General features: G+C 73.0%; 45 protein-coding genes and 1 rRNA gene (1 of these 46 only partly in view). 13 read left to right on the top strand and 33 right to left on the bottom strand.

Annotated elements, in window-relative coordinates:
* Positions 1-122, bottom strand: a 16S ribosomal RNA gene (locus ACFPCY_RS23305); the annotation flags it as partial.
* Positions 123-748: 626 nt separating this feature from the next.
* Here ACFPCY_RS23305 and ACFPCY_RS23300 point away from each other — a divergent pair.
* Complete coding sequence (locus ACFPCY_RS23300) at positions 749-1,594, top strand: patatin-like phospholipase family protein (protein ID WP_378258425.1); 846 nt, start codon at positions 749-751, stop codon at positions 1,592-1,594.
* A 49-nt stretch (positions 1,595-1,643) separates the two neighbouring features.
* Here the strand turns inward: ACFPCY_RS23300 and ACFPCY_RS23295 are convergent, their stop codons facing one another.
* The 3 genes from ACFPCY_RS23295 to ACFPCY_RS23285 all read right to left on the bottom strand — a co-directional run bounded on the left by ACFPCY_RS23295 (position 1,644) and on the right by ACFPCY_RS23285 (position 5,962).
* The gene (locus ACFPCY_RS23295; RefSeq protein WP_378258423.1) at positions 1,644-3,083 is read right to left on the bottom strand and encodes a pyridoxal-dependent decarboxylase; all 1,440 of its coding nucleotides are present in this window, start codon (positions 3,081-3,083) and stop codon (positions 1,644-1,646) included.
* Between the two features lie 119 nt (positions 3,084-3,202).
* A complete protein-coding gene (locus ACFPCY_RS23290) occupies positions 3,203-4,411 on the bottom strand; it encodes a lipase family protein (RefSeq protein WP_378258421.1) in 1,209 nt (402 codons plus the stop codon).
* 180 nt (positions 4,412-4,591) lie between these two features.
* Positions 4,592-5,962, bottom strand: coding sequence for a nucleobase:cation symporter-2 family protein (locus tag ACFPCY_RS23285; protein WP_378258419.1), 1,371 nt, complete (start codon positions 5,960-5,962; stop codon positions 4,592-4,594).
* Between the two features lie 153 nt (positions 5,963-6,115).
* Between ACFPCY_RS23285 and ACFPCY_RS23280 the strand changes: the two genes are divergently transcribed.
* Entirely contained in the window at positions 6,116-6,322 is a 207-nt protein-coding gene (locus ACFPCY_RS23280) for an I78 family peptidase inhibitor (protein ID WP_378258417.1), read from the top strand.
* Between the two features lie 36 nt (positions 6,323-6,358).
* On the opposite strand, the gene ACFPCY_RS23275 is transcribed toward ACFPCY_RS23280, so the two are convergent.
* Positions 6,359-6,967, bottom strand: coding sequence for a TetR/AcrR family transcriptional regulator (locus ACFPCY_RS23275; protein WP_378258415.1), 609 nt, complete (start codon positions 6,965-6,967; stop codon positions 6,359-6,361).
* 5 nt (positions 6,968-6,972) lie between these two features.
* On the bottom strand, positions 6,973-7,404 hold the full coding sequence (paaI, locus tag ACFPCY_RS23270) for a hydroxyphenylacetyl-CoA thioesterase PaaI (RefSeq protein WP_378258413.1): 432 nt from the start codon (positions 7,402-7,404) through the stop codon (positions 6,973-6,975).
* Between the two features lie 89 nt (positions 7,405-7,493).
* Between paaI and paaA the strand changes: the two genes are divergently transcribed.
* Genes paaA through paaE form a run of 5 tightly spaced genes read left to right on the top strand, consistent with a single transcriptional unit; the run spans position 7,494 to position 11,320 of the window.
* On the top strand, positions 7,494-8,546 hold the full coding sequence (paaA, locus tag ACFPCY_RS23265; protein ID WP_378258411.1) for a 1,2-phenylacetyl-CoA epoxidase subunit PaaA: 1,053 nt from the start codon (positions 7,494-7,496) through the stop codon (positions 8,544-8,546).
* Positions 8,543-8,830, top strand: coding sequence for a 1,2-phenylacetyl-CoA epoxidase subunit PaaB (paaB, locus tag ACFPCY_RS23260; protein ID WP_378258409.1), 288 nt, complete (start codon positions 8,543-8,545; stop codon positions 8,828-8,830). Before paaA ends, paaB begins: the two co-directional genes overlap by 4 nt.
* Before the next feature lie 10 nt (positions 8,831-8,840).
* A complete protein-coding gene (paaC, locus tag ACFPCY_RS23255; RefSeq protein ID WP_378258407.1) occupies positions 8,841-9,671 on the top strand; it encodes a 1,2-phenylacetyl-CoA epoxidase subunit PaaC in 831 nt (276 codons plus the stop codon).
* Positions 9,665-10,228: a 1,2-phenylacetyl-CoA epoxidase subunit PaaD gene (paaD, locus tag ACFPCY_RS23250; protein ID WP_378258456.1), complete on the top strand. Its 564-nt coding sequence runs from the start codon at positions 9,665-9,667 to the stop codon at positions 10,226-10,228. Before paaC ends, paaD begins: the two co-directional genes overlap by 7 nt.
* Complete coding sequence (gene paaE, locus ACFPCY_RS23245) at positions 10,229-11,320, top strand: 1,2-phenylacetyl-CoA epoxidase subunit PaaE (RefSeq protein WP_378258405.1); 1,092 nt, start codon at positions 10,229-10,231, stop codon at positions 11,318-11,320. It abuts the gene before it with no gap.
* A gap of 3 nt (positions 11,321-11,323) precedes the next feature.
* On the opposite strand, the gene ACFPCY_RS23240 is transcribed toward paaE, so the two are convergent.
* Complete coding sequence (locus ACFPCY_RS23240; protein ID WP_378258402.1) at positions 11,324-12,547, bottom strand: esterase/lipase family protein; 1,224 nt, start codon at positions 12,545-12,547, stop codon at positions 11,324-11,326.
* A gap of 64 nt (positions 12,548-12,611) precedes the next feature.
* Positions 12,612-15,062: an ATP-binding cassette domain-containing protein gene (locus ACFPCY_RS23235; protein WP_378258400.1), complete on the bottom strand. Its 2,451-nt coding sequence runs from the start codon at positions 15,060-15,062 to the stop codon at positions 12,612-12,614.
* A gap of 68 nt (positions 15,063-15,130) precedes the next feature.
* On the opposite strand from ACFPCY_RS23235, the gene ACFPCY_RS23230 reads away from it, so the two are divergent.
* A complete protein-coding gene (locus ACFPCY_RS23230) occupies positions 15,131-16,078 on the top strand; it encodes a MauE/DoxX family redox-associated membrane protein (RefSeq protein WP_378258398.1) in 948 nt (315 codons plus the stop codon).
* Here ACFPCY_RS23230 and ACFPCY_RS23225 read toward each other — a convergent pair.
* Positions 15,975-18,116, bottom strand: a complete 2,142-nt coding sequence (locus ACFPCY_RS23225) for an MMPL family transporter (RefSeq protein WP_378258396.1) — start codon at positions 18,114-18,116, stop codon at positions 15,975-15,977. The two genes, ACFPCY_RS23230 and ACFPCY_RS23225, sit on opposite strands and share 104 nt — an antisense overlap.
* A 392-nt stretch (positions 18,117-18,508) precedes the next feature.
* On the opposite strand from ACFPCY_RS23225, the gene ACFPCY_RS23220 reads away from it, so the two are divergent.
* Both ACFPCY_RS23220 and ACFPCY_RS23215 read left to right on the top strand, forming a co-directional pair.
* The gene (locus ACFPCY_RS23220; protein ID WP_378258394.1) at positions 18,509-19,972 is read left to right on the top strand and encodes an ATP-binding protein; all 1,464 of its coding nucleotides are present in this window, start codon (positions 18,509-18,511) and stop codon (positions 19,970-19,972) included.
* On the top strand, positions 19,969-20,619 hold the full coding sequence (locus ACFPCY_RS23215) for a response regulator (RefSeq protein WP_378258392.1): 651 nt from the start codon (positions 19,969-19,971) through the stop codon (positions 20,617-20,619). The genes ACFPCY_RS23220 and ACFPCY_RS23215 overlap by 4 nt, the downstream gene beginning before the upstream one ends.
* A gap of 85 nt (positions 20,620-20,704) precedes the next feature.
* Here the strand turns inward: ACFPCY_RS23215 and ACFPCY_RS23210 are convergent, their stop codons facing one another.
* The gene (locus tag ACFPCY_RS23210; protein WP_378258390.1) at positions 20,705-21,286 is read right to left on the bottom strand and encodes a ferritin-like domain-containing protein; all 582 of its coding nucleotides are present in this window, start codon (positions 21,284-21,286) and stop codon (positions 20,705-20,707) included.
* Between the two features lie 7 nt (positions 21,287-21,293).
* Positions 21,294-21,992: an MIP/aquaporin family protein gene (locus ACFPCY_RS23205; RefSeq protein ID WP_378258388.1), complete on the bottom strand. Its 699-nt coding sequence runs from the start codon at positions 21,990-21,992 to the stop codon at positions 21,294-21,296.
* Positions 21,993-22,242: 250 nt separating this feature from the next.
* Here ACFPCY_RS23205 and ACFPCY_RS23200 point away from each other — a divergent pair, with 250 nt between their 5' ends.
* Positions 22,243-22,788 (top strand): DinB family protein, encoded by a 546-nt coding sequence (locus ACFPCY_RS23200; RefSeq protein WP_378258386.1) that lies wholly within the window; start codon positions 22,243-22,245, stop codon positions 22,786-22,788.
* A 10-nt stretch (positions 22,789-22,798) separates the two neighbouring features.
* Positions 22,799-23,515: a FadR/GntR family transcriptional regulator gene (locus ACFPCY_RS23195; RefSeq protein ID WP_378258384.1), complete on the top strand. Its 717-nt coding sequence runs from the start codon at positions 22,799-22,801 to the stop codon at positions 23,513-23,515.
* A gap of 122 nt (positions 23,516-23,637) precedes the next feature.
* Here the strand turns inward: ACFPCY_RS23195 and galT are convergent, their stop codons facing one another.
* Together galT and ACFPCY_RS23185 are read right to left on the bottom strand one after the other, a co-directional pair.
* Entirely contained in the window at positions 23,638-24,651 is a 1,014-nt protein-coding gene (gene galT / locus ACFPCY_RS23190; RefSeq protein WP_378258382.1) for a galactose-1-phosphate uridylyltransferase, read from the bottom strand.
* 10 nt (positions 24,652-24,661) lie between these two features.
* The gene (locus ACFPCY_RS23185) at positions 24,662-25,444 is read right to left on the bottom strand and encodes a DeoR/GlpR family DNA-binding transcription regulator (RefSeq protein ID WP_378258380.1); all 783 of its coding nucleotides are present in this window, start codon (positions 25,442-25,444) and stop codon (positions 24,662-24,664) included.
* A gap of 156 nt (positions 25,445-25,600) precedes the next feature.
* Between ACFPCY_RS23185 and ACFPCY_RS23180 the strand changes: the two genes are divergently transcribed.
* Positions 25,601-27,148 (top strand): right-handed parallel beta-helix repeat-containing protein, encoded by a 1,548-nt coding sequence (locus ACFPCY_RS23180; protein WP_378258377.1) that lies wholly within the window; start codon positions 25,601-25,603, stop codon positions 27,146-27,148.
* A gap of 57 nt (positions 27,149-27,205) precedes the next feature.
* Here ACFPCY_RS23180 and ACFPCY_RS23175 read toward each other — a convergent pair whose 3' ends face one another.
* The 20 genes from ACFPCY_RS23175 to ACFPCY_RS23080 all read right to left on the bottom strand — a co-directional run.
* Positions 27,206-29,092, bottom strand: coding sequence for a DUF5107 domain-containing protein (locus ACFPCY_RS23175; protein ID WP_378258375.1), 1,887 nt, complete (start codon positions 29,090-29,092; stop codon positions 27,206-27,208).
* 17 nt (positions 29,093-29,109) lie between these two features.
* Positions 29,110-29,952: a carbohydrate ABC transporter permease gene (locus ACFPCY_RS23170; RefSeq protein WP_378258373.1), complete on the bottom strand. Its 843-nt coding sequence runs from the start codon at positions 29,950-29,952 to the stop codon at positions 29,110-29,112.
* Positions 29,953-29,961: 9 nt separating this feature from the next.
* Positions 29,962-30,924: a carbohydrate ABC transporter permease gene (locus tag ACFPCY_RS23165; RefSeq protein ID WP_378258371.1), complete on the bottom strand. Its 963-nt coding sequence runs from the start codon at positions 30,922-30,924 to the stop codon at positions 29,962-29,964.
* A gap of 11 nt (positions 30,925-30,935) precedes the next feature.
* Positions 30,936-32,231, bottom strand: coding sequence for an ABC transporter substrate-binding protein (locus ACFPCY_RS23160; RefSeq protein WP_378258369.1), 1,296 nt, complete (start codon positions 32,229-32,231; stop codon positions 30,936-30,938).
* A gap of 227 nt (positions 32,232-32,458) precedes the next feature.
* The gene (locus ACFPCY_RS23155) at positions 32,459-32,974 is read right to left on the bottom strand and encodes a hypothetical protein (protein WP_378258367.1); all 516 of its coding nucleotides are present in this window, start codon (positions 32,972-32,974) and stop codon (positions 32,459-32,461) included.
* Between the two features lie 7 nt (positions 32,975-32,981).
* Positions 32,982-33,626 (bottom strand): hypothetical protein, encoded by a 645-nt coding sequence (locus ACFPCY_RS23150; RefSeq protein WP_378258365.1) that lies wholly within the window; start codon positions 33,624-33,626, stop codon positions 32,982-32,984.
* 16 nt (positions 33,627-33,642) lie between these two features.
* Positions 33,643-34,203: a hypothetical protein gene (locus ACFPCY_RS23145; RefSeq protein ID WP_378258363.1), complete on the bottom strand. Its 561-nt coding sequence runs from the start codon at positions 34,201-34,203 to the stop codon at positions 33,643-33,645.
* A gap of 11 nt (positions 34,204-34,214) precedes the next feature.
* Positions 34,215-34,733: a hypothetical protein gene (locus ACFPCY_RS23140; protein ID WP_378258361.1), complete on the bottom strand. Its 519-nt coding sequence runs from the start codon at positions 34,731-34,733 to the stop codon at positions 34,215-34,217.
* Complete coding sequence (locus ACFPCY_RS23135) at positions 34,733-35,983, bottom strand: MCE family protein (protein WP_378258359.1); 1,251 nt, start codon at positions 35,981-35,983, stop codon at positions 34,733-34,735. Before ACFPCY_RS23135 ends, ACFPCY_RS23140 begins: the two co-directional genes overlap by 1 nt.
* Positions 35,980-36,984 (bottom strand): MCE family protein, encoded by a 1,005-nt coding sequence (locus tag ACFPCY_RS23130; RefSeq protein WP_378258357.1) that lies wholly within the window; start codon positions 36,982-36,984, stop codon positions 35,980-35,982. Before ACFPCY_RS23130 ends, ACFPCY_RS23135 begins: the two co-directional genes overlap by 4 nt.
* The gene (locus ACFPCY_RS23125) at positions 36,981-37,988 is read right to left on the bottom strand and encodes an MCE family protein (RefSeq protein WP_378258355.1); all 1,008 of its coding nucleotides are present in this window, start codon (positions 37,986-37,988) and stop codon (positions 36,981-36,983) included. The genes ACFPCY_RS23130 and ACFPCY_RS23125 overlap by 4 nt, the downstream gene beginning before the upstream one ends.
* Entirely contained in the window at positions 37,988-39,019 is a 1,032-nt protein-coding gene (locus ACFPCY_RS23120; RefSeq protein ID WP_378258352.1) for an MCE family protein, read from the bottom strand. The genes ACFPCY_RS23125 and ACFPCY_RS23120 overlap by 1 nt, the downstream gene beginning before the upstream one ends.
* Positions 39,016-40,056 (bottom strand): MCE family protein, encoded by a 1,041-nt coding sequence (locus ACFPCY_RS23115; RefSeq protein WP_378258350.1) that lies wholly within the window; start codon positions 40,054-40,056, stop codon positions 39,016-39,018. Before ACFPCY_RS23115 ends, ACFPCY_RS23120 begins: the two co-directional genes overlap by 4 nt.
* Positions 40,053-41,321 carry an MCE family protein gene (locus tag ACFPCY_RS23110; protein WP_378258348.1) on the bottom strand — a complete coding sequence of 423 codons (1,269 nt, stop codon included), beginning with the start codon at positions 41,319-41,321 and terminating at the stop codon, positions 40,053-40,055. The genes ACFPCY_RS23115 and ACFPCY_RS23110 overlap by 4 nt, the downstream gene beginning before the upstream one ends.
* Positions 41,318-42,166, bottom strand: a complete 849-nt coding sequence (locus ACFPCY_RS23105) for an MlaE family ABC transporter permease (RefSeq protein WP_465251233.1) — start codon at positions 42,164-42,166, stop codon at positions 41,318-41,320. Before ACFPCY_RS23105 ends, ACFPCY_RS23110 begins: the two co-directional genes overlap by 4 nt.
* Positions 42,167-42,952: an MlaE family ABC transporter permease gene (locus ACFPCY_RS23100; protein WP_465251232.1), complete on the bottom strand. Its 786-nt coding sequence runs from the start codon at positions 42,950-42,952 to the stop codon at positions 42,167-42,169.
* Positions 42,949-43,479, bottom strand: a complete 531-nt coding sequence (locus ACFPCY_RS23095; protein ID WP_378258346.1) for a hypothetical protein — start codon at positions 43,477-43,479, stop codon at positions 42,949-42,951. The genes ACFPCY_RS23100 and ACFPCY_RS23095 overlap by 4 nt, the downstream gene beginning before the upstream one ends.
* A complete protein-coding gene (locus ACFPCY_RS23090; protein WP_378258344.1) occupies positions 43,476-44,831 on the bottom strand; it encodes a lipase family protein in 1,356 nt (451 codons plus the stop codon). Before ACFPCY_RS23090 ends, ACFPCY_RS23095 begins: the two co-directional genes overlap by 4 nt.
* Positions 44,828-45,970, bottom strand: a complete 1,143-nt coding sequence (locus tag ACFPCY_RS23085; protein ID WP_378258342.1) for a DUF6801 domain-containing protein — start codon at positions 45,968-45,970, stop codon at positions 44,828-44,830. Before ACFPCY_RS23085 ends, ACFPCY_RS23090 begins: the two co-directional genes overlap by 4 nt.
* A 118-nt stretch (positions 45,971-46,088) precedes the next feature.
* A protein-coding gene (locus ACFPCY_RS23080) for a fibronectin type III domain-containing protein (RefSeq protein ID WP_378258340.1) crosses the window boundary here: on the bottom strand, positions 46,089-47,899 show its 3' portion. The gene runs 1,228 nt beyond the window's last position; the window shows 1,811 of its 3,039 coding nt (coding positions 1,229-3,039); its start codon lies beyond the right edge, outside the window; the stop codon is at positions 46,089-46,091.

Genomic DNA, 47,899 nt, shown 5'->3' with positions numbered 1-47,899 from the left:
TGCTCACGTGTTACTCACCCGTTCGCCGCTCGAGTACCCCCGAAGGGGCCTTTCCGCTCGACTTGCATGTGTTAAGCACGCCGCCAGCGTTCGTCCTGAGCCAGGATCAAACTCTCCATCAAGGTCCCAACGACAAGCCCCGGGGGCGAACCCGGAACCCGCCAAACCTCATGAAGGATCCGAAGATCCCAGCATGCGATCCGAAGACCGCTTGCCTCAAAGAAATCCCCACCCCGAACCACAAGGATCCGAGGCCACGGGGTGACCAGGCGCATCGCCTGATCTATAAAGGCACTGGCTTTTAACACGCTGTTGAGTTCTCAAGAAACGGACACCCACCGAACTCCCCCGCGGACTTCCTCCGCGGCTTCGCTCCGTGGCGACTCGCTTACTTTATCAGTCCCGCCCGGCTTGTCAATTTCCGGCCGATTCCGATTCCGCAGTTCCCGTCCGCTTTCGCGGCCGTTCCCTGCGGCCCTTCTATTTCACCAGATCCGATCCGATTCGCAAAATCGAGCCTTTTCTGGCGCCACCACTCGCAGGGCACGACTGAGCGCCGTGTCCTGATGATCGTGGTGGGTTTCCCCCGGTCGGCCGCGGCGACAGCGCGCGTCCTGCATCCCGTGGGGACGAGGTGCCAACTTACGCGCTCCTCCGCGCGCATGTCAAACCGGTCCCGTCCGGAATACCTCCGCCCCGGTCGGCGCTGCCCGGACACATGGCTACAAGTGATCTTCGGGAGGACCCCGTGGCGGGACGGACGGCGCTGGTGCTGGGCGGTGGCGGTGTGGCGGGCATCGCGTGGGAGGTCGGCGTGCTCGTGGGGCTCGCCGAGGCCGGCGCCGACGTGCTCGGCGCCGATCTCCTCGTGGGAACGTCCGCCGGTTCGTCGGTCGCCGCGCAGGTGGCGGCCGGGCTCGCGCCGGACGAGCTGTACGCCCGGCAGACCGACCCCGCCCGGCAGAACCGCGAGTTCATCCCGGAAGGCGTGTCGCTGGAGCGGGTGTGGGAGCAGTTCACCCGCTTCCAGGCCGAGTACTCCGACCCCGGCGAACTCCGCCGCCGGGTCGGTGCTGAGGCGCTGGCCACCGAGACCGTCCCGGAGGAGGAGCGGTACGCGGTGATCGAGGGGCGGGTTCCGGTGCGCGCGTGGCCGGAGCGTCCGCTGCTGATCACCGGGGTGCACGCCACGACGGGCGAGCCGGTGGTGTGGACGAAGGAGTCCGGCGTGCCGCTGGTGGACGCCGTGGCGGCGAGCTGCGCCGTCCCGGGGATCTGGCCGCCGGTGACGATCGACGGCGCCCGGTACATCGACGGCGGGATGCGGACGATCGTGAACGCGGATCTGGCGGCGGGTTCCGCGCGCGTCCTGGTCGTGGCGCCGCTCACCGATCCGGCGCTGGACGAGCAGGTCGCGGCGCTGCGGGAGGCGGGCGCCGTGGTCGATGTGATCGTCGCGGACGAGGCGTCCGTCGCCGCGTTCGGGACCGATCCGCTCTCCCCCGAGACCCGCGTGCCGTCCGCCGAGGCGGGCCGTGCGCAGGGACGGGCGGCGGCGTCCGAGGTCGCCGCGCACTGGGCGGCCGAGGCCTAACGCGCGGGCCGCCGCCTTCCCGACCGGGGGGCGGCGGCCCGTTCGCGTCTCAGCGAGGAGAGGCCGTCTCCTCGCGGATGCGGTTCCAGGCGGCGAGGATGTGGCGGCGTTCGGTCTTCGTCCCGCCGATCGCGACCCGCATCAGGACGCGACCGTCGACCTTGGTGTGGGTGAGCAGGAGGTCGCCGGACGCGTTGAGCCGGTTCATCGCGTCCAGGGTGGCGGCGTTGGCGTCCTCGACGCTCAGGCCGTCCCACCGGGGACGGAAGCAGACCAGCCCGAACGGGTGGTCGGGGCGGACCTCGTACCGCGGATCGGCGGCGATCAGGGCGGCGAGCTCGTCGGCGAGGCGGGAGCCCAGGCGGATGTGCTCGCGCAGTCCCTCGGCCCCGTACCAGCGGATGACCGACCACAGTTTCAGTGCCCGGAAGCGGCGTCCGAGCGGGATCTGCCAGTCGCGGTAGTCGATGACCTCGCCCGAGGTGCTCGCCTGGTTCCGCAGGTACTCGGGGAGGATCGACAGGGCCTCCAGCATGGGGGCGCGGTCGGCCATCCAGAGCAGGGTGCAGTCGAAGTTGGTGAGCATCCACTTGTGCGGGTTCGTCGAGTAGGACGCGGCGTACTCGGCGAGCCCGTCGTTGACCCAGCGGAACTCGGGGCAGACGGCGGCGACGCCCGCGTAGGCGGCGTCCACGTGGAGCCAGACGTCGTGCCTGCGGCAGATCTCGCCGATCGCGGGGACGGGGTCGACGGCCGTGGTGGAGGTCGTGCCGACGGTCGCGCAGACCATGGCGGGCGTGGCTCCGGCGGCGACGTCCTCGGTGATCAGGGCGTCCAGGTGGGCCGGGTCCATGGCGAGGGTGACCGGGTCGACGTCCACGACGCGGACGTTGGCCGCGCCGACGCCGGCGACGCGGGCGGCCTTCTCCAGCGACGAGTGGGTCTGCGAGCTGATGTAGAGGGTGTAGCGGCGGTCGATGCCGTCGCGTCCGGGCGCTCCGCCGCCCGCGCGGTGCAGGGCGGACAGCAGCGAGACGAGGCAGGCGCTGGACGCCGAGTCCTGGATGACGCCGTTGCCGCGGAAGGCGGCGGGCAGGTCGAGGAGCTCGGCCGTCCAGTCGGCGACGCGGGTCTCCAGTTCGGTGGCGGCGGGGCTGGTCGCCCACATCATGCCCTGGACGCCGAGCCCGGAGGAGAGCAGGTCGCCGAGGATGCTCGGCCCGGTGGCGTTGGACGGGAAGTAGCCGAAGAACGAGGGGTGCTGCCAGTGGGTGAGACCCGGCACGACGTCCCGTTCGAGGGCGGCGAGCAGGCCGTCGAAGCCCTCGCCCTTCTCGGGCGGGTGCTCGGGGAGCGCGGCCAGCACGTCGCCCGGTCTCGCCCGCGACATGACCGGCCGGGACTCGATCGACTCGTGGTAGTCGGCGATCCAGTCGATGACCTGCTTGCCGTACCGCCGGAACTCCTCCGGTGTCATGTGGCCCGCCACCACACCTCCTCAGCTCGGACGAACGCTCCGCGCGCCGGATCTGCCCCGGTTCGTGCGGGCGTGGGCAGCATACGCAGGCGACGTCCCGTGCTTCCAGAGGTGGGCGGCGGGCCGCGGGGTCAGCAGTTGCCGGTGACGGGCCTGCCCTGGAAGCGGTCGTTCAGGAAGTTGGTCATGTCCGGCCATCCGTCGACCATGCCGAGGACGTGCTCGGCGAGCGGGTAGGTCTCCCAGGTCAGGTTCGCGCCGGCCTTGCACCAGGCCTTGTGCAGCTCGTCCGCCTGGGCGTAGGGCACGAGCTCGTCGGCCGCGGCGTGGCCCTGGAAGACCGGCATGGACGGCTTGACGCCGCCGAGCCTGTTCTCGGCGAAGCGCGCGAGCCACGCGGGCGAGTCGAGCGGGTTCTTCGTCGTGAAGTCGGTGATGTGGCGGAAGGCGGTGTTGGTGATCGCGCCGACGCCGTCCACGCCGACCAGGCACACGTTGCTGTTGGCGGCCAGGAGCTTGCGGCCGGCGTCGTTCAGGTAGTCGTCGAGCTTGAGCTCGGGGTAGGCGGTGTCGTAGCCGACCGCGGACAGGAACGCCAGGCCCATGCCGACGCTGCCGTCCAGGAACCTGCCGACCGCGACCAGGTCGCCGGGGACGCCGCCGGCGCTCGCGCCCTTGATCTTCAGTTCGGGCGCGTAGGACGCGGCGAGCTCGGCGGCCCAGCCGGTGGAGCCGCCGCCCTGCGAGTAGCCCATGAGCCCGACGGGGGTGTCGGCGGACAGCCCGGCGGCCGGGAGGCGCTCGGCGGCGCGGGCCATGTCGAGGACGGCGCGGCCCTCGGACTGCCCGACCGTGTAGGTGTGGATGCCGGGGGTGCCGAGGCCCTCCATGTCGGTGACGGCGACGGCCCAGCCCTTGTTCAGCAGGTCGTTGATGAAGAACTGCTCGTAGTCCAGGCCCTGGGAGAGGGTGTAGGACGGCGCGCACTCGTCGCCGATGCCGCGCGTCCCGACGCCGTAGGAGATCAGCGGGCGCGCGCCGCCGCCGTTCCAGGGGGTCTTCGGCACCAGGACGGTCCCGGAGACGGCGATGTCCTTCCCGGTCGCGTTCACCGAGCGGTAGAGCACCTGGGTGGACGTCACGGACGAGGACATCGGGTAGTTCGCGGCGCGGGAGCGGATGACGTCGCCGGGTCGTCCCGGCGGGAGCGGGGCGGGCGGCTGGTAGAAGGCGTCCTTCTCGGGCGGGACGGTGTCCGCCCGTGCCGTTCCGGCCGGGAGCGCGGCCGTGGCGGCGGCCAGGACGGCCGCGATCACGGCCAGCGCGCGGGGGGTTCTCACCTGGGCCTCCTCGGGGTGGGCCGCCGGACGGCCGGCGCCGTCCGGCGTGTGCCCCCGCAATGTGACAGCAGTCACGGCTGCGGCATAGGTGCCGGATGATGAAAAAAGGCCGGGCCCTGTCAGACGGCTGACAGGGCCCGGCCGGTACCGGTCAGCGCGCGGCGACCGGGGCGGTGCGACTCAGCGGGCGGCGACTGGGGCGGGTTCCTCGACGGGGGCCGGGGGCCTGCGGGTGAGGACGTTGAAGACGAGGTTCAGCACGATCGCGGTGATGCTGCCCAGCGTGATGCCGCTGTTCAGGATGGCGGCGACGTCGCGGGGCATGTGCTCGCCGAACGCGGGGATCGTGGCCGGCACGAACGCGATGCCGATGCTGGTCCCGACGACGAGGGCGTTGCGCTCGTCGCGGAGGTCGGCCTGCGCGAGGGTCTGGATGCCGACGACCGCGACCATGCCGAACATGGCCATGGCCGCGCCGCCGAGGACGTCCGGCGGGATGGACGCGACGTAGGCGGCGGCCTTCGGGAACAGTCCGAGGACCATCATGATGAACCCGGCGGCGACCACGACGAACCGGCTGCGGACGCCGGTGAGCCGGACGAGCCCGACGTTCTGCGCGAAGCAGGTGTAGGGGAAGGCGTTGAGCGTCCCGCCGAGGACGGTGGACAGGCCGTCGGCGCGCAGGGCGCGGGTGACGTCGCCGTCGGTGACGTCCTTGCCGACGATCTGCCCGGTGGCCTTGGAGTCGCCGACGGTCTCGACGACGGTCACCATCATGACCAGCAGCATCGCGACGACCGCGCCGATGTGGAAGGTCGGCGCGCCGTAGTGGAACGGGGTGGTGACGCCGAGCCAGTGAGACCGTCCGACCTGGTCGAAGGTGGTGTCGCCGAGCAGCCACGACAGGGCCGTCCCGCCGACGAGGCCGAGCAGGACGGCGACGCTCGACAGGAACGGCCGCCGCAGCCGGTACAGCAGCAGGATGAAAAGGACCGTTCCACCCGCGTACGCGAGGTGCTTCCAGCTCCCGAACTCGGGCTTGCCCTTGAGCGCGGCGCCGCCCGCGGCGTCGGTGAGCGCGTTCGGGACGAGCAGCAGGCCCATGATCGTCAGCACGGTGCCGGTGACGACGGGCGGGAACAGCCGCAGCGCGCGGCCGAGGAAGGGCGCGGCGAGGAACATCACGACGCCGGAGGTGATGGTCGCGCCGTAGATGGCGAGCAGCGCGGCCGTGGGGGTGGCCGCGCCCTGCCCGATGGCGATCATGGGCGCGACCGCGGTGAAGGTGACGCCCTGCACGATGGGCAGCCGCACGCCGATCTTCCAGAAGCCCCACGCCTGGATGATCGTGGCGATGCCGCAGGTGAACAGGTCCGCGTTGATCAGGTACACGAGCTGCTGGGGGGACAGCCCGATGCCGCTCGCCACCAGGATGGGGACGACGACGGCTCCGGCGTAGAACGCCAGGACGTGCTGGAACCCGTAGAGGGCCAGCCTGGGCAGGGGGAGCACCTCGTCCACGGGGTGCTTCCGCGTGCCTTCCTCCGACATGCCTGCCTTGCCTTTCGAACGGTAGGTGAATGACATGCGTCGCGGCCCCGGCCGGGGGCGGGGTGCCGAGGCGGAGAACCTATCGTCCGGTTTGCCCGGAGTTATCGGTGGGGGCCGGTTGACCTCGGCAAACGCCGGGCGGATCATGGCGGCATGGAGCTGGAGCAGCCGGAGCGGGACGAGGCGCTGGCCGCCTACGCGGGCCTCCCCGCCGACGAGGCCGAGGACCGGGCGCGGGGCAACGGCTGGACGGTCGTCCGGCGGCTGCCGCCGGGCGCGGTGGTGACGATGGAGTACCGGCAGGGCCGGATCAACTTCACCGTCGTGGACGGCCGGGTCACCGAGACCTGGGCCGGGTGACCCGCCCATTCGGCGCTGCCCGGAGGGGCGGGCGGGTCAGGACGGGCGGCGGAGGCCCTCGAAGAGCAGGCGGGCCAGGCCGTCCGCCACGGCGTCCCGGGTCATGCCGCCGTCGGGGCGGTACCACTCGGTGAGCGAGTTGACCGCGCCGAACAGGACGCGTCCGGCGAAGCCCGGGGGGACGTCGTCGCGCACGCCGCCCTCGGCGGCGGCGCGCGCGACCAGCTCGGCGACGCGGTGGTCGAACTCGCGGCGGCGTTCCAGGGCGCGCCGCTCGACCGCGGAGTTGCCGCGCACCCGCAGCAGCAGCGTCACGTAGGGCTGCTCGTCGACCAGGACCCGGACCGCTCCCCGGACGGTCCGCTCCAGCCGCTCGGTGGCGGTGACGGGCCGGTCGAGCTCGGCGTCGAGCACGGCGAACAGCGCGTCCAGGGCGCGGTTGACGGCCAGTTCGAGCAGCTCCTCCTTGCCGGACACGTGGTGGTAGATCGCGGACTTGGTGATGCCGAGCCGCCGGGACAGCTCCTCCATGCCCGTGCCGTCGTAGCCGCGCTCGTTGAACGCGGCGACGGCGACGTCCAGCAGGGTGGCGCGGTCGTAGCCGGGGCGTCCGCGCCGTCCTCCCGTGACCGGTGTGGTGCTCATGCCCGTCACTGTGACACAGCCTCGGGACCGTTCCCGCGGCGGGCGAGCTCGCGCGACCGGCCGCGGAACTCGGCGACGATCTCGTCCCCGCGGCGGATCGTGACGTCGTAGACGCCGCTGCGGCCGTACCGGACGCGCTCGCGGGCCTCGGCGTGCAGGACGTCCCCGGCGTAGGCGGACGCGACGAAGGTGATGTCGGCGCCGGCGGCGACGGTGACCGGCCCGTGGCTGTTGCAGGCGCACGCGAAGGCGGTGTCGGCGAACAGGAACAGGTACCCGCCGTGGGCGAGGCCGTGCCCGTTGACCATGCTCTCGGTGACGGTCATCCGCAGGTCGGCGGTGCCGGGGCCGGCGTCCAGCAGCTCGATGCCGAGTTCGGCGGAGGCCCGGTCGGCGTGCATCATCGCCCGCACCGGGCCTTCGTGCGTGTCGGTCATGTCCGGTCCCTCCGGGGGTGTCTTGCCGTGGACGGGTGCCATCCCCCAGACTAATTACTGAACGAATGGTCGGTAAGGAAGTGGGGCCGATGACGCAGACCACGACCGACGCGGGCGGCGGGCCGGGCGGCGGAGCGGGCGGCGGGGCGGACGCGGACCGCCTCCAGGCGCACTTCGACGAGGTGATCGCGCACGACCGGCGGATCGAACCGCGCGACTGGATGCCGGACGCGTACCGGAAGACCCTCGTCCGGCAGATCGCGCAGCACGCGCACTCGGAGATCATCGGGATGCAGCCGGAGGGCGCGTGGATCACCCGCGCGCCGTCGCTGCGCCGCAAGGCGATCCTGTTCGCCAAGGTGCAGGACGAGGCGGGCCACGGCCTGTACCTGTACGCGGCGGCGGAGACGCTCGGCGTGGACCGCGCGGACCTGACCCGGCGGCTGATCGAGGGCCGGCAGAAGTACTCGTCGATCTTCAACTACCCGACCCTGTCGTTCGCCGACGTCGGGGTGATCGGCTGGCTGGTGGACGGCGCGGCCATCTGCAACCAGGTGCCGCTGTGCCGCAGCAGCTTCGGCCCGTACGCGCGCGCGATGGTCCGGATCTGCAAGGAGGAGTCGTTCCACCAGCGGCAGGGCTACGAGCTGCTGCTGACGATGATGCGCGGCACCGAGGCGCAGCGCGCGATGGTCCAGGACGCGGTGGACCGCTGGTGGTGGCCGTCGCTGATGATGTTCGGGCCGCCGGACGAGGCGTCCCCGAACTCGGCCCGGTCGATGGCCTGGAAGATCAAGCGGCACAGCAACGACGAGCTGCGGCAGCGGTTCGTGGACATGACCGTCCCGCAGGCGGAGAAGCTGGGCGTCACGCTGCCCGATCCGGAGCTGCGCTGGAACGCCGAGCGCGGCCGGTACGACTTCGGCACCCCGGACTGGGACGAGCTGAAGCGCGTGATCAGCGGGGACGGCCCGTGCAACGAGGAGCGGATCGAGCGCCGCCGCCGGGCGCACGAGGACGGCGCGTGGGTCCGCGAGGCCGCCGCCGCGCACGCCGCGAAGCAGGCCGCGAGGCGGGACCGGGACCGGGACCGGGACCGGGGACACGATCGGGACCGGAAACACGATCGGGAGGCGTCGTGAGCAATGCGGACTGGCCGCTGTTCGAGGTGTTCGTGCGCGGCAAGCGCGGCCTGAACCACGTCCATGTCGGGTCGCTGCACGCGGCCGACGCGCGGATGGCGCTGACGCACGCGCGCGACCTGTACACGCGCCGGAACGAGGGCGTGTCGATCTGGGTCGTCCGCTCGTCGGACATCACCGCCTCGACGCCGGACGAGAAGGACCCGTTCTTCCAGCCGAGTGGCGACAAGGTGTACCGGCATCCGACGTTCTACGACATCCCCGACGACGTCCCGCACATCTAGGGAGGCGACGATGCGCGAAGACGACCACGTGTACCTGTCGCTCTCGGAGGACCAGGACGACTCGCGGTGGGCGTTCGGCACGGGCTTCGAGGACCCGCTGCACGGCGTGGACACCGCCGTCCCGGACGGCGTGGACGCCGCCGAGCTCGCCGCGCTGTGCCTCGGCCTCGGCGACGACGCGCTGGTCGCCGCGCAGCGGCTCGCGGAGTGGTGCACGCGCGCGCCCGAGCTGGAGGAGGAGGTCGCGCTCGCGAACATCGGCCTGGACCTGCTCGGCCAGGCGCGGCTGCTGCTGACCCGCGCGGGCCAGGTGGACGGCTCCGGACGCGGCGAGGACGACCTCGCCTACCTGCGCGAACCGCACGACTACCGGAACGTCCGGCTCGCGGAGCTGCCGAACGGCGACTTCGCGTTCTCGATGGCGCGGCTGCTGGTGTTCTCGGCGCACCGCCTGGCGGTGTTCGAGCGGCTCGCGGCCGGGCATCCGGACCCGGTGCTGCGGGCGGTGGCGGCGAAGGGCGTCAAGGAGCTGGCCTACCACCGTCAGTACGCCGCCGAATGGGTCGTCCGGCTCGGGGACGGCACCGACGAGTCGCACCGCCGCATGCAGGAGGGCCTGGACGCGATCGCGCCGTACGTCGAGGAGCTGTACCGGGCGGCGGACGTGCGGGACGAGGTCGAGGCCGTCCTCGCGCAGGTCGTCGAGGCGGCGGCGCTGACGATGCCGTCCGCCGAGCCGATGGCGGGCGACGGGCGGGCCGGGCAGCACACGCCGTGCCTCGCGCCGCTCCTGTTCGAGATGCAGGAGGTCGCGCGGGCCCTGCCGGGAGGCCGCTGGTGAGCGCGCGCAGACCCCCGGCGCGGGCGGTGGCCGAACGGGTCGTGGACCCGGAACTGCCGATGCTGACGCTGGCGGACCTCGGTGTCCTGCGGGACGTCGCGGAGGCCCCGGACGGCTCGGTGACCGTCGCGCTGACCCCGACCTACAGCGGCTGCCCGGCGATGGCCGAGATGCGCGCCGGCGTCGTCCGGTCGCTGCGCGAGGCGGGGTACGCGGACGTTCGGGTCACGACCGTCCTCGACCCGCCGTGGTCGTCCGACTGGATCAGCGCGGAGGGCCGCCGGAAGCTGGCCGAGCACGGCGTCTCGCCGCCCGGTCCCGCCTCGCATGGTTCGGCCTCGCGCGGGGCGGGCTCGCGCGGGGCGGGCTCGCGCGAGGCGGCGGCTCGGCGCGGGCCGGTGCCGCTGGTGCTGGGGGCCGTCCGGGAGGCGCTGACCTGCCCGAACTGCGGGTCCCGCGACACCGAGGAGACGTCCCGGTTCTCCTCCACGGTGTGCAAGGCGCTGTGGCGCTGCCGCTCCTGTTCCGAACCGTTCGAGCACGTCAAGGAGATCTAGGTGACCTCACCGGCGACCACCGTGCCCGTCCGGCGCCGCCGGACGTTCCACCGGCTGCGCATCGCGGGGATCGAGCGGCTGTGCGCCGACGCGGTGGCCGTGACCTTCGAGGTGCCGCCGGAACTGGCCGGGGAGTTCGCGTTCCGGCCGGGTCAGGCGCTCACGCTGCGCCGCGTCGAGGACGGCCGGGACGAGCGCCGCTCGTACTCGATCTGCGCGCCCGCCGGGAGCCCGCCGCGCATCGGCGTCCGCGAGGTGCCGGGCGGCCTGTTCTCGTCGTGGCTGGTGAACGCGGCGCGCGCGGGCGACGAGGTCGAGGTCATGGGCCCGACCGGCACGTTCACGCCGGACCTCGGCGAGCCCGCGCACCACGTGCTGGTCGCGGCCGGGTCGGGCGTGACGCCGATGCTGTCGATCGCGGCGTCCGCGCTGGCCGCGCATCCGGACGCGCGGGTCACGCTGCTGTACGGCAACCGCCGCACCGACACGGTCATGTTCACCGAGGACCTCGCCGACCTGAAGGACCTGCATCCCGCGCGGTTCCAGATCGCGCACGTGCTGTCCCGCGAGCCGCGCGAGGCCGAGCTGCTGTCCGGACGCCTCGACGCCGACCGGTTCGCGGCGCTCGTCGAGGGTCTGGGCCTGCGCGACGCCGCGCACTGGTGGCTGTGCGGGCCGATCGGGATGGTCGAGGACGCCCGGCGCGTCCTGGCCGGGCTCGGCGTGCCGGACGAGCGCGTCCACCGCGAGCTGTTCTTCGCCGAGGACGAGCCGGTCGCGCCGCTGCGGCACGAGGACGCCGCGCCGGAGGGCCCGGTCAGCCAGGTCACGATCACCCTGGACGGGCGGTCCACGACCGCCGCGCTCCCCCGCGACCGGACCGTCCTGGAATCGGCGCAGCTCGTCCGCCCGGACCTGCCGTTCGCCTGCAAGGGCGGCGTGTGCGGGACGTGCCGGGCGCGGGTGACGTCCGGCGAGGTGCACATGCGGCGCAACTTCGCGCTCGAACCGGCCGAGGTCGCCGCCGGCTACGTCCTGACCTGCCAGTCCTTCCCGGAGACCGACGAGCTGGCCGTCGACTACGACGACTAGGCGCTAGGCGGTCTCGCTCGCCGCGTCGCCGGCCGTGTCGCGGTCGGCGAGCCAGCCGTGCAGGCACTCGTACACGCGCGGGTGGTTGAGCAGGTCGAAGTGGTGCAGGCGCGGCAGGCGGCGGACGTGCTCGTCGGGGAACGGCATCCGGTGGTCGTCGCGGGTGTCGCCGCACGCGCTGTCCGGCTGGACGAGGCCGTCCCCGAGCAGGTCGGCGAGGCGCGACCCGGGGCGCGACGCGACGGTCGCGAGGACGACGAAGTGCCGCGCGCCCTCGTGCAGCGGGACGGGCCGGTGCTCGCCCGCCAGGAGCGTCCCGCGCCGCAGGTCCTTGATCCCGCCGCTGCGCGCGTCGATCACGGCGGCGACGGCGCGCGTCTCGCGCCAGCGGCCGAGCGTGCGGGCGGCGTACTCGGCGCCGCGTTCGAGCGGCGCGCCGAGGTGCGGGCTGCCGAGCGTGACGGTGTGGCGGACGAGCGTCGGCCAGTCGGATCCGGACTGGGCGAGCGCGCTGCGCACGACGAGTCCGCCCATCGAGTGCCCGACGAGCAGCAGTTCCTCGACCTCGACGGGCCACTGCTCGATCAGCCCGGTGAGCAGCTCGTCCAGGCGCAGGCCGTTGTCGTGGACGCGCAGGCCCGTGTTGTAGCGGATGTAGACGGGCGTGTAGAAGAGGTCGTCGCGCAGGCGGCGGCCGAACGTGACGCCGGGACGTCCGTAATGGGCGGTCGACTTGTAGGACCACGCGCCCTCGGTCTCGCTGAGCCCGTGCAGGAACACCGCGACGCGGCCGGTCGCGTCCGGGTGGGCCTCGGCCAGCGCGTCCGGTTCCAGCCGCACGGGCCTGCCCTCGGCGCGGACGGTCATCGCGAGCGCGAGCGGGCTTCCGGAGCGGTCCAGCTCGTCGCCGCACCAGGCGTTGAGGATCGCCTGCGCGACGCGTCCGCGCGGGGCCTCGGCCACCGAGTCGGCGTCGGCGTCGTCCCCGGCGCGGACGGCGGCGATCGCCCCGGCGGCGCGCCCGCCGGCGGTGAGGGCCGCGGCGACGCTCGCGTAGACCGCGCCCGCGATGCCGTCATGGGCCGCGCGGACGGGCGCGGACACCGGCCCGACCTCGGTGAACACCCGGTCGGCGATGCTCTCGTGCAGGTCCTGGACCCGGGCGGCGACGCCGCCGAGCCCCGTTCCGGCGAGGTCGCCCAGCGCCCGGATCTCGCGTGCCCGCATCGGCCCTCCCGGCTGTATCGGTCCAGCGTTCAGGAGGCTACGGGCCTCGCGGGGCGAAAGCTTGTCACCCGCTGCCAAGGACGGCGGCGGAGAGGTAGCGCGCGGTGCGTCCCGGCCCGGCGGCGACGGCCGCCGGGGTGCCCTGCGCGACGATCCGGCCGCCCGCGGCGCCGCCGCCCGGCCCGAGGTCCACGACGTGGTCGGCGGACGCGACGACGTCCATGTCGTGCTCGACGACCACGACGGTCGCGCCCTCGTCCACCAGCGCCTGGAGCTGCCCGACCAGCACCTCGGTGTCGGCGGGGTGCAGGCCGGTGGTCGGCTCGTCCAGGACGTAGAGGGTGTCGCCGTGCCGGGCCCGCTGGAGCTCGGACGCCAGTTTCACCCGTTGCGCCTCGCCGCCCGACAGTTCCGTGGCGGGCTGGCCGAGCCGCAGGTAGCCGAGGCCGACGGCGCGCAGCGTCCGCAGCGACCGGGCCGCCGGGGCGACGTCCGCGAGGAAGTCGCCGGCCTCGTCCACGGTCATGTCGAGGACCTGCGCGATGTTCACGCCCCGGTAGGTCACCTGGAGCGTCTCGGGGTTGTAGCGCGCGCCGCCGCACACCGGGCACGGCGCGTAGGTGCTGGGCAGGAACAGCAGTTCCACCGAGACGTAACCCTCGCCCTGGCAGTTCTCGCAGCGCCCGCCCGCGACGTTGAACGAGAACCGCCCGGCGTCGTAGCCGCGCGCCTTCGCCTCGTCGGTGTCGGCGAACAGCTTCCGGACGGTGTCGAACAGGCCCGTGTAGGTCGCGAGGTTGGAACGCGGGGTGCGTCCGATGGGCTTCTGGTCGACTCGGACGACGCGTCCGGCGTCGGGGGCGTCGGCGATGGCGTCCAGCAGGCTCGTCTTCCCGGATCCCGAGACGCCGGTGAGCGCGGTGAACGCGCCGAGCGGGACGTCCACGTCGAGGTTCCGCAGGTTGTGGCGGGTGACGCCGCGCAGGCGCAGCCACCCCTTCGGTGTGCGCGGGGTGTGCTCGGGCCGCTTCGCCTCTCCGAACAGGTACCGGCGCGTCACCGACTCCGGGACGTCGCGCAGGTCCTCGACCGGGCCGCTGTGCAGGACGCACCCGCCGTGGACGCCCGCACCGGGGCCGACGTCCACGAGCCAGTCGGCGCGGCGCATCACCGACAGGTCGTGCTCGATGACGAACAGGCTGTTCCCCGCGGTCTTGAGCCGGTGGAGGCTGGCCATCAGCGCCTCGGTGTCGGCGGGATGCAGCCCGGCGGACGGCTCGTCCAGCACGTAGACGACGCCGAACAGGCCGGAGCGGAGTTGCGTCGCCATCCGCAGGCGTTGCAGCTCGCCGCTCGACAGCGTCGTGCTGGAACGCGCGGTGCTGAGGTAGCCGAGGCCCAGCTCGGACAGCACCTCGATGCGTCCGATGAGGTCGCGCGACAGGACGGCGGCCGGGCCCGTCCCGCGCGCGTGCGGGCGCAGGACGGCGGCGAGGTCGTCGAGCGGCAGCGCGGCCAGGTCGGCGATGTCGCGTCCGGCGAACGTGACGGCGAGGGCCTCGCGCCGCAGCCGCTTGCCGCGGCAGACCGGGCACACGGCGCTCGTCATGAAGCTCGCCGCCTTCTCGCGGCGCTTCTCGCTCTTGGACTCGGCGTACGCGCGCAGGACGAGCCGCTTGGCGCTGTGGAAGGTGCCCTTGTAGGTGCCCTGCCGCCGGTGGGCCTCGCGCACCGGGTGGACGGTCACGACGGGCTGCTCGTCGGTGAACAGGATCCAGTCGCGGCGCTCCTTCGGCAGGTCGCGCCACGGCCTGTCCACGTCCACGCCGAGCTCTTCGAGGATCTCGCGCAGGTTCTTGCCCATCCAGCCGCCCGGCCAGGACGCGACGGCCCCCTCGCGGATCGACAGCGACGGGTCGGGGACCAGCGACTCCTCGGTCACGTCGTGGACCTCGCCGAGCCCGTGGCAGTTCGGGCAGGCGCCGACCGGGGTGTTCGGCGAGAACGCGTCGGAGTCCAGGTGCTCGGCGCCCGGCGGGTAGTCGCCCGCGCGGGACAGGAGCATGCGCAGCGAGTTCGACACCGCGGTGACCGTCCCGACCGACGACCGGGAGGACGGCACCGACCGGCGCTGGCCGAGCGCGACCGCCGGGGGCAGGCCGGTGATCTCGTCCACGTCCGGCGCGCCGACCTGGTGCAGCAGCCGCCGCGCGTACGGCGCGACCGACTCCAGGTAGCGGCGCTGCGCCTCGGCGTACAGGGTGCCGAACGCCAGCGACGACTTGCCCGACCCGGACACGCCGGTGAACACCACCAGCGCGTCGCGCGGGACGGCGACGTCCACGTTCCGCAGATTGTGCTCGCGCGCGCCCCGCACGCGCACGCACGGATCGGCGGCCCCGGCGCCGCCCAGACCGGTCCCCGCCGGAGCGGCCCCGGCGCCGCCCGGACCGGCCCCCGCCGGAGCGGCCCCGGCGCCCGCCGGACCGGCCCCGGCGCCCCCCGCTGAGTCCATGATCCTCACATTACGGCAGCTCGGTGGCGCTGGTTTAGCATGGCCCGTTCGGAGGGGGTGGAAGGCGGATGGGCACGCTCGTTCTCGGCGCGGCCGGACCGGCGCTGGTCGCGGTGCTGGCCGCCGCCGCGCTCGGCAAGCTCCGCGATCCGCGCGGCCTCGCGCGCGCCGTCTCCGGATACCGGCTGGTACCGCCCCGCCTGGCCGCGCCGACGGCCTGGGCGGTGATCGTCGCCGAGATCGCGGTCGCGGCGCTGGTCGTCCTGCCTCCGGCGCGGCGGCTCGGGTCCGGGCTGGCCGCCGCGCTCTTCCTCGGCCTGCTGCTGGCGCAGGTCTCGGTGCTGCGCCGCGGGCTGCGGGTGGCCTGCGGATGTTTCGGACGTCCGGGGCGGACGACCCTGGTCGGACCGGTGAGCGTGGCCCGGACAAGCGCGATGCTCACGCTCTCGGTCATGACGGGCTCCGCGCCGGAGCCCGCGCGAGGATTCGGCTCGGGGGACGCGCTGGGGTTCCCGGTCTCCGAGCTGCCGCTCGCCTTCGTGTACGTGTCGGCCGTCGCGGGGCTCGGGCTCGTGCTCAGGCCGGGTCCGGTCCCGGTGCGGAGGGTTGGCGAAGGGGGCGGACGCGGGCCTCGGGTCGGGGAACCGTTCGTCCTGGCCGGTGGGGCCGCCGCGCAGGGCGAGACGACGCTGTTCGCGCTGGTCGCGCCGACGTGCGGTACCTGCTTGGACGCGCTGCCCGCCTTCGCCGAGGCCGCCGGACACGTGCGGGTCGTCGTGGTGACCTCGCTCGAAGAGTCCGCCGCACTCCGTCGCGGCGGGCTCCCCGTCATCGTCGATCCGGACGTGTTCGACGCGAACGGCCTGCCGCTGCCGCCCTACGCGGTGCTCGCCGACGCGTCCGGGACCGTCCTCACGGCCGGGCCGGCGGACTCTCCGGAACGGCTGGCGGCGCTGCTGCACGAGGCGAGCGCCGTCCCGGCGACCACCACGCCCACTCCCCCAGCAGGCGCATAGCGGCGGGCACCAGCAGGCCGCGCACGACGGTCGCGTCCACGACCACGGCCAGGATCAGCCCGACGCCGATGACCTGCATGAACAGGATCCCGGACGCCAGGAACCCGGCCACCACCACGACCATCAGCAGCGCCGCGCTGCTGATCACCGTCGCGGTCCGCCGGACGGCCGCCGCGATCGCCTCGGCCGGGTCGGCGGCGCGGGCGCGCTCCTCGCGGATCCGCGCGAGCAGGAACACCTCGTAGTCCACGGCGAGGCCGAACGCGATCGCGACGATCAGCACCGGGAAGTCGGCGTCCACCGCGCCGACCGGGGTGAAGCCGAGCACGCCGGAGAGCCATCCGTCCTGGAAGACCAGCTTGATCGCGCCGAACGCGGCCGACAGCGACAGCAGGTTCAGCAGCATCGCCTTGACCGGCAGGACGACCGAGCCGAACGCCGCGAACAGCACCAGGAACGTCACCAGCGCGACGAACGCGAGCATCCACGGCACGCGCGCGCCGATCATGTGGACGATGTCCACGCGGGACGCGGGCATGCCCGTGAACAGCGCCTTCGTCCCCGGCGGTGGCGGCGTCGCACGCAGCTCCTTCACCGTGCGGGCGGCCTCGCGGGACATCGGGTCGAACGCGTAGCCGAGGGAGATGCGCGCCTGCTCACCGCGGGTGCCGGTGACGGCGGCGCTGCGCACGCCCGGGACGCCGGCGAGGCGGCGGGTGTAGGCGTCGAGGGCCGCCCGGTCCCCGGTGCCCTCGACCACGGCGGTGATCTGCCTGGCCGGGTCGGCGGCGAAGCGGTCGCCCAGTTCGCGGGTCACGACGCGGGCGTCCGCGTTCGCCGGCAGCACCCAGTCGCCCGGGCGCGCCCAGTTCACGCCGAGGAACGGCGCGCCGAGCGCGAGCAGCACCGCCACCAGCCCGACCGTGCTGAGCAGCGGGCGGCGCATGACGAGGTGGGCCGCCCGGTACCAGCGCTCGCCGGGCCTGCGGGTCCTCGGCAGCGGGACGCGGAGCGCGTTCACCCGGTGCCCGGCGAAACGCAGCAGCGCGGGCAGCACGGTCAGCGAACCGGCGACCGCGAACACGACGACGGCCGCGCCCGCGTACCCCATCGAGCCGAGGAACCGGGACGGGAAGATCGTCAAGCCGGCGAACGACACCGCGACGAGCAGCCCGGACACCGCGACCGTCCGGCCCGCCGTCGCGACCGTCCGGGCGACCGCGCCGTCGAGGTCGCCCGGATCGGCGCGCAGCTCGTCCCGGAACCGGGTGACCATCAGCAGGCCGTAGTCGATCGCGAGGCCGAGCCCCAGGATCGTCACCACATTGATCGAGAACGTCGAGACGTCGGTGAAGAACGTGACCGCCCGCAGCACCGCGAACGAGCCGAGCGCGACGAGCCCGCCGACCGCCAGCGGCAGCGACGCCGCGACGAGGCTGCCGAACACCACCACCAGCAGGACGGCCAGCAGCGGCATCGAGACGCTCTCGGCCCGCGCGACGTCCCGGCTCGCGCGGGCGTTGACCTGCTCGGTCATCGAGGTCACGCCGCCGAACCGCACGGTCGTGCCGGGCGCGGAGAACGCCGGCTCGATCCGTTTCAGCGCCTGCACCCGCTCCTGGTCGTCGCCCGACGCGAAGCGGACGGTCACGTACGTCGCGCGCCGGTCGCGGGACACGAACGCCGGATCGCCGGTGGACCAGAACGTGCGCAGGTCGGCGACGCCGGTGCGCGGGACGGCGTCCACGGCCCTGCGGATGGACGCCGCGACGCCCGGATCGTCCACGGTGCGCGTTCCCGCGTCGTACAGGACGACCACGTCGGGCGCGTGGCGTCCGAGGGGGCCTTTGAGGATCTTGTCAGCGGCGACCGAGTCGCTGTTCGGGTCGTCGAAACCCGCACCGCCCGTCAGCGAGCCGAACACGCCGGTCCCCCAGACCCCCGCGAACACCGCGAACGCCACGGCGGCGACCGCTACCCAGTGCCGCCGCCGAGCCGCGAACCGGCCCAGCGCGACGAACATCGTCGTGTCAGTCATGCCGGCCAGCGTCGCGAGCGCACCGCGCGCCGCGCCTCGCCCGAAAGGCCCGTCCCCGCGACCCGGTGGCCGCAACGCGGCGGCCATCTGGCCCGGTCGTGGCGGCTCGGCGGCCGGACGCGCCAACCCGGTGGCCCGGACGCGGCGACTCAGTGGCCGGCCGTGGCGCCCTAGTGGCCCGACCGCGGCGGCCCGCTGGCCCGGACCCGGCGGCCCGCTGGCCCGGACCCGGCGGCCCGCTGGCCCGGCCGTGGCGGCCCGGGGGCCGGAACGCGGCGGCCATCTGGCCCGGTCGTGGCGGCGCGCGGAGCCGCGCGGGCGGCCGGGTGGAGGAGGACGGGTCGTTCCGGCGGAGGAGCGCGCGCCCGTTCCGCCCGGTTTAGGCTCGACCCGTGGCCGGGACTTGGGGACGCGGGCGGGTGGCGCGCCTGCTGGTGGTGGCCTGCGCGGTCGGCTACCTGCTGCTGATGCGCGGGCCGGGCGACCCGCACGCCCTCGTGGACTGCTCGATCGCGTCCGCCTCGCTCGGCGTGCTGCTCGCGGCGGTGCGGTGGCCGATGGCGGCGGCGTTCGTCCAGCCCGTCCTGCTGGTGCTCGCCGCGCGGTACGGGTCGGGCGCGCCGGTCGTGGAGAAGGTCGGCGCGAGCGTCGCCGTGTTCGAGGTGACGCTGCGCCGCGACGGACGCTCGGCGGCGCTCGCCCTCACCGCGCTCGCCGCCGGGTACACGGCGATGTGGGCGGGCGAGGCTCCGCAGGACATCGCCTCGCTCGCCTACAAGGGCACGGTCATGCTGGCCCTGCCGGTGCTGCTGGCCGCCTACCTGCGCTCGGTGGAGAACGAGGCGCGGGCGGCGCGCGAGCGCGCGGCCGAGGCCGAACGGCGCCGCGAGCTGGCCGAGGAGGCCACGCGGATGGCCGAACGCACCGCCATCGCCCGCGAACTGCACGACATCGTGGCCCACCACATGGCGTCGATCGTCCTCCGCGTCGGAGTCGCCCGGCACGTCTTCGCCGAAGCCAACCGTCCGGTCCCAGACGCGGGGGTGGCCGACGAACTCCCCGCAGGGGCGGTGAACGCGCCTCGGCCAGGCGCAGCGGACGCAGCTCGGGCGGACGCGACGGGCGCGGCTCGGGCGGGCGCGGCGGGCGGGGCTCGGGCGGGCGCGGCGGGCGCGGCTCGGACGGACGCAGCGGACGCGGCTCGGGCGGACGCGGCGGACGCGGCTCGGGCGGACGCAGCGGACGCGGCTCGGGCGGACGCAGCGGACGCGGCTCGGGCGGACGCGGCGGGCGGGGCTCGGGCGGGCGGGGTTCGGGCGGGTGGGGGCGGGGCGGACTGGCGGGTCGCGGAGGTGCTGGACGACGTGCACGGCAGCGCGACGACGGCGCTCGCCGACCTGCGGCGGCTGCTCGCCGCGTTGCGCGCCGATCCGGGGCGCGACCTCGGCGCGCTGATGACCGATCCCGGCGACCTGCCCGCCGCGCTCGCGGGGATCGTCGACCGGGCCGAGCGCGCGGGGCTGAAGGTGGACGCCGAGGTCGGCGCGGAGCTGACCCGGCTCGACGCGGTGCGGGCGCTGACCGTGCTGCGGCTCGTCCAGGAGGGGATGACGAACGTGGTGAAGCACGCGGGGCCGGGCGCGGCCGTCCGGCTGGAGGTCGCGGCCGACGGCGGCGGCCGGGTGCGGGTGGAGCTGGAGAACGACCTGCCCGGCGGGGCGCCCGCCGAGGGGTCCGGGCACGGCCTGCCGGGGATGCGGGAACGCGTCGAGCTGGCGGGCGGGACGCTCACGGTCGGGCCGTCCGGCGGCGGCTGGCGGCTGGCCGCGCTGCTCCCGGCGGGGGCCGCCGCGTGATCCGGCTGATGATCGTGGACGACCAGCACCTCGTCCGGTCCGGGCTGCGGATGCTCTGCGACTCCGCGCCGGACCTGGAGGTCGTCGGGGAGGCCGCCGACGGGCACGAGGCCGTCCGGCTGGCCGCGCGGCTCGCGCCCGACCTGGTCCTGATGGACCTGCGGATGCCGCTGATGAACGGCACGGTCGCGACCGAGCGGATCCTGCGCGACCGGCCGAGCACGGTCGTGGTCGTCCTGACCACGTTCGACGACGACGACCACCTGTACCCGGCGCTGGCGGCGGGCGCGCGCGGGTTCCTCGCCAAGGACGTCGAGCCCGCGCAGCTGCTGGACGCGGTGCGGCGCGCGGCGGCGGGCGACACCCCGTTCAGCCCGCGCGCCCTGCGCCGCCTGGTCGAGCAGGCGGTCGCCGCCCGCGACGCGCGGACGGCCGGGCCCGAGATCCCCGCGCCCGACCTCACCGACCGGGAGCGTGAGGTGCTCGCGCTGGTCGCCGAGGGCCTGGCGAACGCCGAGATCGCCGCGCGGCTGCACCTCGGCGTCACCACGGTCAAGACGCACCTGGCGAGCCTGCTCACCAAGACCGGCTGCCAGAACCGGGTCCAGCTCGCCGTCCACGCCGCCCGCCACGACCTGGTCGGCTGACACCTCACGCGGACGCCTCGGGCCTGACGGCTCAGGCGGACGCCTCGGAGCGGACGGCTCAGGCGGACGGCTCGGAGCGGACGGCTCAGGCGGACGGCTCGGGGCCGGTGCGCGGCAGGTACGGGGAACGGCCGCGGAAGCCGGCACGGAAGCGCGGTTCGGCGCCGGAGTCGATCCCGGCGTACTCGGCGAACCAGGCGCGGTGCTCCAGCTCCTCGTTGAGGAGGGCGCGCACCAGGTCGTGGGTGCGGTGGTCGCGCCCGGCCGTGCGCTCGCACAGCCGGGTGTAGGTCTCGATGGCGCGCCGCTCGGCGACCAGCAGCTCGGCGACCGGGTCCGCCGCGGACGGCGGCGGCGCGGGCCGGACGAAGCCGAACAGGTCGTCGGGCAGGCGGCCCTCCAGCTCGCAGATGCGGGCGGCGAGCGCGTCGAAGTGGTGCCGGTCCTCGGTCCGGACGTCCTGGACGATCTGCCGCAAGGGGCCGTCCATCCCGGCGAGCGGGTGCGCGGCGAGCACCCCGTACCGATAGAAGTCGCTCAGCTCGGCGCGGGCGGCGTCGGTGAGGGCGGCGATCAGGGCCGGCACGTCGACGCCGGCGCGCTCGACGATGTCCCTGGCGATGCGGACCATGGTGCCCTTTCCGGTGGCTGCGGACGGCGCGGTCACGTCGCGGTCACGTCGCGGCGGGTTCGGCCGGGCTGGCGGCCTCGCGCGCCGCCGCGGGCTGCTCGTCGGCCCGGTCCTCCGGGTTGAGCAGCAGGAACACGGCGGCGGCGACGGCCGCCCCGGCGAGGTCGGCGAGCAGCCAGATCCAGATCTTGGACCAGGCGAACAGCCCGCCGGACGCGGCGGCCAGCGCGACCGCCGGGTTGAACGCGCCGCCGGAGAGCCCGCCGACCGCGAACGCCCCGGCCGCGACGGTGAACCCGATCGCCAGGCCGAAGAACCCGTTGCCCGCCTGGTCGCGGCTCGTCGCGACGTTCAGCACGACGTAGGCGAGCGCGAAGGTGAACAGCCCCTCGGCGAGGAGCGCGACGCCGATCGCGCGTCCGGACGGCGACAGCGCCGTCACGTGTCCGGGGTTCACCAGGTACTTGGCGGTGAGCGCGCCGAGGATGCCGCCGACGATCTGCACGACGGCGTAGGCGGCCGCGTCCACGGGCCCGATCCGGCCGCGCAGCAGGACGGCCAGCGTGACCGCCGGGTTGTAGTGGGCTCCCGAGATGTGGCCGCCCGCGAACACCATGACCATCAGCACCGCCCCGATCGCGAGCGGCGCCATCGCCGCCTTGCCGAACACGGTGCAGCCGATCGTGAGGACCAGGAAGAACGTCCCGATGAACTCCGTAGCGTAACTCGTGTAACTGCGCACGGCCGAACCTCCGAGCCGACGGGGAAAAGCTCTCGTCCTCGAATGCTGGAACGCGGTCATCCCCGCGACCACCCCGCTGACCAGCAGCGGACCGGATTGAACCGGGACCCGTTCGGATCCGTTTCCCCAGTGAGACTGCGTTCGCCATAACGAGGCCGACTCGCCATGCCCGAAAACAGCCGGGCGCTCTCGGGAATGGCGAATTCCGAAAACCGGATGACCGTGCGCCCTGTCCGGATCATGATGGTGCATGGCCTCAGTCCAGGAATCGATCACCGCGCAGTTCGACTACGCCTGGCGGCGCACCCGTGACCGCCTCGACGGCCTCACCGACGCCGAGTACCTCTGGGAGCCCGTCCCGGACGGCTGGACGCTGCGTCCCGACGCGTCCGGCCGCTGGCAGATCGACGGCGAGGGCGGCGGCGGCCCCGCGCCCGACCCCGTCCCGATCCCGACCATCGCCTGGCGGATGGGCCACGTCGCGCTGGCCTTCGTCGACTACGGCGAGCGCCTGTTCCACGGCCGCAACATCACCCTCGACGACGTGGAGTTCCAAGGCACCGCCGAAGGCGGCACGGCGCTCCTGGAGGACGCCTACCGGCGGCACTGGCGCGAGCCGCTCGGCGCGCTGGCGCCGGACGACTGGTGGCGCGCCGCCGGGCCGGCGTTCTTCGCCCACGCCGAGAAGTCCGCCCTGGACGTCGCCCTGCACGTGCTCGACGAGTTCGTCCACCACTCGGCCGAGATCGGCGTGCTGCGCGACCTCCACGGCCGGATCGGCGGCGCGGGCTCGTAGGATCGCTCGAGTGGTCGCACCTGTCCGGACCTCGGTCACCGAGGACGCCATCGAACGCATCAAGGCGATGATCGTGGGCGGCGAGTTCGCGCCCGGGGAGCGCCTGCCCACCGAGCGGGAGCTGTCGGTCCGGCTCGGCGTGTCGCGCAGCTCGCTGCGCGAGGCGATCCGCGCCCTCACGCTGGTCGGGGTGCTGGAGGCCCGCCAGGGGGACGGCACGTACGTGACGAGCCTCGCGCCGCACCTGCTGCTGGACGCGGTGTCCACGCTGGTCGAGCTGTCGCCGGACGCCACGGCGCTGGAGCTGCTGGCGGTGCGGCGGGTGCTGGAGGCGTCCGCCGCCGCGCAGGCGGCGAGCCGGATCACCGCCGCCGAGCTGGCCGAGCTCGCGGCCTGCCTGGAGGTGATGCGGCACGACCCGCAGGCCGGGGACGGCGACCTGGACGCGGCGATAGCGGCCGACCTGCGGTTCCACGAGATCATGGTGCGGGCGTCGGGCAACGCGGTGCTGGCCGCGTTCTGCACCGCGCTCGGCAGCCGGACGCTGCGCGCGCGGGTGAAGCGCGGGCGGCTGGAGCGCGGCGCCTTCGGGCAGAGCCTGCACGAGCACGAGGCGATCTACGAGGCGCTGCGCGACCGGGACCCGTCGCGGGCGGCGGCGGTCGCCGCCTCGCACATCGCGTCGGTCGAGGCGTTCGTCCGGCACGCGCCGACCGCCGTCGACTAGCGCGGACCCGGCAGCACGGACCCGGCAGCACGGACCCGGCGGCGCGGGTCCAGTAGCGCGGGCTCGGTAGGGCAGGTTTGGTAGCGCAGGCTCGTAGCAGAGGTCCGGTAGCGCGGGTCCGGTCAGGCCGTGCGGAGGCGTTCGGCGGCGTCCTCCGGGCGGACGTCGTTGAGGAACGCGCCCGTTCCGGTCTCGACCGAGGCGAGGTACTTGAGCTTGTCGGCCGTCCGCTGCGGGGTGTAGACCTCGACCCACAGGTGGGCGCGGTCGCGCGCGGCGGGCGGGGCCTGGTGCCAGCCCGCCATGTACGGGACGGCCTTGTCGTAGAGGCGTCCGAACCGTCCGAGGACGTCCGCGTAGAGGCGCATCAGCTCGACGGACTCGGCGTCGCCGAGGGCGGTGACGTCCGGGACGTGCTCGCGCGGGACGATCTGCGCCTGGTAGGGCCACCGCGCGGCGTGCGGGACGAACGCGACGAAGTTCGCGGTCTGGGCGATGACCCGCTCGCCGTCCGCCTCCCGCCGGACGATGTCGCAGAGCACGCAGCGGTCCTGCGCGAGGATCCGTTCCGTGCGCGGCGTCAGGTAGGGGAAGGCGTAGATCTGCCCGTGCGGGTGCGAGAGCGTCGCGCCGATCTCCGCGCCCCGGTTCTCGAAGATGAAGACCTCCTCGACGTCCGGGAGCGCGCCGAGCTCGCGGGTGCGGTCGGCGAAAGCCCGGGCGACGGTCGCGAGGCGCTCGGACGGCAGCCCGGCGAACGTGGCGTCGTGGTCGTCGGTGAAGCACACGACCTCGCAGCGTCCGCCGGCCGGTCCGCCGAGCGCCGGGAACCGGTTCTCGAAGATCGCGACGTGGTAGCCGTCCGCCGGGATCTCGCTGTCGGGGTGGCCCGGGCAGAGCGGGCAGGCGGCGCGCGCGGCGGCGTCGGCCTGGGGCAGGAAGGTGCGGGTCTGCCGGTGCGCGGCGATCACGACGTGCTCGCCGGTGAGCGGGTCGAACCGCACCTCGGGCCGCGGCTCGTACGGCGGCAGGACGCGCCGGTCCGGGGTGGTCCGGTCCAGGCCCGGCACGTCGTCGAAGTAGATCAGCTCGCGGCCGTCGGCGAGCTTCACCGAGGTGCGGGCGGGGTCCGGCATGGGTGCTCCCTCAGGTGCGGTGGACGGTCACGCCGGCCTCGGCGAGCGCGTCGAGCTCGGCGGCGGACGCGGCGGCGTCGGTGAACAGGTGGGCGACGCGTCCCGCCGGGACGGTCTGGAACAGCGCGTTCGTGCCGACCTTGGTGTGGTCGGCGAGCACGACGGGCCGCTCGGCGGACGCCGCGATCGCGCGGTCGGCGGCGGCGACGGCCAGGTGCGGGGTCGACAGGCCGCGCTCGGCGGTCAGCCCGTTCCCGGACAGGAAGGCGTGCCGGACGCGGACGGTCCCGAGGAACCGCTCGGTCTCGGCCCCGACCAATGCGCGGATCGGGCCGCGGAGCGTCCCGCCGGTCAGCACGACCTGCGCGGTGCGCGAGTCGGCGAGCGCCTCGGCGACGGCGAGCGAGTTGGTGATGACCGTGAGGCCGGGCACGGCGGCCAGGCGCAGCGCGAGCTGCCGGGTCGTGGTGCCGGGACCGATCACGACGGCGTCGTCCGGGCCGACGAGCCGGGCGGCCGCCTCGGCGATGGCGGCCTTCTCGGCCACGGCGACGGTGGCCTTGTCCCGCTGCGTGGGCTCGTGCGCGAGGCCGCCGACGGGCGCAGCGCCGCCCCGGCTGCGGGCGAGCAGCCCGCGCGCCTCCAGGGTGCGCAGGTCGCGGCGGACCGTGGCCTCGGACGCGGACAGCTCCTCGGCGAGCGCGTGGAGCGGCATCGCCCCGCGTTCGCGCAGCAGCCGGAGCAGCCGCTCGTGCCGCTCGGCCGCGAAGCGCGGTTGCGCCGCTTCGGTCACGGTTCACCTCCTATCGATCACTAACTTACCAGTTCCGATCGAAACCGGTCAGACGGCCCCAGAGGCTGTTCGTAGCTGATGGAAAGTGAGGTATTGCGCACACTTTCGAGCATCTCTACGCTGCGATCATCCAGCCCCACGCGTCCCGGAGACCGCATGCGCACCCGCTTCGTCCTCACGCTCGGCGCCGCCGCCCTCGGCACGACGGCCCTCAGCGCCCTCCCCGCCTCCGCCTCCGCCTCCGCCTCCGCCTCCGCCTCCGCTTCCGCTTCCGCGCAGTCCCGCGCGGATCACTACGTGGACTGCTCCGCGCCGTCCGGCGGGCACGGCACCGCGCGCTCGCCCTGGAACACGCTCGCGTCCGTCAACGCGCACACCTTCGGGCCGGGCGACCGGATCCTGTTCAAGCGCGGCGCGACCTGCACCGGAACGTTCGCCCCGCACGGCTCGGGCCGCCAGGGCGCGCCGATCCGCACGGACGCCTACGGGCGCGGTACGGCCCGTCCGGTCATCGCGGGGGCGGGCGCGCCGGACGCGGTCGTCCTGCACAACCAGCAGTACTGGGAGCTCCGGAACCTGGAGGTGACGAACACCGGCGGCACGCCCGGCAAGCGGCGCGGCGTGCGGGTCAGCGGCGGGGACGCCGGGACGCTCCGGCACATCGTCCTGTCGGGGCTGGACGTCCACGACGTGAACGGCGACGACAGCAAGGACGTCGGCGGCTCGGCCGGGATCACGGTCTGGGTCGAGGGCACGGCGACCCCGACCGTCTTCGACGACCTGCGGATCACCGGCAACACCGTGGCGCGCGCCGACCGGTCCGGGATCTTCCTGTTCTCGACGTGGAACCGGTCCGGCTGGGGCGGCGGCGCGAAGGGCGCCCACCACCCGTGGACGCGCGTCGCGGTGAGCGGCAACCGCGTCTCCGACATCGGCGGCGACGGCATCGTGGTCGCCGACGTGACGGGCGCGATCGTCGAGCGCAACCGCGTGGACGGCTTCCAGAGGCGGTCGGCGGGCTACAGCGCCGGGCTCTGGACGCACAACTCCGACGACGTCGTCCTCCAGCACAACGAGGTCTCCGGCGGGCGCACCACGCGCGACGGCATGGCCTTCGACGTCGACCAGGACGCCTACGGCACGGTGTTCCAGTACAACTACAGCCACGACAACGAGGGCGGCTTCCTGCTGCTCTGCAACGCCGACGGAGCCGTGAAGAACGCGGTCGTCCGCTACAACGTGAGCGTGAACGACCGGTTCCGCGGCGTGGAGAACTGCGGCGGGACGATCGACAGCGCCGCGATCTACGACAACACCTTCTACATCGGCGACGGCGTCTCGCAGAACGTCGTCAACGAGAACAACACCAACCTCCGGAACGTCACGTTCGCCAACAACGTCGTCGTGAAGCAGGGGTCCGGGACGGCGGCGTTCAAGCTGATGTCAGGCGGTTACCGGATCCAGAACAACCTGCTGAACGGGCTTTCCGCGCCGTCCGGGGCGACCGGGACGATCACCGGTCCCGTGCGGCTGGCCGCCCCCGGCGGCACGCGCCCAGCCGACTACCGCATCCTGCCCGGCTCGGCCGCGCAGCGGGCCGGCCTCCCGATCGTCGGCAACGGCGGACGCGATTACTTCGGCAACCACGTGCCCCGCACCTGCGCGCCCGACGTGGGCGCCCACCAGCTCAGCCACGGCTGCTGATCCTTCAGCACGCCAGAAGGCGGCGGTCCGAAAGGGCCGCCGCCTTTTAACGTTCCTCTACGCGGAGAACATGCGGAAGTCGTAATCACTGGGGACGGGACGATCCGGGTAGACCGCCTCCCAGAGGGCGTCTAGTGAGACCTCGCCCTCCTTGAGGTTGTCCACCTCCAGGCCGGCGTCCAGGATCGCGCGCGCACGAGGCAGATCCCCGGTCGCGACCGCGGCACGAGCTTCCAGCAGCCGGACGCGGCCGAGCGCGCGGAGCGGCTCGCCGAGGCCGTCGATCAGGGCGAGCGCGTCGCCGGGACGATCGGTGCCGAGCAGCATCGTCAGCGCTTCCACGGCGAACGGGCGCGACTCGGGAAGCAGCGCGTACGCCTCGACCAGCAGGTCGGCGTCGCCGTCCACCTGGCCGAGCGCCCGCAGCACCCATGGCGTCCGGCGCAGTTCCAGCGAGCGCTTCCAGGCGGATCGCGCCGCGTCCGGTTCGTCGTCGGCGAGGCGGACGAGTCCCAGGTGGTAGAGCGCGTGCCAGTCCTCGGCGTGCCCCTCCAGCAGCCCGCGCCACGCCTGGCCGACGATCGCGGCGGCCGGCGGTTCGCTCGCCGGGAGCGTTCCACTGCTGAGCAGCTCCAGCCAGGGCCGCTGCTCGTCGCCGACCTCGCCGGGCGGCAGTCCCGGATCGGGCAGCTCGGCACGCGCGGCGACCTCCAGCGCGAGCCATCCCGAACCGTGCGCGAGCGCCCGCTCCGGATGCCCCACCGCGGCCTGCGACGCCCGTTCCAGATCGTCGAGCGTGACGAGGCGTTCGAGCGCCTCGGCGGCGGCCGTGCGCGCCTGCTCCCACGTCCCGTGGACGCGCTCGGGGTCGGCTTCCAGCAGGCCGTACGCCTCCGTCCACTGCCAGGTCGTCCGGCCGGGCATCGGCAGGTGTTCGAGCTGCGTGCGGGCGAGCCCGGCCTGGATCTCCAGGTAGCGCGCGTCCGGGCCGCTCAGCCACTCCTGCCAGCGATCACCGCCCGCGCCCGTCCCCCAGTGGAACAGCTTGCGCCCGCGCAGCCGGGCCGTGGACGCCTGGACGAGCCCGCGTCCCTCGCCGTCCAGCGCGGCGATCCAGGGACGGCGTCCGTCGGGGATGTCGAAGAAGTAGTCGGCCGAACCCTTCACGCGCGTCGTGTAACTGCGGTCCACGCCGTCCAGGAGCGGGAATCCGACGCGGCGCAGCGAACCTTCGTAGCCGAAGTAGAACGCGTCGTCGGCGGGCGCGAGGACGCGCACGTCCGGGGCCTCGGGGACGGCGATGTTCGACCACCAGTAGACCGGCGTCTCCTCCTCGCACGCGTTCCGGATCCGCACCCGCACGTACAGGACGGGCGAACGTCCAGGGAGCCACGCGTCGATGACCAGCGTGAGGCGGCGCTGGCGCTCGTACTCGTACATGCGCAGCACGGGCGTGCCGTCCTGCGCGGTCATCCGGACGGCGTGCAGCGGCTCGCAGGTCAGCGGCCAGTGCCCGGTCGTGCCGAGGTTCCACTCCACTCCCCCGGCGAACCACGCGTCGCGCAGCGCCAGGTTCGCGGGCTGCAGGATCGGGTTGCGGTGCAGCAGCTCCCGCCCGGACGGCCGGTGGACGAGCGACCAGAGCCGTCCGCCGAGGCCGGGCAGGAACGTCGCGGTCAGCACGTCGTTCTCCAGGACCACCGACGGGATCTCCCGGAGCGTCCGCCGCCGGTCGTAGCCGTCCTGCCGGGTGTAGGGCAGCAGCGTCGGCGGCTTGCCGTACACCAGCTGCGCGGCCATCTCCGGGTCCGCCTCGGCGATCTCGGTGGGCGGCGCCGACACGGGCGCGGGCCGGTGCACCATGGGGAGCGTCCCCGCGCCCGGAAGGGCCGCGGGGACGCGCACGGTCTCCAGGCGGAGCTCCATCACTTCCCGACTCGCCATCGCTTCCCGACTCGCCATCACTTCCCGATTCCGACGGTCATGCCCTGGATGATGCGGGTGCCGAGCCAGGAGAACAGGGCGACCAGCGGGGCGAGGATGATGGTCATGCCGGCGAACAGCGCGCCCCAGTCCATGCCGCTGAACTGCTGCGACTGGACGAACCCGATCAGCGCGACGGGCAGCGTGCCCTTGTCGCCCTGCATCAGCACGACCGCGAACAGCGTCTCGTTCCAGTTGGCGATGAACTGGAGCAGGAACGCGGTGATCAGCCCGCCGCGCACGACGGGCAGGACGACCTGGACGAACGTCCGCACACCGGACGCGCCGTCGATCGCGGCGGCCTCCTCCAGCACGCGCGGCACGCTGGCGAAGAACCCGGTGAGCAGGAAGACGGTGAACGGCAGCGCGAGCGCCGTGTAGACCAGGATCAGGCCGGTGTAGCTGTTGGTGAGCTGCGCCTTGGACAGGCCGACGAACAGCGGCACCACGAGCACCTGCCCCGGCACGCCGAGTCCCATCGCGAACACCATCGTCAGCGCGTTGGACGCCCGGTTGCGGCGGCGCACCAGCGCGTACGCGCACGGCGCGGACAGCACGATCGCCAGCACGGACGCCACGGTCGCGACGTACACGCTCGACAGCGCGGCCTTGGAGAAGCCGCCCTCGTTCCACGCCTTGGCGAAGTTGTGCCAGCGCGGCGAGGTCGGCAGGCCGAACGGGTGCTCGAAGATGTCCCTGGTGTCGCGCAGGGCGGTGAGGAACACCCACGCGAGCAGCAACAGCGTGATCGCGACCAGCAGCCAGACCAGGCCGCGGCCGACGATCCTCAGCGGCGCGACGCGCCGCGGGAGACTCTGCACGGGGGGCTCCTAGAACTGGATCGGGTCGCGGCGCATCAGCCGCCGCAGCACGGCGGTGAACACGGCCACCATGAGCAGGCTGACGATCGCCGCGGCGGCGGCGAGGCCCAGCTTCGGCACCGCGCTCTGCGGGAACGCCGACTGGTACACGTACATCGCCGTCGTCCACGACTTGACCGACGGGTTGGTGTTGGCGGTGCCGAACAGCAGCACGATCTCGAAGATCTTCACCGAGGAGACCGTCCAGAGGACGGCGCAGACCGACACCACGTCCCAGGAGAGGGGCAGCGTGATGTGCCAGAACTTGCGCCAGGCGCCCGCGCCCTCCAGCTCGGCGGCCTCGTAGAGGTAGGGCGGGATCTGGTCCACGGCGGCCATGATGATCGTGGTGTAGTAGCCGGTCGCCGACCAGATCACGATCGCGGTGATCATGCTGAACGAGTTGTCGGTGGACAGCCACTTCGGCGGGTCGTCCACGCCGGCCCAGCGCAGCGCGGTGTTCACCGGCCCGGACGGGTGGAAGATGAACCCGGCGGACGCGCCGAACACCATCGCGTTCACCAGGCACGGGAAGAACAGCGTGGAGCGGGCGAACATGCGCCCCCACATCTCGCGCAGGGCCAGCGTCAGCGCGAACGCGATCCCGAACGTCACCAGCCCGCCGACGACCAGGATCGTCAGCGTGTTCTCCAGCGAGATGTGGAACGTCGGGTCGTCGACGAGGGTCCGGTAGTTGCCGAAGCCCTTCCAGGTCTTCTCCCCCATCCCGTCCCACCGGTACAGGCTGATGTAGACCGTGTAGGCGATCGGGACGAGGAACAGCGCGGCGTAGAACAGCAGCGCGGGCGCGGCGAACGGCCAGAAGAGGCGGCGCTCCTGCCGCTCCAGCGGGTCGCGTCCGGCGCCGGAACGGCGGGACGCCCCCGCCCGGGACCCACGGGTCCGGGCGGGGGCGGGCACGGTCACAGCCATTGACCGAGGCATCAGCCGGTGGCCTTCACGTAGGTCTCGTGGGCCTTCTTCACGGCCGCGACGAACTGCTCGGGCGAGGACTTGCCGTGCAGCAGGTCGAGCCACGCCGGGTAGAGCACCTTGTCGCCGTAGTCGCCGTCCATGTTGTCCTGCATGGCCCGGGACGGGTTCTTCTGCAGGATCTTCTGGACGTCGGCCAGCTCCGCCGGGGCCGGGATGTCGTCGCGCGGGGTGATGTTCTTGGCCTCGGTGGCGATGCCGGACAGGTTGTCCTTCTTCACGAAGTCGGCGATGAACTTCTTCGCCGCGTCCGCGTGCTTGGCGCGCTTGGGCACCGAGAACCCGAACATGATCGCGTTCGCCTCGGCGGGCCCGCCGGGCCTGGCGGCCGGGAAGTTGATCGCGGCGAACGTGAACTTCGGCGAGCGCTGGGTGGCGGTCTCGCCGTCCACCCACGACCCGTTCAGGAAGAACGCGGCCTTGCCCTGCGCCCAGTTGGTCTCCTGCGCCGGCAGCTTGGACGCGTCGTACCCCTTGAGGAAGTAACCGGCCTTGACGAGCTTCTCCACGTTGCGCGCGGCGGCGAGCACCGCCGGGGAGTCCCAGCCCGCGCCGGACTTGTCGGCAGAGATCTTGCCGAGGCTGCCGCCTTCCCGAGCGAGCAGGTAGTCCAGCCACAGCGAGCTGGACCAGCCGTCGTCCCCCTCGGTGGTGAAGCACGCCTTGCCCTTGGCCTTGAGCGCGTCGCAGAGCCTGGTCAGGTCGTCCAGCGTGGCGACCTTGGACGCGTCGGCCAGCGCCGGGTCGGCGGCGTCGTAGAACAGGTTCGCCGAGACCAGCTCGTAGGGGACGATCCACTTCTTGCCGCCGTCCGGCCCGGCGGGCAGCGTGGCGGTGTACTTGGCGGTGATGACGTCCGAGACTTTCCTGCCCTCGCCCGGCACCTGCGCGTCGTACACCGAGGACAGGTCGGCGGCCTGGCCGTTCTTCACCGTGTTGGAGAAGATCACGTCCGCGCCGTTGTCCCAGAGGTCGGGGGCCTGGTTGGCGGCGATCGCGGGCCCGATCTTCTTGCGGATGTCCCGGCCCTGCCAGACCACCTTGACCTTGGCGCCGGAGTCCTTCTCGTACCGGTCGATCGCGGCCTTGATCACCTTGGCCTGCGGTTCCTCCTGCCGCCACATCGACCAGTAGGTGAACTCGCCGCCCTTGCCGCCGCCGTCGCCGGATCCGCCGCACGCCGCGAGGGCGAGGCCGCCGGCGAGGGTCAGGGAGAGCAGCCCTGCCGACGCCTTGGTCTTGCGCATGAGGTGCACCTTTCGGGGGGTTCGCGTGCGTGCACGGTAGGACGGAACCGATCAGCAGAGCAAGACCTGATTGCAAAATGTTGCACGCTTTACCGGTCATAGATGCAGCACCGCGCAACCCGTGCGCACCACGAGTCACACCGGCAACACGGACACCCGGGCATGCCGCGGACATGACTCAGGCCCGGCACCCGGCCGGGCCTGAGACTGGAAAGCGTGGGCGGGGGTCAGGAGCCGCCGAGGGGGTCGAGGGCGGCGATCTGCCAGTGGCCGTTGCGGCGGACGGCGTCCACGGCGAGCATGGCGCCCACGTCGGTGGACTTGCCGGTGGCGCCGCTGGCGCTGCGCTGGTCGAGGAAGAGCAGCAGGCGGGCGCGATCGTTCTGGAGAGTGCGGACGGCGGCGTCCGTGACGGTCGTGGTCAGGACGAGCTTCTGGGCGGGGGCGTCGCGGCGGACGGCGGCGAGCATCGCGTCGTACTGCTTGACGGCCTGACCGACCAGGAGGGACTTGGCGGCCTGGTCGGTCTTGGCCGGGGCGGCGGCGTTGTAGGAGAACAGCGTGTTCGCGGCCTCGGTGATCTGGCCCTTGACCTCGGCGGTCCGGGCGCCGTCGGCGAGCGCGGCGTTGCGGGCGGCGGGCGTGCCGCGGAGCGAGCCGGTCTCGGCGTGCGCCCAGGCGGCGCCCGCGCCGAGGGCGATCGTCGCGGCGGCGAGCAGGGCGGGGAGTCGGGGGATGCGCATCGCGACCTCAGCTTCCGACGGGGGCCTGGCCGAGCGCGCTGATCTTCCAGCCGCCGGGCGTGCGGGTGAGCTCGCCGATGAGGCGGCTGCGCTTGACCACCGGGTCGCCCTTGGGCGGCGTCACGGTGATCTGGATGGCGACGATGACGCGGGCGCGGCCCGCGTGCTCGTCCAGCTCGGTGACCGCGCCTTCGAGGACCTTTCCGGACGTCACCGTCTGCGCCTTCTGGACCTGCTGCGCGAACTGGGAGCGGCCCTGCGAGATGTCCTGGTAGAGGTCGGAGGTCGCCGAGTCCTGCCACGCCTTGAGCGACCGGTCCACCTGCCGGTAGTCGAGGGTGTTCAGGTTCTGGATCTCCTGCTCGGCCGTGTTCAGGACGCGGTCGCGCAGTTCGGCGTAGTGCCGGGCGTCGTCGTGGGCGGCGTCGTACCAGGTCCAGGACGTCCAGGCGAAGGCGACCGCGGCGACCGCGCACAGGGCCAGGGACACCGGGCGCAGCACGTCCCGCCCGGTGGACGCGGAGGCCGTCTCCGCCTCGGTCTTCTCTTTTTCGGGCTTCGGCTCGGACGTGGTTCCGGGCTTCGGCTCGGGCTTCGTTTCCGGGTCGGTTCTCTCGTCCGGCGGGGTCTCGGAGGTGGTCTCGGCGGGCATGGCGGGCTCCGGAGGGTCAGAGGGACGTGAGGGCGCTGATGCGCCACTGCCCGTCGCGCAGTTCGGCGGTGACCGCGAGCTGCGCGGGGGCGGGGGTGCCGGCCGGCTGCCCGGCGCGGGTGGCGGTCTGGTCGAGGAAGACGACCAGGTGCGCGGTGCGGCCGGTGAGGCCGGCCAGCCCGGCCCGGACGACGCGGGTCCGCAGCGCGAGCCGCTGCTCCGGCGCCTGCTGCTTCACCACCGAGAACAGGCGCCGGTAGTCGGCGGCGGCGCGTCCGGTCAGGGTCTCGGCGGCGGCGCGCTCGGCGGTGGCGGTGTCGTCGGGGCCGTAGGTGAACACCCTGGTCAGGGCGTCGCTGACGTCGCCGATCGCCTTGGTCGTCGCGTCGGTGTCGAGCAGCGCGCGGTTGGCCGAGGCGTGGCCGCCGCCCACGCTGCCGCGCGCCGCGAGCAGGCCGCAGCCTGCGAGGACGAGCACGAGCGCGACCGCGAGCGTCCGGTACGGACGGCGGCGGCGCGGCGCGGGGTCCTCGGCGGCTTCGTCGTTCTCTTCGTCGATCTCGACGATGGAGGTCACGGGGGTCCTTCCTAGCGGGCGCTGACCGGGATCACGGTGAGCGACTGGAGCCGCCAGCCGGCCGGGGTCCGGGCGAGGCCCGCCTCGTAGCGCTTGCGCTGGACGGTCGGCGCGCCGCCGCCGGACGGCGTGAGCGTGATCCGGACGGCGGCGACGAGCCGGGCGACGCCGGACCGGTCGTCCAGCGAGGTGACGGCGGCGGCGTCCACGCTCGCGGCGGCGGCCGTCCGGCCCTGGACGATCTTCTGCCTGTCCGCGGCGGCCTCGCGCTGGAGCTGGTCGCGGAGCGGGCCGGTCGAGGCGTCCTGCCAGCGCTTCAGGCCGTCGTCGGGACGCGTCCAGTCCATGCTGTTCAGCGCGGCGACCTGCGCGGACCCGACGCGGAGCACGGTGTCGCGGTCCTTGCCGAGGTCGCCGAGCGGGGACCGGTAGGCCTGCCACAGCGACCAGCCGGCCCAGCCGAGGAACACGACGGCGAGCGCGAGCAGCACCCGCGCGGCCGGGCGTAGCACTTGGGCGGTCGGGCGCATCAGTTCCCTCCCTGGATGCCGAGGAGCCCGGCCATCCCGGTCGGCGCGCCGGACGGCAGGCCGGGCAGGCCGAGCGCGCCGGGCAGCGAGGCGTCCACCGCGCCGCTCAGCACCGAGCCGGGCCGGGCGGGGGTGGGGACGCCGCCGGACGGGCCGTTCGCGGGTCCGCGCACGTCCACGCCGGACGAGGCGGGCAGCGCGCAGCGCGCGGCGGTGTTGAGCGGCGGCCCGGCCGAGGTGTCCAGGCCGTTGCGGTAGCGGGTGCCCTCGTAGCCGCGGGTGCAGGGCAGCGGCTGGAAGAAGGTGGTGACCATGCCGAACCGGAGCCGCCCGTTCCGCAGGACGGTGTTGCCCGCGGCGACCGCGCGCGGCGCCTTGACGAGCAGTTCCTCCAGGCCGTCCACGCGGGTGACGAGCAGGTCGGACGTGGTGAGCAGGTTGGCGATCACCACGCTGAGCTGCGGGTCGAGGTCGCGGACCAGGCCCGCGAACTGCTCGCTCGCGCCGGGCGCCGCGGCCACGACGCGGCGGAAGTCGCCGTCGGAGTCGCGGAGCTGCCGGGCGAGCAGGCGGGCGCTGCGGCCGAACGACTTCAGCGCGTCCGCCTCCTGGTTCTGGGTGCTGAGGACGGTCTCGCTGTCGGTGATGAGGTCCTTGGTCGGCTGGACGTGCTCGTCGGCGGCGCGGGTGAACGCGCCGCCCTGGTCGAGCAGGGCCTGGAGGTTCTGGCTCTGCCCGTTGAACGCGACGCCGAGCTGCTCGACGACCGTGCGCAGGTCGTCCAGCGGGACGGATCCGGCGAAGTCGTTCAGGCTCTTCAGCACGTCGGTGACCGGCGCGGGCGTGCTCGTCTCGGCCCGCGCGATGTGCGCGCCGTCCGCGAGGTAGGGGCCGCCGCCGCGGGACGGGCGCAGGTCGAGGTACTGCTCGCCGACCGCCGACCGGTTCGCGACGGTGGCGGTCGAGTCGGCCGGGATGCGCGGGGCGCTCTTCTTGATGCGCAGCTCGGCGACCACGCCGTCGTCGGTGAGGCGGATCGGCCCGACGCGTCCGACCGAGACGCCCCGGTAGGTGACGTCGGCGTACCGGAGCAGGCCGCCCGCCTGGGCCAGCTCGACGTTCACCACGTAGTAGTCGCGGTAGCCGACGTAGGCGCCGAGCGCCGCGTACTTCACGCCGACGAACGCCAGCGTGACCAGCGCGATCACGCAGAACGCGAGCACCTTGGCCCGGGTGGCGAATGTGATCATGACTTCCCCCCGACGGGCGGCACGACGGTGGTGCCCGGCACGGCCGTCACCGACAGGTAGGTGTTGAGGTAGTCGCCCTTGACCGCGGGCATCACCGAGTCGGTGAAGGGATAGGTGAGCAGCACCTGGAGCGCGTTCGGCAGGTCGTCGCCGGACTGGGCGAGGCGGCGCAGCGTCGGCTCCAGCGCCTTCAGGTCGGCGACGAGGTCGGCGCGGCTGCGCTCGACGGTGTTCACCGCGACCCCGGACAGCCGGTCGAGCGCGCGCAGCATGTCCACCAGCGCGCCGCGCTGCTTCTCCAGCACCTTCAGGCCGGGCGTGAGGTCGTCGATCGCCCGGTTCAGCTGGTCCCGGCGTCCGTTGACGGTCGCCGAGAGGCGGTTGAGGCCGTCCAGCGCGTCGGTGATGCCGTTCCGGTTGGCGTTCAGGGTGGAGCTGAGCGTGGCGACCTGCCCGAGCAGGTCCCGGACGCGCGGCTCGTTGCCGTTGAGCGCCTTGTTCAGCTCGGTCGTGATCGTGTGGAGCTGGTTGAGGCCGCCGCCGTTGAGCAGCAGCGACAGCGCGCCGAAGACCTCCTCGACCTCCGGGTTCCGGTTCGTCCGGTCCTCGGGGATGACCGCGCCGTCGCCGAGGCGTCCGGCGGCGGTGCCCTGCGGTGGCGCGGTCAGCGCGATGTACTTCTCCCCCAGCAGGCTCGACTGCTTGAGCTGGGCGTAGCTGTTGGCGGGCAGGTTCACGTCGCCGTTGACCAGCAGCGTCACCTCGGCCGTCCAGCCGTTCCTCGGCAGCGACACCTTGGTGACGCGGCCGACCGCGACCTCGTTGACCTTGACCGCCGACTGCGGGACGAGGTTGAGCACGTTCGCGAACCGCGCCTTGATCGTGAAGGGGTGCGAGCCGACGTCCGCCCCGCCGGGCAGCGGCAGGCTCGTCACGCCGCCGGACGCGCAGCCCGACAGCGTCCCGGCGGCGAGGATCCCGGCCATCACGCGGCGGATCATCGGCCGCCCCCGTCCGTCGGCGCCAGCGGCACGGGCGGCGCGCTGAGCTCGTTGAGGTCGCCGCGTCCCATCAGCGTCTTCGTGGTCGGGTCGTAGGCGTTGAGGACGTTGCCGACGTTGAGCGCCTGCGCGTCCAGCGCCTCGCCCAGGGACCTGCGCTGGTCCACGAGGAGCTGCGTGATCGTCGCGAGCTTGTCCACGTTGCTGCGCACCAGGTCGCGGTTGTCCTTGATGAACGTCCTGACCTTGGTGAGCGCGTCGGCGAGCTGCCGCAGCGCCGACGCGAGCGTGTCGCGGTCGGCGGCGAGGTAGCCGGTCACGTCCGACAGGCTCTGCTCGGCCTGCCGCACCTGGTCGTCGTTGGCGCGGAGCATGCCGGTGAACTTCTGCAGGTGGTCCACGGTCGAGAACAGGTCGCTCTGCGTGCCGTTCAGCGTGCGGGCGGCCTTGCCGAGCTCCTGGACGGTCGTGCCCATCGCCTGGCCGTTCCCGGCGAGGTTCGCCGCGCCGGTGTGCAGCGCCTGGCCGAGCACGCCGTTCCGGTTCAGCCCGTTCGGGCCGAGGTCGTTGGCGAGCTTCCCGACCGTCGCGTACAGGGTGTCGATCTCGATCGGCACGCGCGTGCGGTCCTGGGAGATCACGGCGCCGGAACGCATCTTCGTCCCGCCGGTGTAGGCGGGCGCGAGCTGGACGTACCGGTCCGCGACGACGCTCGGCGCGATGATCACCGCGCCCGCGTCCGCCGGGACGTCCACGTCCCGGTCCACCCGCAGGACGACCTTCACCCGGGACGGTTCCGGCTTCACCGACCGGATCGTCCCGACCTTCACGCCGAGGACCCGCACGTCGGAGCCGGAGTAGACGCCGACCGCCTGCGGGAAGTAGGCGGTGACGTCGTAGCCGGGCGTGCCGAGCGGCACCACCGACAGCCCGGCGGCGAGCGCGACGGCGACCAGCGCCGACGCCCCCGCGAACAGCACGCGCTGCGTGCGCTTCCCGGCCATCAGCTGCCTCCTTGCTTGGGCGGCATGCAGCCCTTCGCCGGCGGCGTTCCGGGCGGCAGGTAGTTCTTCGGGACGACCCCGCACAGGTAGCCGTCCATCCAGCGGCCGTTCCCGAGCGCGTTGCCGAGCAGCCGCGTGTAGGGGCCGGCGAGCGCGAGCGCCCGGTCGAGGTCGGCCTTGTTGCGCTCCAAGAGACCGGTCACCTTCTCCAGCGACCGGAGCGCCGGCGCGAGCCGCGCCTGGTTGTCGTCGACCAGGCCGGAGAGCTGCTCGGACAGCTTCTGCGTCCCGACGAGCAGGCCGTGGACGGCGTCGCGGCGGCGGCTGAGCTCGCCGAGCAGCAGGTTGCCGTCCCGCAGGAGCGTCTGGATCTGCGACGTCTGCCCGGCCATCGTGCCGGAGAACGTGTTCGCCGACTGGAGCAGCTCGCGGAGCTGCGCGTCCCGCGACGAGATCGTCTTCGACAGGCCGGTGACGCCGGTCAGCGCCGTCCGGATCGCGGGCGGCGTGTTCTGGAACGTCCCCGAAAGGCTCTGCAGGCTCTGCGCCAGCTTCGCCGAGTCGAGCTGCTGGAGCGAGCCGCTGAGGTCGTCGAACGCCTCGGTCACGTCGTAGGGGGCCATCGTCCGGTCCGAGCCGATCGGCGTGGACGGCTTCTGCGGGCGGTTCCCCAGCGGGTCGAGCGCCAGGTACTTGTCCCCCAGCACCGTCTTGATCGCGATCGCGGCGGTGCTGGCGTCCCCGACCCAGGTGTGCCGGACGCGGAACGCGACGCGCACCTTGCCCCGGTGCAGCTTCACACCGGTGACCGTGCCGACCTTCACCCCGGCGACCCGCACCTCGTTGTCGGGACGGAGCCCCGCGGCCTCGCTGAAGTCGGCCGAGTAGGTCGTCCCGCCGCCGATGACCGGCAGGTTCTGGGCCTGGAACGCGGCCACGCCGATGAGCGCGAACAGCGCCATCCCGACCCCGAACACCAGGATCGGGTTCCGGTCCCGGACGGGCTTGAACAGCGGCTTGCGGCGGCTCATCCGCGGCACCTCGCCTCGGTCAGCGGGATCCCGGTCGGCGGCGGCCGGTGCGCGTCGGGGTACTGCGCGTACGAGACCCCGGACAGCGTCGCCTGGCACATGTACAGGTTCAGCCAGGACCCGTACGAGCCGAGGCGCGCCAGGGTCGCGGTCTTGGTGGGCAGCATCCGGATGAACCTCTCGACGGTGCCGGAGTTGTCGGCCAGGTTCTTCGACAGGGCCCCGAGCCGGTCGATGTCGTCGCGCAGCGGCCGCCGGCCCTCGCCGAGCAGGCCCGCGGTGCTGTTGGTCAGGTCGTCCAGGGCGCTGACCGCGTCCCCGATCGCCTGCCGGTCGGACGCCAGCCCCGACACGAGCCGCCGCAGCGTGGTGACGAGCTCGACGAGGCGCCCGGAGCGTCCGTTCAGATCGGACAGGACGGCGTCGAGGTTCGTCACGACCTCGCCGATCACCTGGTCCCGGTTCGCGATCGTCCTGGTCAGCGACCCGACCGTGGTGAGCAGCGTGTCCATCGTCGGCCCCTCGCCCTGGAACACCTGGACGAGCGAGTCGGCGAGCTTGTTCACGTCGCCCGGCGACAGCGCCTGCATCAGCGGCTTGAACCCGTTGAACAGCTGCGTCAGGTCGAGCGCGGGCTTGGTGCGGTCGAGCGGGATCGTCGAGCCGGGCTTCAGCTCGCCGGCGCCGCCCGTCCCCCGGTCCAGCTCGACGTACCGCTGGCCGACCAGGTTCAGGTACTTGATCGTCGCGGTCGCGGTGAGCGGGACGCCGCGCCCGTGGTCGATCGAGAACTTGACCAGCGCCACGCGGTGGTCGGTGACCGTCACCTTGTTCACCCGCCCGACCTGGACGCCCGCGATCCGGACGCTGTCGCCCGCCCGCAGCCCGGACGCGTCGCTGAACCGGGCCTTGTAGGAGTCGGTCGCGCCGACCTGCGTTTGCGCGATGCTGACCGCGAGGATCACGGTCGCCAGGCCGGTGAACGCGACGAACAGCAGCGACTTGACGAGCGGCTTGATCAGCTTGCGGTTCCTCATCGCACCGTCACCTGCCGTCCGCGGTAGAGCGGGCCGAGCAGCAGGCTGCTCCAGTCCGGCAGGTTGCCCGGCACCTCGTCCAGGCCCGGCGCGACGAGCTCGTTGACCAGCTCGTTCTCCTCCGGGGAGTTCGGCAGGCCGAGCCCGCCGCGGCGCACCGACGCGGTCCGCGCCGTGCTCCCGGAGTACGGGACCGGGTAGCAGTTCGGGCCGTCCTTGGCGGTGAAGCGCGGCGCGTCCCTGCCCGGCTTGTACCAGCCCTTGGAGCGGAGGGTCGTGACGTCCACGTGGAGGCCGGGCTCCTTGGTGCCCTTGCCGAGCGCGCGGTCCATCATCGGGATGAACTCGTTCAGCATCCGCAGCGTGCAGGGCATCTCCGGCGAGTACCTCGCGAGCAGCTGGAGGCTCGGCTTGCCGTCCACGCTCAGCCGGATGATGTTCGCCGAGTTCTCCTTCAGGAAGTCGTACATGTCCTGCGACGCCGACGTCACCGAGGAGTACACCGTGCTCAGCCCGGCCTGCTGGTCGACGAGCGTCCGGCTGGTGTAGGTCGCGTCGTCCAGCGCCTGGAGGATGTCCGGGACGGCCTCGGTGTAGTTCTGCGTGACCTGCGCGAGCTCGGTGATGTCCCTGCTCAGCGTCGGCACCGTCGGGTTCACCTTCTTCAGGTAGCCGTCGAGCTGGACCATCGTCCGCCCGAGCTGCGTGCCGCGGCCGTCCAGGGCCTGCGAGATCGCGCTCAGCGTCACCGACAGCTCGGCGGGCTTGACCGCGGTGAGCAGCGGCAGCAGCCGGTCCATGACCTGCTGGAGCTCGATCGCGTTGGACGAGCGGTCCTGGCTGATCACGTCCCCCGCGCGCAGCCGGCGGGGGCCGGGCGACGCGGGCGGGATCAGCGCCACGTACCGCTGCCCGAACAGCGTCGTCGGCATCATCTGCGCGCTGACGTCCGCGGGCACCAGGTGCAGCTTGTCCGGCTGGATCGCCAGCGTCAGCGTCGCGCCCGACCCCGTCGCGGTGATCTTGCGGACCTCGCCGATCGGCACGCCGCGCAGCTTCACGTCCGCGTACGGGTGCAGCCCGTTGCCGGTGCTGGAGGTGCGCAGCGTGACGGTCGCGACCGTCGTGAACTCCTTGTCGTAGACGGCGACCGACAGCCCGACCAGCAGCGCCGGGACGAGCAGGAACACCACTCCCGCCAGCCGCCGCCGCACCGTCTCGGCGTTCTCACCGGGCCTCCGCCGCCGCCCGCTCCGGCGGATCATCCCGCCACCTTCACCGTGGTCGTCGTCCCCCAGACGGCCAGGCTCATGAAGAAGTCGGTCAGGCCGATGAGCAGGATCGACGTCCGGACGGCCTTGCCGACCGCCTGCCCCACCCCGGCCGGGCCGCCGCGCGCGCGGAACCCGTAGTAGCAGTGCGAGAGGATCACCATGACGCTGAACACGAAGACCTTCAGGAACGACAGGAGCACGTCGATCGGTGACAGGAACAACCCGAAGTAGTGGTCGTAGGTGCCGGCCGACTGCCCGTTGAACAGCACCGTCACCAGCCGCGCCGACACGTACGACGACACCAGCCCGATCCCGTACAGCGGGATGATCGCCACCGTCCCCGCGACGATCCGGGTCGTGACGAGGTAGGGCAGGCTGGGGATGCCCATCACCTCCAGCGCGTCCACCTCCTCGTTGATCCGCATCGCGCCGAGCTGCGCGGTGAAGCCCGCGCCGACCGTGGCGCTCAGCGCCAGGCCCGAGACCAGCGGCGCGATCTCGCGGGTGTTGGCGTAGGCGGAGGCGAAGCCGGTGAACGCGGCCGACCCGATCTGCTGGAGGGCCGAGTAGCCCTGCATGCCGACGACCACGCCGGTGGCCAGCGTCATCGCGATCATGACGCCGAGGGTGCCGCCGACCACGCCGAGGCCGCCGCTGCCGAACGCCACCTCGGCGAGCAGCCGCTGCACCTCCTTGAGGTAGCGGCGGATCGCGCGGGGCGTCCACAGCAGCGCCTTCAGGTAGAAGACGAGCTGGTCCCCGGGCTGGTCGAGCCAGGCGAACACGCGGCCGGGGCTCGCCAGCGTGCGGCGGAAGGAGCTCGGGAGGAGCGCCATTCACCCTCCCTTCGGCGGGATGATCTGGAGGTAGACGGCGGTGACGACCATGTTCACGACGAACAGCACCAGGAACGCGAAGACCACCGACTGGTTCACCGCGTCCCCGACGCCTTTGGGCCCCTTGCCGGGGTTCAGGCCGAGGTAGGACGCCACGACCCCGGCGATGAAGCCGAAGATCAGCGCCTTGAACTCGCCCACGTACAGGTCCGGGAGCTGCGCCAGGGCGGAGAAGCTCGCCATGTACGCGCCGGGCGTGCCGTCCTGCAGGAACACGTTGAAGAAGTAGCCCGCGGCGACGCCGACGACCGAGACGAGGCCGTTCAGCAGGAACGCGACCGCCATGCAGGCGACCACGCGCGGCACGACGAGCCGCTCGACCGGCGAGACGCCGAGCACCTTCATGGCGTCGATCTCCTCGCGGATCGTCCGCGACCCCATGTCCGCGCACATCGCCGACCCGGCCACCCCGGACACCAGCAGCGCCACCACCATCGGGCTCGCCTGCTGGATGATCACCAGCACGCTCGCCGCGCCGGTGAACGACTCCGCGCCGAGCTGCTGGATCAGCGACCCGACCTGGAGCGAGGTGACCGCGCCGAACGGCACCGACACGAGCGACGCGGGCAGGATCGTCACGCTCGCGATGAACCAGAACTGCTCGACGAACTCGCCGAACTGGAACCGCGTCCGGAACAGCAGCCCGATGACCGTCGCGCCGAGCTGGAACACCTGCCCGATCGTCCGCATGGCGTTCAGCGGGAACGCCACGGCCCGGGCGATCAAAGCTTGTTCGCCTTGCAGCTCGGCGCGGCGTCGAAGGCGGAGTTGAGCTCGGCGTTGGTGCGCAGGTCCTTCACCGGCCCCTGGTAGGTGGTGAAGCGCGACATCGCCGGGCTCGCCTTCGCGACCGCCTTCTGGAAGACCGCGACGTTGGTGGCCGGGGCCTTCCCGACATCGGTGCGGACGCCGGTGACGGCCGTCTGCGCGGAGCGCAGGTTGCTCAGCGCCAGGTCGTAGGTCTTGCCGCCGTTGTCGACCGGCGGCCGGCCGGCGCCCCTCAGCGCCAGCTCGACGCGCTGGAGCCGCAGGTTCAGGCCGTCGAGGAAGGACAGGTAGCCGGTCTTGACCGACCTGGCGTTCTTGCCGTTGCCGAAGTTCGGCATCGGCAGCTTGTTCTGCCCGACGGTGTCGCAGACCTTGGCCGCCCAGGCCGTCGCCTTGGAATCCTTGTCGCCACCGCCGCCGCATCCCGCGGCGGACGCGGCGAGCACCGCGGCGAGGACGGCGGAGGCGAGGAGTCGGCGTGTCATGAGGACGCTCCTGGTGGGGTGGTGGGAGGTGGGGTGGTGGGAGGTGGGGTGACGGGACAGTTCGAAGTCGCGGGGACGCCGTTCAGGCGGTCGGAGAGGAAGGCGAGCGCGTCGGCGTTGCCGCGGCCGACGAGGGTGATGTGGGACAGGCCGTCCCAGGTCTTCCAGGTGAGCTTCACGCCGAGCGCGCAGTACTTGTCGCGCAGCCGGGACGCCTGCGGGTACGCCACGATCTCGTCGGTCGTCGAGTGGTACTGGTAGACCGGCACCTTGATCGCCGTCGAGCCGAGCCGGTTCTCCTTGGCGTGCGTGAGCCAGGCCGAGTCGCCGAGCGGACTGTTGGTGAAGTAGTCGTCCACGGACTTGCCCTGGTGGTCCAGGAGCAGCTCCAGCGTGCACGAGTCGCCTTCGAGCTGCTGGCGGGCCTGCTTCCCGGCGTCGTTCAGCACGCTGTCGAACTTGACGTCCGGGTAGGCGTTGTGCAGGCCGATCAGTGCGTAGAAGAGGAAGCCGAACGCCTTCGAGCCGTCCAGGGCGAGCGCGACCGAGACGATGTCGCCGGGCACTCCCCCGGCGCTGATGCCCTGGAGGTTCAGTTCAGGCGCGTAGGTCGGCTGGAGCTCCCCGGCCCACATCGCCGCGCCGCCGCCCTGCGAGTAGCCGTGGACGAGGACCTTGGCGTCCTTGCTCAGCTTCGCCTCGGGCAGGCGCTGCGCGGCCCGGACGGCGTCCAGGACGGCGTGCCCCTCGGAATGGCCGGTGATGTAGGTCGTCGTCGGGTTCTGGTGGTAGCCCTCGTAGTCCGGGACGGCGACGGCCCACTTCTTCTTGAGCAGCTCGTTCAGCATCGCCTGCTCGTAGAAGATGCCGCCGTCGATCATCTTGGACGGCGCGCACCGGAACGCCGGGCCGGACGTGCCGGGCGCCATCGCGACGATCGGCATCGACGCCGTGTCCGCGCCCTTCGGGACCAGGATCGTGCCGGTCTCGGCGATCGGCTGGTCCTGCGCGTTCTTCGACAGGTACATGACCTGCCAGGCGTCGGCGAGCGAGCGCGCGGTCGGCGGCCCCGCCTTCGCCGGACGGGCCCGGACGACGTCGCCGGGCTGCCCGGCGGGCAGCGGGCTCGGCGGCGTGTAGAACGCGTCCCCGGGCGGACCGGGGTCGGTGCCGGCGGGCTGTGCGAGCGCGCCCCGCGCGCGCGCCTGCGCGAGCGAAATCCGCTCGGCGGCGTCGGCGAGCGCGCCGGGGGCGAAGGCGACCAGGGCCAGCGCGGCGAGGACGGCCAGCGCGGACGCGACGATCGTCCGGAGCGTCCCGGCGCGGAGCGGGTCGTCGTGCGGGCGGGTCACTTCGTCCTCCCGGTCAGGGGCGAGACGGTCACGGTCGGCGAGGTCACCGGCGTGGCGGTGAGGGTGAGCGTGTTGCCGGGTCCCGTGACGAGCGGACTGAGGAGGGGTGTCAGCGCGCCGCACCCGGTGAGGGCGGGGAGGTCGTAGGCGCCGGTGAGAGCGCCGCCGTCCGTCCGGCTGAAGTTCGGGGAGGAGAGCGCGACGTCGGCGGGCACGCTCGCGTGGCAGTCCGCGCCGCCGCCGAGCTCGAGACCGAACACCTTCACGGACGGCACGGCCACGCCGGTCTTGAGGGCGCCGGTGAGCTTCCCGTCGGCCGCGAGCGTCCCGGAGGCGGGCCCGGCCGGCCGGAAGGCGAGGTCGGCGGTCGCCGGGACGAACCCGAGCAGGGTGACGGCCGCGGTGGCGGCGTCGAGCGCGAGGTCGCCGGTGAACGCCCCGGTGTCCTGGAAGGACGGCTTGAACGAGCCGGCGAGCGGCGCGACCGCGCCGGTGGCCTTGAGCGTCGTGGCGCCCTTCAGCGCGAAGCCCTTGCCCGAGTCCGCGGACACGATCTCCGGCTCGGCGAGGACGTTGTTCTGGCCCGGATCCTGCGTGCACTCGGACTCGAACGTCAGCAGGCCGGTCTCGGTGCCGTCCGCGAGTTTCGGATCGAGCGTCAGCAGCAGGTCGCCGACCAGGATCTTCGCGTGGCCGGGCTCGTCGAAGGTGAGCGAGGGCGTCGAGCCGTCCGCCTTGACGGCGAACTCGCCCGAGTCGGGGATCGGCGTGCCCGCCAGCGGCAGGAACGCGCGGACCTTCAACCCGTTCGGGTAGCCGGGCGCGACGACGCTCGCGTACGCGGTGGCGGTGCCCTCGAGCTTGCCCGCGTAGACCGCGCGGAGGCCGCGCGTCGCGGCCGCGTTCACGGTCGAGACCGAGGAGATCGTGAACCGCGGGGTCGGCTCGCCGACCTTGATCGTCTTGGGGATGTCGGCCGTGACGTCCACCTTCACCGACTGGGATCCGATGAGCGGGTAGTTGCAGTGGTAGTTCAGGGTCAGCGAGACCTGGTCGGCCCGCGCGGGGGTCGCGGGGGCCACGGCGGGCAGCATCGCCACCGTCGCCAGGGCGGCCGCCCCGAGGAGTCGCTCGATCATGGTTCTCGCTTCCGTCGGGCACGGGGAACGGAGCCGGTGGCCGGGTGCGGTGGACCCCCGCCGCCGCAGGTGGGTGCGGCGGCGGGGGCACTGCCGGGATCGGTCACCGGAGCGGGGCTCAGCCCGCCTTGGTGAGCTTGACCGCGACGGTGTTGCCGGACCCGGCGGTCAGGGCGCTGATCAGCGGGGTGAGCATGCCGCACCCGCTGACCTGCGGAAGGGTGTAGGTGCCGGTGAGGTTCCCACCGGTCGCCTGGTTGAAGTCGGTCGACTTCAGGTCGATCTGCGCCGGGGCGGTCGTCTGGCAGGTGGCCCCGCCGCCGACCTCGAACCCGAACACCTTCACCGAGGGCAGCTTGACGACCATCTTGGAGGTGGAGGTCAGGCTGCTGCCCGACAGCGTGCCGGTGGTCTGGCCCTGCTGGACGAAGTCCACGTCGGCGGTCGCCGGGATGAAGCCGAGCAGGTTGAACGTCCCGCTCGTCTTGTCCAGCTTCAGGTCACCGGTGAACTTGCCGGACGCGTCCAGGTTGCCCTGGATGCCGCCGGTGAGCTTCACGGTGCCGTTGGCGGCCTTGACGAACGACGAGCCCGCCAGGGCGTAGCCGAACTTGCCGCCCGGGTTGCCGCCGCCGGTCGTGATCTCGAACGGGGTGGGCTTGGACTTCCCGTACTTGTTCACCGCGACGATCGAGACGGTGTAGTGGCTGTTCGCCGTCAGGCCGGTGATCGTGTACTGGGTCCCGTTGACCGGGTAGGTCGTGCCGTTGACGGTCACCTCGTAGGAGTCCGCGCCCTCCGACGGGTTCCACTTGATCGTGGCCGAGCTCGCGGTCGGCGCGCCGACCAGGGTGATGCCCGTGACGTCCGCGGGCGCGTGGCCCGGCTCGTCCGCCGTGGTCACGTCGAGCGTGACGGGCTTGGACTGGCCCGCGTCGTTCACCGACACGACCCCGAAGGTGTACTTCGTGCCGGCCTTGAGGCCGGTGACGGTGTACTTGGTGTCGGTGACGTTCTCAGCGATCTTGGTGGAGCCGTTGTAGATCGTGTAGGTCTTGGCGTCCTTGCCCGCGGTCCACTTCAGCGCGACCGAGGTGGTGGCCGGAGTGCCGTCCACCGCCAGGTCGGTCACCGGCTGCGGCAGCGCGATGGGGGTCTTGCCCGTGGTGGCGTCGATGGACGCCGCGTCGGACCTGCCGTTCACGTTCACCGCGTAGACGGTGATGGTGTACTTGGTCTCCGCCTTGAGGCCGCTGACCGTGTACTTGGTGTCGGTGACGTTGTCCGCGACCTTGGCGCCGTTGACGTCGACCTCGTAGGAGGTCGCGTCCGCGGACGCGTTCCACTTCACCGGAATGGTGGTGTCGGTCGGGTCGCCGTCGGTGGCGAGCCCGGTGACCGCCGCCGGCGGGGGCTTGGGCGTGTCGGCCGTGGTGACGTCGATCGTCGTGGCGTCGGCCTTGGCCGTCCCGTTCACCGCGACCACGCCGAGGGTGTACTTGGTCTTCGGGGTGAGGCCGGAGACCGTGAACTTGGTGTCGGCGGTCTCCCCGACCTTGGTCGAGCCGTTGTAGACCTCGTAGGACGTGGCGTTGGCCGACTTGTCCCACTTGAGGGCGACCTGGGTGGTGCCGGGGTCGCCGTCGGTCGCCAGGCCGGTCACCTTCGCGGGCGCCGGAGGCTGGGTCTTGCCGGTGGTGGCGTCCACGGTCACCGGGTCGGACTTGCCGTCCGAGTAGACCGCGACGACGCCGAAGGTGTACTTGGTCTCCGGAGTCAGGCCCGTGACGGTGTACTTGGTGGTGCCGGCGGGGACGTCCGCGACCTTGGTCGAGCCGTTGTAGACCTCGTAGCCGGTCGGCGTGCCGCTCGACGGGGCGTTCCAGCTGAGCGGGACGGTCGTGTCGGTGGGCGTGCCGGCCGCCAGAC

It is taken from the genome of Actinomadura gamaensis (assembly GCF_042652125.1).
Lineage (GTDB): Bacteria > Actinomycetota > Actinomycetes > Streptosporangiales > Streptosporangiaceae > Spirillospora > Spirillospora gamaensis.
The sequence above is the reverse complement of the archived record's forward strand: the minus strand, read 5'-3'. Positions and strand labels throughout refer to the sequence as shown.

What these genes read in the sequence shown, in the direction of transcription:
- ACFPCY_RS23285 (WP_378258419.1), bottom strand. Translation starts at nt 5,962, where the DNA reads ATGTCGGAGGAAGGCACGCGGAAGCACCCCGTGGACGAGGTGCTCCCC.
- paaA (WP_378258411.1), top strand. Translation starts at nt 7,494, where the DNA reads ATGACGCAGACCACGACCGACGCGGGCGGCGGGCCGGGCGGCGGAGCG.
- ACFPCY_RS23280 (WP_378258417.1), top strand. Translation starts at nt 6,116, where the DNA reads ATGGAGCTGGAGCAGCCGGAGCGGGACGAGGCGCTGGCCGCCTACGCG.
- ACFPCY_RS23115 (WP_378258350.1), bottom strand. Translation starts at nt 40,056, where the DNA reads ATGAGGAACCGCAAGCTGATCAAGCCGCTCGTCAAGTCGCTGCTGTTC.
- ACFPCY_RS23275 (WP_378258415.1), bottom strand. Translation starts at nt 6,967, where the DNA reads ATGAGCACCACACCGGTCACGGGAGGACGGCGCGGACGCCCCGGCTAC.
- ACFPCY_RS23085 (WP_378258342.1), bottom strand. Translation starts at nt 45,970, where the DNA reads ATGATCGAGCGACTCCTCGGGGCGGCCGCCCTGGCGACGGTGGCGATG.
- ACFPCY_RS23110 (WP_378258348.1), bottom strand. Translation starts at nt 41,321, where the DNA reads ATGATCCGCCGGAGCGGGCGGCGGCGGAGGCCCGGTGAGAACGCCGAG.
- ACFPCY_RS23105 (WP_465251233.1), bottom strand. Translation starts at nt 42,166, where the DNA reads ATGGCGCTCCTCCCGAGCTCCTTCCGCCGCACGCTGGCGAGCCCCGGC.
- ACFPCY_RS23180 (WP_378258377.1), top strand. Translation starts at nt 25,601, where the DNA reads ATGCGCACCCGCTTCGTCCTCACGCTCGGCGCCGCCGCCCTCGGCACG.
- ACFPCY_RS23175 (WP_378258375.1), bottom strand. Translation starts at nt 29,092, where the DNA reads ATGGCGAGTCGGGAAGTGATGGAGCTCCGCCTGGAGACCGTGCGCGTC.
- ACFPCY_RS23235 (WP_378258400.1), bottom strand. Translation starts at nt 15,062, where the DNA reads ATGGACTCAGCGGGGGGCGCCGGGGCCGGTCCGGCGGGCGCCGGGGCC.
- ACFPCY_RS23135 (WP_378258359.1), bottom strand. Translation starts at nt 35,983, where the DNA reads ATGATCACATTCGCCACCCGGGCCAAGGTGCTCGCGTTCTGCGTGATC.
- ACFPCY_RS23120 (WP_378258352.1), bottom strand. Translation starts at nt 39,019, where the DNA reads ATGAGCCGCCGCAAGCCGCTGTTCAAGCCCGTCCGGGACCGGAACCCG.
- ACFPCY_RS23160 (WP_378258369.1), bottom strand. Translation starts at nt 32,231, where the DNA reads ATGCGCAAGACCAAGGCGTCGGCAGGGCTGCTCTCCCTGACCCTCGCC.
- ACFPCY_RS23165 (WP_378258371.1), bottom strand. Translation starts at nt 30,924, where the DNA reads ATGGCTGTGACCGTGCCCGCCCCCGCCCGGACCCGTGGGTCCCGGGCG.
- ACFPCY_RS23155 (WP_378258367.1), bottom strand. Translation starts at nt 32,974, where the DNA reads ATGCGCATCCCCCGACTCCCCGCCCTGCTCGCCGCCGCGACGATCGCC.
- ACFPCY_RS23230 (WP_378258398.1), top strand. Translation starts at nt 15,131, where the DNA reads ATGGGCACGCTCGTTCTCGGCGCGGCCGGACCGGCGCTGGTCGCGGTG.
- ACFPCY_RS23095 (WP_378258346.1), bottom strand. Translation starts at nt 43,479, where the DNA reads ATGACACGCCGACTCCTCGCCTCCGCCGTCCTCGCCGCGGTGCTCGCC.
- ACFPCY_RS23140 (WP_378258361.1), bottom strand. Translation starts at nt 34,733, where the DNA reads ATGCGCCCGACCGCCCAAGTGCTACGCCCGGCCGCGCGGGTGCTGCTC.
- ACFPCY_RS23200 (WP_378258386.1), top strand. Translation starts at nt 22,243, where the DNA reads ATGGCCTCAGTCCAGGAATCGATCACCGCGCAGTTCGACTACGCCTGG.
- paaC (WP_378258407.1), top strand. Translation starts at nt 8,841, where the DNA reads ATGCGCGAAGACGACCACGTGTACCTGTCGCTCTCGGAGGACCAGGAC.
- paaI (WP_378258413.1), bottom strand. Translation starts at nt 7,404, where the DNA reads ATGACCGACACGCACGAAGGCCCGGTGCGGGCGATGATGCACGCCGAC.
- galT (WP_378258382.1), bottom strand. Translation starts at nt 24,651, where the DNA reads ATGCCGGACCCCGCCCGCACCTCGGTGAAGCTCGCCGACGGCCGCGAG.
- ACFPCY_RS23225 (WP_378258396.1), bottom strand. Translation starts at nt 18,116, where the DNA reads ATGACTGACACGACGATGTTCGTCGCGCTGGGCCGGTTCGCGGCTCGG.
- ACFPCY_RS23130 (WP_378258357.1), bottom strand. Translation starts at nt 36,984, where the DNA reads ATGATCCGCCGCGTGATGGCCGGGATCCTCGCCGCCGGGACGCTGTCG.
- ACFPCY_RS23125 (WP_378258355.1), bottom strand. Translation starts at nt 37,988, where the DNA reads ATGGCCGGGAAGCGCACGCAGCGCGTGCTGTTCGCGGGGGCGTCGGCG.
- ACFPCY_RS23240 (WP_378258402.1), bottom strand. Translation starts at nt 12,547, where the DNA reads ATGCGGGCACGCGAGATCCGGGCGCTGGGCGACCTCGCCGGAACGGGG.
- ACFPCY_RS23150 (WP_378258365.1), bottom strand. Translation starts at nt 33,626, where the DNA reads ATGCCCGCCGAGACCACCTCCGAGACCCCGCCGGACGAGAGAACCGAC.